This is a genomic window from Arthrobacter sp. 01T428 (genome assembly GCF_056398685.1).
The window spans coordinates 801,310-853,698 of record NZ_JBFTPW010000001.1 but is presented as its reverse complement, the minus strand read 5'-3'; the positions used below and the strand labels follow the sequence as shown (position 1 = coordinate 853,698).

The following is a 52,389-nucleotide window of genomic DNA, read 5'->3' as shown; positions in this document are numbered from 1 at the left end:
ATGAAAGCCGTCCCGGACCAGATCCGCCAATTCATCCCCAACGAATTCGCCTCCCTCGGCGCCGACGGATTCGGATTCTCCGACACCCGCCAAGCCGCACGCCGCTTCTTCAAAAACGACACCCACTCCATCGTCGTGAAGACCCTGCAACTGCTCGCCCGCCGAGGCGAAGTTGACGCACAGGCGGCGGCCCAGGCAATCGAGAAGTACAGTCTCCTCGATGTCAACGCCGGCACCACCGGCGGGGCAGGCGGCGAAAGCTAAGCCTCCAGCGAAGCACAACGAACCCAAGCAACATCTCGACGGCGGTCCACACCGAAAGGTGCGGGCCGCCGTCGGGCTTTAACACCCGGCTTCAACAATCGCCACAAAGCAGCAAACGGCGCTGCCATCGCGTGACGCGCGCCAATCTCAGTTGTAGCCTTCGCACAAATGGAGCTTGTGGATGATGCGCCGTATGCTCAAGGAATGGCAGAGCCGATTCAAACCCCCGCGAAACGCAAAGCGGCCGCGCGCACGGTAACACCGGAAAAGGCGGAGACACTCAAGCGGCTCCGCGCCAATGTGGGGCAGCTGTCCACCACCACCATGCGCAAGCTTGAGAAATCGCTGCCCTGGTACAGCCGGCTGAGCTCCGACGAACGTTCAGCCTTGGGCCTGGTAGCCCAAAACGGAATCGCGGCCTTCGTGACGTGGTACGAGCGGCCGAGCTCGCCGTCGTGGATCCTGACGGACGTCTTCGGGAATGCTCCCACCGAGCTGACCCGCTCCATCAGCCTGCAAAAGGCCCTCCAGTTGATCCGGATCGTCGTCGAGGTGGTGGAGGACCAGGTCCCGGTGATCGCGCCGGAAGCCGACCAACCGTCTTTGCGCGAAGCAGTCCTGCGCTATTCGCGGGAAGTGGCATTCGCCGCCGCGGATGTCTATGCGCGCGCCGCCGAGTCCCGCGGTTCCTGGGACACCAGGCTCGAAGCCCTGATTGTGGACGCCATCCTCCGGGGCGAGAATACCGATGCCCTTCGTTCCCGTATCGCCGCCCTCGGCTGGAAGGCCCAGGAGCGATTCACGGTGATGGTGGGAAACTCGCCGTCGGAACCAAGCGCAAGCTATGTGAGCGAGTTGCGCCGGACCGCCGGACGCTACGCTGAGGACGCACTGGTAGGCATCCAAGGCGACCGCCTCATCCTGATTCTGGGTGGCGTGCAAGACCGCGACACCGCGTATCTGAAACTCAGCGAACTTTTCGCCCCGGGCGCGGTGGTCTACGGACCCGAGGCCGGCTCCCTGTTGGAGGCAAGCAGCTCCGCCCAGGCGGCCTTTGCAGGGCTCACCGCTGCCAAGGCTTGGCCTTCGGCTCCGCGACCTGTAGCGGCGGACGATCTCCTCCCGGAACGGGTCGTCTCAGGCGACGACGCCGCCCGCCGTTCCCTCATCAAGAACATTTACCGGCCGCTGCTGGCCGCTTCAAACGGCCTTGTAGAGACCCTCGGCACCTATCTGGAACTCGGCCATTCCCTCGAAGCGACTGCCCGCGAGCTGTTCGTCCACGCGAACACCGTGCGGTATCGTCTCAAGCGCGTCTGCGACGTCACAGGGTGGGACCCGCTCCTCCCGCGGGAGGCTTTCGTACTCCAAACCGCACTGGTTGTGGGCAGGCTTTCGGCCCAGCCAAAGGCGACGTCGGAGCGTCACGGTACCCGATCCGCGGGTTGAACCGTTGTAGACTTCCTACAAACTGACCCAGTGAGCTTGGTGTACGCAAACACCAGTAGTTCACGCGGCAATTTGGAAAGCTGGTTACGTGCTTGCAATCGTCTGCCCTGGACAGGGCTCCCAGACCCCTGGATTTTTGGCCCCTTGGCTGGAGCTCCCTTCCGTAGAAGGCCATTTGGCCTCCCTGAGCGAAATCGCAGGCATCGACCTCAAGGCCCACGGCACCACCTCCGATGAAGAAACCATCAAGGACACCGCCGTCGCGCAGCCCTTGATCGTCGCCGCAGGGCTCGTGGCAGCGAAATCGCTGTTCGACGTCGAACTCAGTACCCTTCCGATCGTCCTTGCCGGCCACTCGGTCGGAGAGATCACGGCCTCGGCGCTTGCGGGTGTCCTGAGCGAGGAAGAAGCCATGACGTTCGTCCGCGAGCGTGCCAACAACATGGCCGCTGCCGCCGCCGTCACCCCCACCGGGATGAGTGCCGTCGTCGGCGGCGATCCGGCCGAAGTGCTTTCCGCTATTGAGGCCGCCGGCGCAACGCCGGCAAATGTCAACGGCGCAGGCCAGACCGTTGCGGCAGGCACGTTCGAACAGCTCCAGGCACTGGCTGACAACCCGCCGGCCAAAGCCAGGGTCATCCCGCTGAAGGTCGCCGGAGCATTCCATACTTCCCACATGGCTCCGGCCGTGAGCGCACTTGAAGCACTGCGGCCGTCCCTTAAGCCGCAGGCTCCCACGGTTCCGCTGCTCTCGAACTTCGACGGCCAGGAAGTCACCGACGGCGGCGCCGCCGTCGAAAGCCTGATCGCCCAGGTCTCGCGCCCGGTGCGTTGGGACCTGTGCATGGAGAACCTGGTCCAGCGCGGAGTCACTGGACTCATCGAACTGGCACCGGCCGGCACGCTTGCAGGCCTCGCCAAGCGCGGCATGCCGGGCGTGAAAACCGTTGCCGTCAAGACGCCGGATGATCTGTCCGCCGCACTTGCACTCTTCGCGGAATTGGAGGGAGACGCATGAGCGCCCCCGTACTCAAGCAGGCACCAAGGAACGAATACTCACGCGTTGTCGGCATCGGGGCATACCGCCCGGACATCATCGTCACGAACGACGACGTCTGCCAGTGGATCGATTCCTCGGACGAATGGATCCGCCAGCGCACGGGCATCGTGACCCGCCACCGCGCCGCGGCCGATGTCAGCGTCATCGACATGGCCGAGGGAGCTGCCCGCGAGGCGCTCAAGCAGGCCGGCATTGAGGCTTCCCAGCTCGGTGCCGTCATCGTCTCCACGGTCACGCACCCGTATGCCACGCCTTCCGCGGCTGCCGCCCTCACCGACCGTTTGGGCGCCACCCCGGCACCGGCTTTCGACATCTCCGCGGCATGCGCAGGCTACTGCTACGGAATTGCCCAGGGCGATGCCTTGGTCCGATCCGGCGCGGCTGAATACGTCCTGGTGGTCGGCGCCGAGAAGCTCTCCGACGTCATCGACAACCATGAGCGAACCATCTCTTTCCTTCTGGGCGATGGCGCCGGTGCGGTTGTCATCGGCCCGTCCGATACGCCCGGTATTGCCCCGTCTGTCTGGGGATCCGATGGCAGCAAGTGGAACGCGATCGGCATGACGCATTCCCTCGACGAAGTGCGCCACCTTGGCGAGACAGCCCGCCATTCGGACGAATCCGACGATCAGGCCATTATTTCCGCAGCGCAGGATGTCTGGCCGACGCTCCGCCAGGACGGCCAGACGGTCTTCCGTTGGGCAGTCTGGGAAATGGCGAAAGTTGCCCAGCAAGCCCTCGATGCCGCAGGGATCGAAGCCTCGGACCTGGCGGCGTTTGTCCCCCACCAAGCCAACATGCGGATCATCGACGAGATGGTCAAGAAGCTCAAACTTCCCGAAACCGTGGTGGTCGCCCGGGACATCGCTGAGGCGGGAAACACTTCTGCCGCCTCCATTCCGCTGGCCACGCACCGACTCCTCAAGGAGAACCCGGAACTCAGCGGTGGCCTTGCCTTGCAGATCGGCTTCGGTGCCGGTCTTGTGTTTGGCGCCCAGGTAATCGTTCTTCCGTAATTTCGGACCGCGCCTACCTTCAATTGAATAGTGCTTTGAAACCCAAGCCGTAACCGCGGTTTGCCCCCATTTCCGGCAATAGCCGGCACAACAAGAAAAGGAGCCAACAATGGCTAGCAACGAAGAAATCCTGGCCGGCCTGGCTGAAATCGTGAACGAAGAGACCGGCCTCGCCACCGAAGCCGTGGAGCTGGACAAGTCCTTCACCGAGGACCTGGACATCGACTCCATCTCCATGATGACCATCGTCGTCAACGCTGAAGAGAAGTTCGGCGTGCGCATCCCGGACGAAGAGGTCAAGAACCTCAAGACCGTCGGCGACGCCGTCAACTTCATCTCGAACGCACAGGCCTAGCCTGGCCTCAACTGTGCCGGACTTCGGGTGCGCCCTGTTGCATCCGAAGCCCGGCACAGCTGCTATATCTCCCAGAGTTTTTTCCTGCCTCCCCAGTGAGAACAGCACGTGGGTTGGCTGATCCGACAGAGAGTGATCTCATGGCACGCAAAGTAGTCATAACCGGTCTGGGCGCCACAACGCCCATCGGCGGCGACGTCCCCACGATGTGGAAGAACGCGCTCAAAGGGGTCTCCGGTGCCCACACACTCGAGGACGAGTGGGTTGCCAAGTATGACCTTCCGGTCCACTTTGCCGCCCGGTGCTCGACGCCGGCCCTCGAAGTTCTGAGCCGCGTTGAAGCCAAGCGCATGGACCCGTCCACGCAGTTCGGTGTCATCGCCGCCCGCGAGGCCTGGGCAGATTCCGGTATCACCGAAATCGACCACGACCGCCTTGCAGTGGCTTTCGCCACGGGCATCGGCGGTGTCTGGACGCTCCTGGACGCTTGGGACACGCTGAGGGAAAAGGGCCCCCGCCGGGTCCTTCCCATGACGGTCCCGATGCTCATGCCGAACGGCGTCGCCGCCGCTGTCAGCCTTGACCTTGGTGCCCGCGCCGGTGCGCACACCCCCGTTTCTGCTTGCGCTTCCGGCACCGAGGCGATGCACCTCGGCCTGGACCTCATCCGCTCGGGCAAGGCCGACGTCGTCGTGTGCGGTGGCGCCGAAGCTGCCATCCACCCGATGCCGCTCGCCGCGTTTTCCTCGATGCAGGCCCTTTCCCGCCGCAATGACGATCCGGAGCACGCATCGCGGCCATATGACCGCGACCGCGACGGCTTCGTCATGGGTGAAGGCGCCGGCGCCCTGGTCCTCGAGGCCGAAGAGCACGCGATCGCCCGCGGAGCGCGCATCTACGCCGAGCTCGCCGGTACATCGGTCACAGCCGACGCCTACCACATCACGGCACCGGACCCGGAAGGCCTGGGCGCAACCCGGGCTTTGAAGGCCGCCATGTTCGATGGCCGCATCCAGGCCGAGGACGTGGTGCACGTCAATGCCCACGCCACCTCGACGCCTGTCGGTGACAAGCCCGAGTACACGGCCCTCCGTGCCGCGCTGGGCGCTCACGTCGACAATGTGGCAGTCTCTGCCACCAAGTCGCAGATGGGCCACTTGTTGGGCGCTTCAGGGGCCGTGGAAGCAGTGCTGACGGTCCTCGCCGTCTACGAACGCCAGGCTCCGTTGACCATCAACCTTGAGAACCAGGATCCGGAGATCCCGCTCGACGTCGTCACTTCGGCACGCACTCTGCCCGCCGGTGACATCGTCGCCTTGAGCAACTCCTTCGGTTTCGGCGGCCACAACGCCGTCATCGCCATCCGCAACGTCTGACAGTCGCTGCCGGTTCGAGGCACAAGCTACGCACAAGAGGAGGGCCCCACCACGGTGGGGCCCTCCTCTTGTGCTATGGAAAAACTGTCTTCGGGAACTTTGTTCCCTGGCCCGGCTAGTGTTCCCCGACCGGCACGGTGTTCCCTAACCGACCTGGTGGAGCCAACGCACGGGAGCGCCTTCGGCGGCATGCCGGAACGGCTCGAGCTCTTCGTCCCAGGCCTCACCGAGCGCCAAGGAAAGCTCGTGGTAGACGGCGGCGGGATCTCCAGCCGCCGACTCGTAGGCGTAGCGGATGCGGTCCTCTGTCACCATGATGTTGCCGTGGACATCGGTGACGGCATGGAAGATACCCAGCTCCGGTGTGTGCGACCAGCGCGCGCCGTCCACGCCTTGACTGGGCTCCTCGGTCACTTCGTAACGAAGGTGCGCCCACCCTCGCAGTGCCGAAGCCAGTTGGGCGCCCGTTCCGGGGACTCCTACCCAAGAGAGCTCGGCGCGGAACATTCCGGGCGCGGCAGGTTGAGGGGTCCACTCGAGATCGGTCCGCTTGTCAACGACCGATCCGATGGCCCACTCGACGTGAGGGCACAACGCAGTAGGGGCCGAATGCACAAACAGGACACCGCGGGTTATTGCAACAGACATTCCATCCTCCATAGCTGTAGGTACGTCTTCCCCAACGACCTCTGCCTGGATGAAATTTTGCTGCGCGGGTGCCGCGCCGTTCCGGTTTCCCTACCTATCTATGATTTTTTCCGCAGCGGAAGAACGTTCAAGTTTAGGTTGAAAGTTTCCCCACAGTGCTTTCATTTTGCCGTACGGACCGGAATTACGCCAGTGCGATTCACGGACGAGCGGATTTCCTTCCTCGGGACTCATCGAAGTGTTGCACGGTTTCCGGGTCTCTAAGCACGGGGATGGGCTTGCTGATAGCTCTTGCGAAGCCTGTCCACCGACACATGGGTGTAAATCTGGGTTGTTGCGAGGCTGCTGTGTCCCAGAATTTCCTGCACGGCACGCAGGTCCGCCCCGCCATCGAGCAGATGGGTGGCGGCAGTGTGGCGCAGCGCGTGGGGTCCGGTCGCGGCGGTATCCCCCAAGGCGGCCAGCAGGTCGTTGACGACGCTGCGGGCCTGGCGCTGATCGATGCGGTTGCCCCGTGAACTGAGAAAAAGTGCCGGTCCGCTACGCTCATTTGCGAGCCGTGGCCGGCCGCGGCGGAGCCAGTCGTCGACGGCGAGCGCAGCCGGTACCCCGTAGGGCACCGTCCGCTCCTTGTTGCCCTTGCCGAGCACGCGAAGAGTCCGGCGGTCCGGATCGAGATCATCGATGTCCAGGCCGGCAAGCTCGCCGACGCGGATTCCGGTGGCATAGAGCAATTCGACGACGGCGCGGTTTCTCAACGGCATCGGAGAGCCATCCGCGGCTGCCTCTGACAGGTTCTCGAAGATCCTCGAGACCTGCTGCTGGTGAAGGACCCCAGGGAGCGTGTGGTCCCGTTTGGGGGCCTGAAGGCGAAGAGCAGGGTCTGAGGCGATGAGTTCTTCCCGAAGGGCCCAGGAAGTGAACGCTCGGGCCGTCGCGGCGTGCCGGGCGAGTGTTGCCCTGGACCGGCCGGATTCGCTTTGTGCCCCCAGCCAACGCCGGAGCGTGCCGAGCTCCAAATCTGCGAGCTTCTCCACGCCCTCCGCGGCAGCGAAGCGCAGCAGGTTCTCGACGTCAGCGATGTAGGCCCTCACCGTGTGGGCGGACCGGGCCCGCTCGCTGTCGAGGTAACGCCGGAAGTCCTCGACGGACCGGGCGAGCGCTACGGGGAGCGGATTCTCTTGCACCCTTCCACTGTGCCAGCCGAGGGGCCCGACGGCCGGCATCGCCACGTTCCGTGCGGGAGCCGGCCAAGGTCCGGGCTCGTGTGATCCCACCAGGCCCGCACCGCACTCCCCCTCAAAATCTCTTCCCGGACCTCTTCCACGCGCCGCTCACTGATACCGCCAACCCCAACAGGCCTAGGCGTCCAAGACCCGCCCTGACGGACTCGGGGCTGAGTCCTGCCACAACCGCGAGCTTCTCCACGGAGCTCGTCGAACGGACCGGCAGGGCATCGAGCAAGATCAGGTCCTCAAGCGTGAGTCCGTCGTGGTCCGAGGCAGCGGTTTCCTTGTCCTCGACAAGCCCCTCACCGCTCGACCCCGCCACTTCCGCGATTTCGCCGACATCCGTGACGCAGACAGCCCCGCCATCCCTGAGGAGCCGATGGCAGCCTGCGGAGTTGGCGCTGTGGATGGACCCCGGGACCGCGGCGACGGCCCTGCCGATGGATTCAGCATGATGGGCCGTATTCAGCGCACCCGAACGCCATCGCGCTTCCACCACGACGGTCACGGCCGCCAAAGCGGCGATGATCCTGTTTCGCTGAAGGAACCTGTAACGCGTGGGCGCCGAGCCCGGGGGAACCTCACCAATGACCGCCCCTTGGTTCGCCACGGCACGCAGCAGATCCTCGTTTCCGGATGGATAGTATCGGTCCACGCCCCCGGCCATCACAGCGATAGTCGGCATGTTGTTCGTGCCCCCGGCCAAGGCCCCGCGGTGTGCGTGGGCGTCGATCCCGTACGCGCCTCCGGAGACGACGGTGCAGCCGCGCTGACCCAGCCCGTAGGCGAAGTCGCCCGTTACGGAGGCCCCGTAGCTGGTGCTATCCCGTGAGCCGACAAGGGCCACGACCCGCTTTACGGGTGGGAACTCCACTTCGTGTCCCCGCCACCACAAGCACAGCGGTTCATGGAGGCCCAGATCTGCCAACTGCACGGGCCATAGCGGGTCGCCAGGGATGACCATACGGCCGCCGAGGCGCTGCATGGTGGCAAGATCACGTTCCGGGGCAAGGTCCGGGATCCTTGGCGCCCACCGCCGTAGTGCAGCAGCCAATCCGGCCCCCGGGTTGGAAACCCCGCTGTCAACCAACAAGGAAGCCACTTCCTGCTCAAGCCCGGGCCCGGGAGCGAGCTCGCCGGTCGCGATTTTGAGACCGTCAACGGCCCCGGCAGCCTTGACCAGGGCGAGCCCGGCCGCATCTTGCGGTTCCATCAGCCGCGACAGTGCTGCTCGGGCCAGGCGTTCCCTTTTTCGCTGCGGAGCGTCCGTGGTGAGCTGCTGGCCGTGTTCAGTCATGGAGTGTCCTTTCATGCGGCCGCGACCGCCTGCCGCAAGCCAAGGGCCTGCCCGATGTCGTCGCTGTGGGGTTGGTCCCTGTGGCCTAGGTCCGCGAGGGTCCAGGCGAGACGCAGAACGCGGTCGTAGCCTCTCGCCGTGAGGATTCCGCGCTCCAAGGAGGTATCCAGAATCTTCGTGGTCGCGGAAGGCAGGCGCAGTTCTCCGCGCAGTACACGGCCGGGAACCTGCGAATTGGTTTCCATCCCGAGACTCCCCAGGCGTTGACGCTGCCGTGAACGTGCGGCTTGGACCCTCGATGCGACGGTGGCGGTGTCTTCTTCCGCGCCGGCTTGGCCGAAGTCCGCGAGGGAAACACGTTCCACCTGGAGCTGGATGTCCACCCTGTCCAGCAGCGGCCCGGACATGCGCCCGAAGTAGCGGCGCCGCATCACCGGAGTGCAGGTGCAGTCGACTCCCTTGCCGGTCGCTTTCCCGCAAGGGCAGGGATTCGCCGCGAGGACCAGTTGGAAGCGTGCCGGATATGCGGCGGTTCCGGCCGAGCGATGAATGACCAGCTCTCCGCTTTCCAGAGGTTGCCGCAAGGCGTCGAGGACCCGGCGTTCATACTCGGGCGCCTCGTCCAGGAACAAGACGCCACGGTGCGCCCGTGATGCCGCCCCCGGCCGCGGCAGGCCGGAACCGCCGCCGATGATCGCTGCCGCGGTGGCGCTGTGATGGGGATTCTCAAAGGGCGGCCGGCGCAACAGCCGTACCGAATCAACATGGACAGCCGAAAGCGAATGGATCGCCGTGACCTCCATGGCTTCCTGGTCCCCCAAATCAGGCAAGAGTCCCGGGAGCCGCTCGGCAAGCATCGTCTTGCCGGCACCGTGAGGTGCAGGAAAGGGTAAAGACCATGTATGCGCGCTCCGTGCTGACATCGAATTCTGGCCGATTCGTGAGTGGCAGTCAGGAAACCTGCAAAATATCACCACCGGTGCCCGAAACCGGCCCCTTAGCGTCCTTCCGAACAGCTTCGAACATCGCCTGGCATCACGCAGACTTGAAGCGGGAGGCTACCGTCTCACGCATAGCCGCAACATCGACGTCGCCGGCTGTCTGCTCTGTAAGCACTTTGGCCAGCCGTTTCGGCCAAAGTACCTGAACGCTCCGAGTCGAAAATGCGTCCCCGATCAGGGGCCAGTCTGCTTCTATGAAGCACAGCACACCGGTGACCGGAACATCCCCGACGAGGTCGCGCACGACGTCGACCTGTTTGAGCACGCCGTCGACCAGTTTCGTGCAATCGCGCCGGCCAACTAGGAGCTTCTCAAGGCGTGGGCGAAGGATGCCGCCCTCGATCTTGAGTTCAGGCCGTCCCTTGTACCGCTTGGCATCAATCGCCCAGATTCCACCCGGAGTGATGGCGATGTGGTCGATATGGCCTTTGAGCCGGGGATGCGCCGATCATGAAGGACAGCCAGGCCATCGGCGGCCAGGGCATTTAGTCGAGCGCCGAGACGTTCCTCACCGACCGCACCTTGATCCCAGGCCTTGGTGTGCTGCCGCTCATCAGAGAGAGCGACTGCGAGGCCACCGAAGTAACCCCACTTCTCGCGAAGCTTTTCCTCGTCCTTCGCCTTGCGACGCTCATACTCGCGTCGGGCTGACGAGCCGGCTACTCCAGACTCATTGGCTGGCAACGCCTCACAAGCCGGTTCGAGGTCGTGGGACGTGGATTCGGCAGCCTCGGTGGGACACTCCAAGCAGCGGACGGTCTTTGTCTCGCTCTCATAGATCGCTTCCGTCCCGGCCGGAAGAGATGTACCGCACATCCTGCATCCTCCGGAGTACCGGAGCCTCATCTGCCTCATGAGGACGCGGGGTGGATCGTCGAAACGAACAGAGTCTGCAGGTAACTTACGACGGCTATTCCGCGGATACGCTTTGTCATAAGCTTCATCTTCACGCACAGCCAGGAACTGTGTTGGACCTGTCGCGCTTACGGCATGCCAAAGACCGCGCGAACTGCCACATGACTTTAGTGAAAATGTTGACCGCCGTGCTCCAGTGAGCTGCAAAAACCACGGGCGACATGCCGCTACGTCGTCGGCTGGCCGTCGGTATCCGGAAACTCACGGAGTGCGCCCGCTAACGCTCTGACCGCCACCGGGTCTTCCGTCCAATGTCGGCCTGTGCGCGTACAAGCGTGAAAGTTTGTCACTTTCGAGGCCTTGGCAGCCTCAGCGAGTTCTGCCCACGCCACCCGCAGTTCCTCCTGGAGCTCAGGTGAGGTGGGCGCGTCCGGGATTGGGGCTGCTGGCCCAATAGGACTCGTGCGTGCCGCGGTTGCGGCTTTTCGCTGAAAAAGACTTCTAAGACCCATTTCCGTGTTCCCCCTTTTTCGCCCTAATCCAGAGTATCAATGCTTTCTCAACGCGTGCGGGACCTCCGCCGGGCAGCCGTCCGCCGATACTGCACCGGAGGCATGCTCAGCTATAAAGACATCATCCTGCTCGGAGAGAAACGAACGGGTTCTCGTCATCCAGGAGCACGAGGAAGGCCGTTGCTGGTGCGGCGAGACTTGGGATTGGCCGGCACCGCCCGGTCCAAGGGTTTAGGGGAGTCCAGAGGTCCATGATCGTCGGGACACCGGATGCCGGCGATCGTCAGGAGCACTGTTGCAGCGAATCCCTCCGTTCGCTTGGGATCGACGAGGTCTTCCAATGCCCGCTCGGTGGCAGAGACTGTCTGTCAACGGTCTTTGTCGAAGTGCCTCCGCCGTGCTGTCCGCTGGTCTAGCTCATCCGTCAGCGAAAGCATGCCGAGGTCGTGCACGAGAATGGATGGTATGGAGATGACCCCGAGCACCGCCCGCGCGTTTTGGAAGGCCCTGATGGACAACGCCACCGGCCTGGTCGCCGACGCCGATGCACTGCTTGAACGCGAGTCATTCGGTCGAGCACGATCGCTCACTGTCCTGGCACAGGAGGAACTGGGCAAGGCGCTGTGGATCTACGAGACATTTGAAGGGTCCTGGAGCACCGGTGCTGAAGCACCGGTGGAAGTGGCGAAGCTGAAGACTCACGGGCGTCACCACGCGAGCAAATACATGGAGGCCTTCGTCTTCGGCCAGGACCTCGCAGCGTTCTGGGGCGACTACGACTCCCTCGAGTCTCCAGAGGAGGACTCACAGGAGGGCTGGGAAGCCTTCTTTGCCAAGAGGAAAAGCAGGGCCGCGGCTGCAGGAAAGCTCGCCAACGAAGATAAGATGGCGGGCTTCTACGTAGACATGGACGTGACCGGAGAGATGGTCCTCTCCCCTACTGACATCACTCCCGGGACCATCGCCGAGGACCTGAAGACCGCAGCACAGGTTATCGAGATGCTGCTCATCAAAGACCACAGCCGGATGAAGTTCTACGCGGCGACGCCGTACGACGGCACACACGAGCAGCAGCATCGACTGCTGCCCATCTCCCACCCCGAAGACTGGGCTACCGCGTCGGAGGAGTTCAAACGCGGCGACTACTGGAAGGACTCCAGGGCATAAGGAAGCTCAGCCTGGTAGCCGACGCACCAGGACCACAAGTTGATTCCGCTGCGCGGCCGATCAGTTGCCCGTACCAGCCGGGTGCTGACAATTACCCGAAACTACTCACACCTGAGGAGATACATCCGAGGGCCCTCCTATGGAGCTGGTTCGGCTATTTCGTATCCTGCGCGTTTCGCGAGGTCATCGAGGTCGGGATTCGGCTGCCATGGTTCATCGTTGAACACGAAGACGTTAAAGGTCTCAGTGGCGTCCCAAACGCCAATCGCCGCCAAGTAGTCGAGACGTAGGGCGTGTTTCCGCAATCGCACGCGTAAGCTGGCCTCCCGGAAGGCAGCGTCCCGGGTGACGCCCCGAGCGAAGCTGAGGAACAGTATGCCCCGACGCTTGCCCGGTCCCGCAATTCCGAATCCGACAAACTTTGTGTGCATCTTTCCGTCCATACGGCTCTCCCGACGCAGTGTGAGGAGTAGATCCCCAATTTCTCGCCGGAGTGGTCCGTCGAGGTCAAGGAGGTCAATGCTGGTTGAAAGCCAACCGTAGGGGCGGTGTTCGTTGAGCGAGTCAAGCAGGCCCGCGAGGCCCGCCGGGATCGGCTGTTGGGGCTTCTCGGCTGCAACTGCCCGGTCTCCACGAGAGTACTCGTACCAGGCGTCAAGCCTGTCGGTCTGGCTCGGCAGCATAGCGATTCCGGCCTGTCCAGGCTCTGTATAGAGGCCCGTGGTGAGATACCTCATGAAGTAGTCGAGCTCTTCCGAAGCCCGGAATGAGCCGGAGATGTTCATTTCGCGGCGGCGCAGAAGGTAGTGAATGAACTCAGATGGGCGCTCAAGCACCTCGGCGATGATTTCCAGATCATGCTGGTTTACGATCCAGGGCGGGTCTTCTGGGCTCAACAGTCCGCTACGCGTCAGTTCCTCGACGACGGTCGAGACTGCGTTTAGGTTGTCGAGCGAGAGGGCGATCGTGAGGACTCCCCTCCCCGGAACGACCGGGATATGGACGTCCTGCACTAGGGAATGCGGCTGCCCCTCAGAGTTCAAGAGTGTGGCCCGCCTAAGAGCAAATTCCAGCCCGTCGTTTAAGAGTGTGCGCAGTCGCCCTGCCTGCTCATCTGCGTCCAGGACTATCTTCTTGAGGTCCAGAAACATTCGGCCGGGGTTCCCCCTGAGTGACGCGGGGGAAAGAGGTTTGCTTTTCATCTCAACGATGATTGCGAAGCGATCGATGAATAGCAGTCCATCGCCCTCAAATTCCTGGTTTTCATCACGGTCTAGGTAGTAAACCGATTGGTAAGCGACATCCGGCTTGAGCACTTTGACCAGTTCGGCGAGGCCCTTCGATTCAAGGAGTTCACCGCGATGGTCGGTGTACTCAGTCGCTGATCGGCTGCGCTTGAGTGCATTCTCCAGCGCCGGACGAATCGCGTAGAGCAGGGATGTGGGCTGGATGAGAATCCAGCGCCGTTCGCCATCTACAAGGCGGCTGGCAAAGGGCTTCCTCTTGACGAGGTTGTCCCCGGCGAGGAATGCGGACACGAGATTCTCGGACTGAATTTCGAGGTCAATGGAGAAATCGGACAGCATCTTCACCAAAAGGGCAGCGTTCATGGTGCTCTCGTCAGCCAACTCTTCAGCCAACTCTTCAGCCAACTCTTCAGCCAACTCTTCAGCTGAGAACGACCCATAGCCCGCTATCTGCTGGAACATGGCAACCTGGACGAGTTCGTCAAGAGCTTCGGCATCCCTCAGTCCACTTGCTTCAATGACTGCCCGAAGGTCCTCATTTACTGCCAGTTGCTCTTCCAGAAAAGTCCTGGCCTCTTCGCCTGAATCAACTAACTTCCTCTGTAGCCAGCCTGCTGTTGAATCGAAGAGCTCAAGTACATCCGCGACCCCGTAACCGAGGATTTCGCGGACGGCCAAGTCGATTACTTGCGGCGAGAATAGCTGCAACAGCAGTGTGAACCGTCCCGGGAATCATGCCGCCTGTTTGTTGGCGGCGTCGTCGGGTAACGAGCCGATTTCTCGAGCATAGTATGCCTGCTCGAATTCCTCGGGTGTTTGGTGCCCGAGGGAGGAAATGGAGACGTTGGTTGTTGTACCAATGCACCCACTCGAACACGACCTCGATCACGTCTGCTTCGGTCTTCAACGCCCCGGTCCGGAACGGGGATCCCGTGGCAACTGCTTCGTTCTTGAACAAGCCCATGACGGTCTCCGCGGCGGCATTATCATAGGCATCCCCGACGGACCCAATCGAGGGTGTCAGGCCCTCCAGCATGAGCGTGTCGGTGTACCGAATCGAGGTGTACTGGCTCCCGGCATCCGAATGATGGATCAGCCCCTGGGCCACGGGCCGGCCTGCGTTTTCACGCCTCCACAGTGCCATGCGCAGGCAGTGCTCCACGAACGCCGTGTCCTTCGCCGTGGATGTCTCCCAGCCCACGATGGGCCCGGGAGTACAGGTCGATGACCAGGGCGACCTAGACGAATCCGGACCAGACCGGAACATAGGTGAAATCCGTCACCCAGGTATGGTTCGGGACGGGGACATGGAAGTCCCGGTTCAACAGATCCCGGGCCCTGCGGCCGTCCTTGCCGGGGATCGTGGTGCGCGTCCTGCGGCCCCGGACGAGCCCATTCATGCCCTCGGCACGCATCAACCGATCCACGGTGTGCTTCGAGACGTCCGGGAAGCCGTTGCGCCGCAGCCAGACCGTCATCTTCCGCCGCCCGTAGATCACCTCGGGCCGGGGCCGGCCCTTCCCGTCAGGAACCTTCAGGGCCCGGAGCGCGTCGGTGATACGGGCGTCCTCCAGGGTCCGCAGGGCCGGGAGTCGGCTCTTCCAGGCCCGGTAAGACCGCGCGGCGACCTGCACGCCCTGCCCACGCAGGACGGCACAGATCGACTCGACCGCATGGCCTTCAACAGTGGAGTCCCGCATAGTGGTGTAACGCCACGGTGGTTGGCTGCGTCGTTGCTGACGTGAAGGCGGTCACCATGTGATCCTTCGAGGAAACTCTCACATCCCACTCGAAAGGCATCAACACGATGACCGCTCCCCATATTGTCGACCCCGCGACCGTGCTCGGCGAAGCCCTGACCGAGGCGTCCCCGGATTTGATGCGGCATCTGCTGCAGACCATGATCAACGCTTTGCTGTCCGCTGACGCCGATGCCGTCGTCGGCGCGGAATGGGGCGAACGCAGCCCTGAGCGCACCACCCACCGCAACGGTTACCGGCATCGGAACCTCGATACCCGTGCCGGGACGATCGATGTCGCCGTCCCGAAGCTGCGACAGGGCAGCTACTTCCCGGAATGGCTCCTCGAACGCCGGAAACGATCCGAGGCCGCGCTAGTCACCGTGATCGCGGACTGCTACCTCGCCGGCGTCTCGACCCGCCGGATGGACAAACTGGTGAAGCAGCTCGGTATCCACTCCCTGTCGAAGTCGCAGGTGTCCAGGATGGCGGCCGATCTCGATGAACACGTGGACGAGTTCCGGCACCGCAACCTGTCCGAGGCCGGCCCGTTCACCTTCGTTGCCGCGGACGCGTTGACGATGAAGGTCCGAGAGGGCGGTCGGGTCGTGAACACCGTGGTCCTGATCGCGACCGGGGTCAACGGCGACGGACGCCGCGAGGTCCTCGGACTCCAGGTCGCCACGTCAGAGACCGGTCCCGCATGGAACGCGTTCTTTGCCGATCTCACCGCCCGCGGCCTTGCCGGGGTGCAGCTGGTCACCTCCGACGCGCACGCCGGGCTGAAAGACGCGATCGCCGCGAACCTGCCCGGGGCAGTCTGGCAACGCTGCCGCACCCATTACGCCGCGAACCTGATGAGTGTGACACCCAAGAGCATGTGGCCGGCCGTGAAAGCGATGCTCCACAGTGTCTATGACCAACCCGACGCTGCCGCGGTGACCGCACAGTTCGACCGGACCCTGGACTACGTGAGCGAGAAACTTCCCGCCGTCGCCTCGCACCTGGACGCGGCCCGGGCAGACATCCTCGCGTTCACCTCGTTTCCCAAGGACCTGTGGCAGCAGATCTGGTCAAACAACCAACGAGCGGCTGAACAGAGAGATCCGCCGCCGAACCGACAGTGTCGGCATCTTCCCCAACCGGGATGCGATCATCCGCCTCGTTGGCGGCGTCCTCGCCGAGCAAACCGACGAATGGTCCGAGGGACGCCGCTATCTCGGCCTCGACATCCTCGCCCGCTCTCGCATGCGCCCCATCGCTGACACCGGAAGCGAGGTAGACAGCGACACGATCATGGCCCTCAGCGCCTAAGCGAAGGATCAACCGTTACACCACTCCACGGGACTTGACCCCTTCAGCCCTCATCTCATCGATGAAACGGCAGATCAGCGGCGGCGAGGGTCGAGTTCCCTCGCGAAGAAAATCGAGGCCTGTTTAAGGATCTCGTTGGATTCCTTCAGGTCACGCACTTCGGCGCGCAGACGCTTGATCTCTTCCAGTTCTTCGCTGCTCGGTCCCGCCTTCTCACCGGCATCAATCTGGGCCTGGACCACCCAGCGACGCAAAGTTTCAGGCCCGACGCCAAGCTTCGGCGCCAAGGCCTTGCAGGCAGCGAAAACGGACGGGTAGTCGGACAGTCGATCGAGGGTCATGCGCACGGCACGATCACGCACGTCCGAAGGATACTGCTTGGGCATAATGGCCATCTTTCTCACAAAAGACGGCGGCATCAAACCCGGGACGGTTCAGTGTCCGTTCCTTGTCCATGTACTGCCGGTTGCGCATATAGAGCTCGGCCGAGACGATCGACAGACGCATTCGTGATTCGATACGCGACGGGACAACATCCGTTGGGGTTTCCTGCCCGTTGGTGGACACTTCATCCGCTGACTGCAATTCAACATGCAAGCGTATGGCTTCAAGATCCGAAAGAGCCCGCAGCTTTCCATGTAAATCTTCCAGCTCCTGACCCGCAGTCTGCGTCACATCACCCACAACTCGCGGCCCGCGCTCGGCAAGCAGCAATGCCGCGAGTTCGGTGAGGCTCGGCAACGACTCATGTTGACTTTCAACGTAGGAGTCAATGTCGGTAGGCAGCGACACCAAGTACAGGTTCGCTATGACATCGAACGCATCCAGATGCGCAACTACGCCCCGAAGTTCCTCGATTGCTTCATCACGTTGCCGGGTAATGTTCTCGAGTGCTTCTTCCAATGATTCGGACGCTTCATAGAGCCGTTCAAGTGCCGTCAACTGTTGTTCGAGAAGACGAGCGAACATTGAGCCGCTGGCGGAGGAATCTGTCATGATGCTAGTTTGACTCGTCGTCGGCAATGACATCTTCCATCCAGCCGGATCCGGAGGTCCGCGGTGGGTTCGGAGGGACAATCCCCACCAGCCTCCTCACTCCGCCAGGACGACTCATCGCCGTAACATCCCGCAGCTGATTGCAATCTGTCACCCACCGCTGCGAGATCCTTCCTGTTCGGCCCCAGCCTCGTCGATGAGCGCTGCGAACTGAGAGTTGCTGAGCACCTTCAGCCCGAACTCCTCTGCCTTGTTGCGGACTGCCTCGTCGCCGGAGACGACGAACCACTCCGGTGCCATGAGGTACTGGCTGTCGTGCTCTCGGCCCTCCAAGGCGCATGCGATGACCAGCGGGTCGGCGTTGCCCAGGTTGGCGTAGAGGTTGACCAGCCGCGTGTCAGTGTCCGGCACTGTGGCCATTACGTCGACCAGCAGTTGAAGCATCCTTGGCGTCGTCGGATGGACGTTGTCGTGCAGAGATTGGAGGTCTGGAAAACCATTGGCCTCACGCAGTACAGCCTCTGGTATGACGGCACTCTCCAAAAAATACTCGCTCGCTCGTCGCTGCCTCCCAAGCTGACTGAGAGCGTTCGTGTCGACTACGTACCGCCGCCCGAAGTCGCTCATCCGAGAGCCCGCCTGAGGTCGCCGATCTGAGATGGCTTGAGGTGGTTCAAACAAACTGCACGACAGAACTCTCCTGGTGAGATGCTCTGGCTATCGAGCGCGTGCAGCATCCGCCGACTGAGTTCTCTCCCGTTGTACTTGCGAACTGCGTTCTCAGGGAGAATCTGACTTCGAGGACCGCCCTTAGGGAGGCTCTGGAACTCCTCCCGCAACCGTGCAAGGTAATTGCCCGTGGTCTCGGCATTAATCAATCCCAGCCTCATCGCGCGCACCGCTACGGCGCTCGTAGTGACCTTGAATTCGTCCGATGCGATCCTCATGTCGTCGAGCGACGTGGGTCCCATCGCCTTAAACCGCTCGCGGGGCATCAGCATTGCACCGGCGATATCGTACTCCCGCCCGGGATCCGTGTAGGCGCTGCCACCGTCCCACGTCATTGGAGCAAATTTCCTTCGGGCTACCAGCACCGTCAGCAGTGCAAGGGTAAAGATGGTCCGACCGGCCGGCTCCTGGTCGTCCCCGTGGTCGCCTCCCGCCAGAAAGATAAACGGGACCTTGTTGTCTCGGATCGTCATGCCACTGAACTTGACGTGCGTCAAGCGCTGCGGCATGTAGTGCTGGACACTTCGCGACACCAAGACCTGGTTGGCTTCGAGACGGCCGATCATGAGATCGAGCGCCTTCTCCTTGCTCCTGCAAGAACGGACCGCCTCGTGAGAAAGGCCTATGGCCGCCATAAGCCGTGCTGCCTCGGCCTCGGCCTCGACCGATGACCGGTCATCACGGAGCAGGCCTACAATCTTGTTCCGCTGGAGCGACTTATCGTGCTTCCGGACGAGCTGCTGTTTTCGGATCAGGTCCTTGACGATCAGTTCGACGTCCCGCAGCTCCACCTTGGCGCGCGACCCTATCGAGAATGTGTCTCTACTCAGTCCGGCGAGCAACTTCTCGGTCTTCTTCTTCACCTGCTCCTGCACCAGCGCAAGCGGAGCGAAGAAAAGGGAGTATGGGATGTCGCCTTTGTCCGCAAGCCGCACGAGGTCGGAAAACTTAATTCGGCGTGAGTCTAGCGCATTCTCATAGTCCTTATAGGTTCCCGCCACAGAATTGTCGAGCAGCACCCTGAACACGGCCTCGTCAATCGGGACGGCCTCTCCATCCAAAAGGACGTCTATCGCCATCTCCGATCACCCCCAAGTGAACATCGTATTACTCGCCGCGCATCCCCATGAGTTCCGCTTTGAGTCGAGTGTCTGGATGAGCCTATCGATTGCTTACACCACCTGCACGTTTTTAGGGCATACACCCAAGGGTCTATGTGAGGGGTATGTTTTTCGCTCATAAACGAGGAGAAAAGATCCCTGCTAAATCAGCACAAACGGCCCCTCCCACTGCGATCACCACATGTCCACTAACTCTCGAGTTCCGACAGCACATGCCAGCCAAACCCGCCGTCGAGGGTGAGGGAAAGAGTTAGTGGTGCATCCGCGTAGGATCCCGGAACTGGAGGCTCGTCCCTGGTTCGCCGCCGCTCGGATTTCGGTGGTGGTCACAGGAGGCTCACGGGCAGAGCGCTCCGATGCCGTTACCTGGGGTTTTCCACATAGATCAAGACGCTTCTACCGGCAGCCGGCCGATGATGCTGCACTGGAGCCATGCTCAGCTATGAAGACATCATCCTGCTCGGAGAGGAACGGGTCCTGGTCATCCAGGAGCACGAGGATGGCCGCTGCTGGTGCGGCGAGATCTGGGATTGGCTGGCACCGCCCAGTCATCCAAGTGTTTAGGTTCGTGGCCGCTTCCCAGCACGGTCCTGGTCCGGTCTAGCAAACACCGTCGATGCGCGGCCAGAGACGTACAGGAATCTCGATCATCAGGAAGTCCAGAGGTGGCACGCCAATATCGCCCTCGCCACCACATGCTCAAGTGTTGGCGATCTCAGGCACTGCGATGGAGTCGCCTGTTCCACAACGTCGCGCTGAATCTTGCCGATCTGGAATGGATCCTCGCACGGCCTTCCCCTGGCTTGGCTGAGCTCGGCCGCCGGGTCGGGGCGAGCGAGCTCACGCTCTCCCGGCTGTTCCGCGACGAGGTCGGGATACTACACCGTGTGGCGCAACCTGCTCCGACTGCACTTGGCGACCCTGATGTCGCTGGGGGCTGGACGGTTACTCAGGCTGCCAGCGCCTGCGGCTGTTCCTACCACTTCGTCACGACGTTCCGCGCGGCCTTCGGGCAAACCCCAGGGTCGCTGTACCGGTAGTCCGGGCGGCGGCAACCGCGTTGCGGGCTTCCGTCAAGGCGGGCAGGCACTTGTCCTGGACGATGCGGGCGGTGGTGAGCACTCCCCCAGCGAACGGCTGTCATATTGTGAGCTCCGCGTCCAGTATCACGCCTGAGTCACTTGAACTGATGCCCCCAGCTCTTTCTCGGACCGGTAGCTGGCGTCGATAATCCGCGCCACGGCAAGGGCATCCTTGATGGGTGCCACCACAGGTGCACCAGTGCGGATGCTGTCGACCCATCCGCGCATTTCCGTGCGGAAATTGCTGATGTTCTCCAACTCGGGCAGCTCGGAAAACTTGTTTGCATCAGTACGGGCGAACGGCGGAGTGAAATAGCTCTGCGTCCATTCAGTCCAGCCGGCTGACCAACCGGCCCGCTCCTTCTCGACGTAGACCCTCAGCTTTTGGGGAAGAACACCGATTTCGATCATGCCAGCGGTGCCGTAGACGGATATACCTGAGCTTTCGAACCATTCGAGACGGTCGTGGCTGTCGAAGCTGAACGTAGCGGTCATGTCGGGATAATTCAGCAGCACGGCTGCGGAGTCCTCGCGGCTCGACTCGTCGGAGAGCATCGCGGACTTGCGCACTCGCGCATTGACGGACTCGGGGACCCCAAACATGCTGACCAGGGAGTCGATCATGTGGCACCCGATAATCCACAGCGCCCCTCCGATGTCCGCCGGCTGGTTCAGATGGGCAGTGAGATGCTCACCGGCCAGGGCGGCACCTCTGGCCGACACACTGACCACATTCCCGATGGTCCCGGCGTCTATGAGCTCCTTTGCCCGAGTGACCGACTGCGCCAGGCGGACGTTATAGCCGACCTGAACTACCAACCCCGGAGCAGCCAGGGTCTCCGCCTCGGCCAGCTTCAGCAGGTCATCGACGGTTCCGCCGCCCGGCTTCTCGACGACGACAGATTTTCCGGCGGCAAGGGCCCGCAGGGCATGGGGGACCATGTCCTTGCTCTTGGAGTGGACCATGACTGCGTTGATGCGCCCGTCCTCGAGCACTCCGTCGATGTCGCGGGGCTCCATGTCGTATTTGTCGGTGAAGTACTGCAGCCGCGGATCGTCGTCTGCGGCGGCCACAACCTCGACGCCCTCGATTTCGCGGAGGGCACGAACCCGTGCGGAAGCGTGCGGGTGGGTGATTCCCAGGAGTCCTACTACGAGCGGTTCCAACGGGCTGTCTCCTATCGGTTCTTGTAACAAGGCATCGGTCATTGTCGGTCCGGGTGGTTCACCGGATTGTGCTCCAGGCGAGGTGCCCTATTCCGTGAGCAGTTGATTTTCAGTGCCGTGTGGCAGGGCGCGGCTTGCCACCAGGCGCCGGGACTTTATCCGGCTCCTCCTGCCACCAGCCTTCCCAAGCGAAGGATGCAAGGACTCCCTGGGGGAACCCCGCCTCTTTGGTGTCATCGGACGACGCGTTGCCGTCGCCTCCGTAACCGGCCCCATCGACCAGAACCGAAAAGAGGTTGAGCAGCATTTTCAACGTCCTCCCCAAAGTGAAGTGAGTGAATTCAAAGGTCTGGTCCTGAGCGCTTGGCCAGGTCTATCGGATCGGTGTAGGTCTTGTGAACCTCGGTTTTGGTGAACAGGCGGCGGCCCGTGCCGTCATTCAGGAGCAGCCAGAGGTACTCGCCGTCAGTGGATACGGTGTCGACCGTTCCGGTGTGCGAAGTCTTCCCGGACAGCACCAACACAAGGTCGCCCGGGCACAGTTCGTTCCAGTGGACAGGAGTGGTCGCAGTGCTTGGCTGCGGCTCACCCGAAGCTCCCCGCCAACGGTAGCGAGCGGATGAAAAATTCAACTGGGGACTCCGTTCCATATTCCGTGAGAGCAGGCGTCGCTCTCTTTCCGCTGCTGATTTGAGTTGTATGCATGCAGAGCCAAAGCGTAAATCCGCTGCGAACGGGCAGTAGCCGCCAGGGTTATGCGACCGGTGAGGCCGGGTTGTCCGGCTGATGGCTTCGCCGGCCGACCACCACCCAAATTGCGATGCAATCTTCGTTGAAAGGATTGCTGAGCCGGTGAGGGGCGGAGGAGACGAAATTGATGCTGTCGCCGGCGCTAAGGGTTCCCGCGGAGGAGCCGGCCTCCACGTTGAGTCTTCCTTCAAGGATGTGGAAGTATTCGTGTCCCCCGTGCCGCATGAGGTTGTCAGGCGGGCAGGATTCGGTGCCGTTTCGGTACGTGACGCGGAGAAGTTCCACGTTGGGGTCGTTCTCCGCGGTGAGTCGCTCCCAGAGGACACCATCGACACGGAGTTTTGGACGGTCCTTCGCTTCCAGGAGTCCGGGAAGTTCGTTGCTCCCTGTAGATGGCACCAGAGGTGTCACGGCACCTTCGGATGACCAAGGCAGCCCGTCCTCATTGGCTGGAGTTTCAACAACCCGAAGATTGGTACCTGTCGACGGAAATTGCCCCGCATCCTGCATTACCGCATCAAGGGACAGGCCCAGTGCTGACACGAGGGCGTAAAGGGTTCCGACAGAAGGTGTTGTCCGGCCCAGCTCGACCTGTGAGACGAGGCTGGCGGAAACGTCCACACGGCGCGCCAGCTCGCGCAGGGAGAGCCGGGCGCTCTGCCGGGCGTCACGGAGACGCATCCCAAGCTGGATGGCAGCATCCGATCGTGCCTCGGGGGCTGGTGCGCTCATGGTGTTCTGCTTCTCTTCTGTGGTCAGTGCGGTCCAGCCCACGCGCCTCCCCCCTGGCGGGTAGCGCGTGGGCCAGGCTTGGTGTGGATCAGCTCGGGTTAGACCTTTTCGGACTGTTCCGCGGCGATCAGTTGGGACGCTGCCTCGAGTGTTGCCGCGGCTGAATCGTGGGCGCGTGCCAATGCCTGATCCAACGGCAGCAGGCGGTGGGATTCCGCGAGGATTTCCACGCCCCAGTGTCCGCGCCATCCGGCTTCATGAATGGCTTTGACGAAGGCAACCGTGTCGAGGTCACCTTCACCGGGGTACAGGCGCTCATTGATGGTGTCTTCCCACAGCGAGCCCCTGACGTCCTTACGGGCATCATCGATCTCGACGATGAAGACCTTGTCCATGGGCAGGATGGCGGCCAGGTCTTCGTAGCGTGTGCCGCCGCGGCTGGTGTGCCACGTGTCAACGGTGAGCCCGCCGTGGGGGTTGTTGACTTCGCTGATGAACTTCGCGCCGATTTCGATGGTCTTGAGGTTGTTCATGGGCATCGGCTCCAGAGCGACGCGCGTGCCCACTTCCCCGGCCTGGGTGGCGAGCCGGTCGAATTCCTGGTGGAACGCGGTCTCGTCGACAGGCGCTGGTTCGCCTTCCAGGGCCAGTTCGGCGCCGATCTTGATGGTTTTGACGCCGAGGATTTCTGCGGCGTTGAACAGGACCTTGCGCCAGCGGTCGGATTCTTCGCGTTCGGGGCCGGTCTTCCACCAGTCCGCGAGGAATTCCATCTCGACGTGGACGATGCCGTTGTCGTCCAGCAGCTGGCGGAGCCCCTTGAGACCAATGGTCTTTTCGATCTCGGGAAGGTCGGCGTGGATGAAGCCCAGTCCCTTCCAGCCGGCCTTGGCGGCAGCCTCAACCCGGGTGCGCACGTCGATCGGGCTGGTTTCGTCGCCGCGCAGCGGCGCTGCGTTTCCTGCCCAGGTCCAGCAGGAGGCCAGGAGGTCCCGGTTCTGAATGATGTTCGTGTCGTTCACGTTCGTCCTTTGTTAGTTGGCTTTGTGGGTTGAGGAGGCAGGCACGTCGTCGGGATGAGTGCTATCTGGAGCCAGCATGACCTTCGTTTCCCGGCTTGAATCCTGTGCCCTTTGGAGGGCTTCGTCTCCGCGGGAGAACGGGACGACAGTGGAGACGATCTCACCGAGGTTGAGGCGGGTGTTTGCCACGTAGCGGATTGCTGCGGGCCATACTGCTACCGGCGCCCCGGTGGAGCTGGTGATCATGAGGTTTCGTTCCTGGACCAGGCCCAGGCGTGCAGGGGAAAATTTTGGCGTGGAGACGCCCATGAGCAGGACGCGTCCGTTGTGGTCTGCGCTTTCAAGGGCTGCTGCTTGCGCCGCGGAGTTTCCGGAGGCTTCGATGACGACGTCGGCGAAGGGCCGCCCCATGGCTGCTGCTGCAGCACCGGTGGTGTCCGGGGTTTCGACCGGATTAACGGCAGCCGTAGCTCCCAGTTTCATCGCCGTTTCGCGACGAAGTGGGCTCGGATCAAATACGACCACTTCCGCTCCTGCGGTGACAGCCTGGATCACTGCGTTCAGGCCGATTGCTCCGAGCCCGTGCACGTGGACCGTGTCGGCAGCACTGATGCCACCGATCTTCTTAAGTCCGTTCAATACGCAGGCGAAGGGTTCAATAACGGCGGCCGTGAGCATGTCCACCTCGTCAGGGATGTGGAAGCACATGTCGGCCGGGACGGTGAAGAGCTCGGCGGCGGCTCCATCGTGGGTGACCCCGAACCAGTCGTTGCCGCCCAGGTGTCCGTGCCCAAGGATGCGGTCCCCCGGGTGGAATCCTTCAACAGCTGCGCCGGCTTCCACGACGATGCCTGACCATTCATGGCCCAGGACGTGGGGGTAATTGATCTTGAAGGTTTCCGGCATGCTGCCGTGCAGGATTTCAATATCGGTGCCGCACACTCCCACGTAAGCGGGCCGTACGAGGAGTTCCGTCGGCCGGGGCGCGGTGACGGCTGCGGTGCCGGGTTCGACTGTGACGGTGCCGCCGGCGTCTTTCCGGACCAGGACTGCCGGGACGGTCCCCAGCGGGTTTACGGCGGGCACCGAACGCACGTCGTTGACGGTCTCAGACATGTTGTGTTTCTCTCTGTAGGTTCAGGCAACAAGGTATGGCGCGGACGTTGTTTAGATGTCGCTGCCGTGAAGGGCGGCAGTAACGAGTTCCCGGATGCCCTCGGGGGTCACTTCCCGCGGGTTGGCGTACGGGTTCCTGGTGGCGATTTCGACGATCTTGTCGATGTCGGATTCCTTCAGGCCCAGCTCGGCCAAGGACGACGGTGCTCCGAGGGAGAGGCTCAGTTTCCGGAAGTGGGCCGCCGGGTTGTCTGCCCCGGTGGCGCGCTGCAGGGCGGCTATCGCCTGCGGGGCGTGCTGGGCGTTGTAGGCCAGGGCATAGGGAAGCACCACAGTGTGGGTTTCGGCGTGGGGAAGGTTGAACGTCCCGCCGAGTGTGTGGCACAACTTGTGGTGCAGGGACATGGTCGTCGCACCCAAAGTAGCTCCGCAGAGCCAGGCCCCGTACAGGGCATCGGAGCGGGCGTCGATGTTGGACGGGTCTTCGACGATCTTCGGCATCGCTTCGAGCAGGGCGCGGGTGCCCTCCTCGGCCATCAGCGAGATGATGGGCGAACCGTCGGGGGCGTACAGCGCTTCCACGGCGTGGGCGATGGCGTTGAATCCGCTGGTGACCGACATCTTCACCGGGAGGGACACGGTGAGTTCGGGGTCGTAAATGACGCTCGTGGGCAGAACCTTGGGGTCGCGTCCGGTCTTTTTCTCGCCGTCGGCGGTCAGGCCCCACACGGGCGTCATTTCGGAGCCCGCGTAGGTTGTGGGTACGGCGATGATGGGCTGGCCGAACTCAAGCGCGATGGCCTTGCCCAGGCCGGTCGTGGACCCGCCGCCGACCGCAACGTACCCGTCAGCCTGGGCAGCAGCGGCTACTTCACGCGCTTTGTGGGCAGATTCGATGGGCACATGCATTTCAGCTTCTGCGTGCACGCCGGCGCTGAGCTCGCCCAGCTGTTGTGAAACCTTTTCGGCCATATCCGCTTGGAAGGGTGTAGCCAGGACCAGGACCCGCTTGAGGCCAAGGTTGACGACCTCGTCGTTAAGTGAGGCAAGTGAGCCGGCTCCGAAGCGGACGCGCATCGGAAGTGCCTGGTACTGAAAATCCTTCATCGGGTGTTCTCCTGTGCTTCGATAATCCGTGCAGCGGTCGGGGACATCACGGCGGTGTTGATAATGTCCGGGTCGACGAGGTCGGGGTGGATGACAATGTCGATCACTGCCTCCATGAATGGTGAGGTGAGCCCGTAGCGGGCCGCGTCGGCCTCTGAGGTGTTGGGCACGAATTCGGCGATCAGGCTCTGCTTCACGGCGAAAACGGCGTCTGAGTCTATGTAGTGGCTACCGGCAACAAAAATGTGGGTCGTCAGTTCCCGGAAACCAGGCGCTGTGACGATGAAATGGATGTGCGCTGGCCTGTTCGGGTGCCGGGCAGTGGCGTGCAGCAGGTCCCCGACAGGTCCGTCGGTCGGGATCGGGTAATAGCTGGGGATGACGCTGCGGAAGTAGAACTCTCCGGCGGCGTTGGACGTGAACAGGCCGCGGCCGTTGCCGATGCTTTGGATGCCGGGTTGCTGAACATCGTAGAAGCCCTTGGTGTTTGCCTGCCAGATGTCGATGGCGGCATTGGGGACGGGTTCACCGGTGACAGAGAGTATGCGCCCCCTGACCAGGCAGATGTCTCCTTCGCTTTCCGGGGAGGCGTTCTCGCCCAGTTCGCGCTTTGGGGATTCGACCATGTGGAACGGGCCCAGAACGGTGGAGTCGGTGGCGTCCGGAGTTTCGGCGTCGTTGATCGTTTCGACCAGCATGGAGACGCCCAGCACGTCGGACAGGAGGATGAACTCCTGCCGGACCGAATCGCATTTTTGACCGGTCGCGGTCAGGAAATCGATGGCCGTCTCCCATTCCTCAATGGAAGGTTCGATGTCCCGGACGAATTCGTGCAGGTGCTGGGTGAGGCTGGTCAGGATGTCCTTCAACCGCTCGTCGGGCGTGTTCCGGAAGCTGTCGATGACGGCGCTGGTTAGTGTTCCGGGACCCAAATCCGTAGTCATGAGAGGATCTCTTTCTAGTCGATGGGGTTGGATGCTGCGGCCTCAGACGCTGGTGAATCCGCCGTCTACCACCAGCTGTGCGCCGGTGATGTAGGAGGCTTGGTCAGAGGCGAGGTAAAGGATCGCATCGGCCACTTCGGAGGCCTTGCCGGCACGGCCCATCGGGGTCTTGGCGATCAGATCGTCGGATATCTCCTGATCTTGGTTTTCCGTCAGCGGCGTGATGATCAGGCCCGGGTGAACGGAATTCACGCGGATGCCCTGGCCGGCCCAGGTGGCCGAGGCGTTCTTGGTCATGAGCGTGACTGCTCCCTTGGATGCCTGGTATGCCGCGACGCCGGCTGCCCCAACCAAGCCCCAAATCGAGGAGACATTCACGATAGCCCCTGCGCCTTGAGCGAGCATGGGCGGGGCCACGGTCCGCATGCCCAGGAACACGCCGGTCTGGTTGACGGAAATGATCCGGTGCCAGTCCGCTATGTCGATGTCAGCGATTGAGTCGTAGGAGCCGACGAGACCGGCGTTGTTGACCAGGATGTCGATCCTGCCGTGCTCTCCGAGCACTTCCTCGGCGAGGGCCCTCCAGCCTGACTCTTCGGCGACGTCCAGCTTTCGCCACTGGACGGATTCGTGGGCGTTTTCGCTGCTCGGCGCCGCAATGTCCGCGCCATAGACCGTGGCGCCCTGCTCTGCAAGCGCCACCGCTGTGGCGTGGCCGATGCCACTGGCTGCCCCCGTGACGATCGCGATCTTGCCAGCGAAATTTTGTGGAGTCATTTCCGTTTGCTCCTTGGTGCGTGCCGGCTGCCCGGCGGGGATTGGCGGACTAAATGATCGTCACACTACGCGGCGGGTTCGTCGGGAACCGGCGAAGTAGTTGAAGATCAGTGCGCTGAGGATGATGAGTCCATAGATGGCCTTGATCCAGAACGAAGGAACCTCGGACAGGACCAGGATGTTCTGGATAATACCCAGCAGCAGCACGCCGCTCAGTGCCCCGATCATCGATCCTTTTCCGCCGTTGAGGCTGATTCCGCCGATGACAGCAGCGGCGAACACGGTGAAGATGAGCCCGTCTCCCTGGTTCGCCGTTACCGATGCGATGCGGCCGGTCAGCATCAGGCCTGCGAAGGCCGCAATGATGGCACCTGCGACAAAGATACCGATGGTGAGGCGCAGCGTCTTGATGCCTGCTGCGGCTGCGGCGGCGTTGTTGCCGCCCATCGCGTAGAGCTTGCGGCCGACCGGGTGGCTTCGCATGAAGATCGCGGCTGCCACCAGAAAGATGACGAAAAGCCAGATCTGGATGGAGACGCCGAACCATTTGGTGTTGCCCAGTGCCAGGAATTCAGCCGGCAACCCGGAGAGCGTCTTGCCCCCGGACAGGCCCATGGTCAGGCCTCGAAGAAGCGTGAGCATCGCCAAGGTGACCATGAAGGCGTTCAGCTTCAGCTTGCCAACGAGGAAACCGTTGACAAGGCCCACAACGATGGCCAGAACCAGCATCGCGGCAAACGCAGCCCACGGCGACCATCCCCAGCCCGAGCCTCCGACAGAGGCCGGCAGCACCAGCCACACTGCCAGCATGGGCGCCAAGCCGACCGTGGATTCGAGCGAGAGGTCGAAATAGCCGGAGATCAGTATGATGCTCTCGGCAATGACGACAATCCCCAGCACGGCAGAAGTGACCAGCACGTTGTTGAGCAGGTTGTTCGCGGTGAGGAACTGCGGGGACAGCACGGCACCGATCACCATGGCCACGATGATGGCCGGCAAAAGTGCCAGTTCCCTGGCCCAGCCGGATGACCGGACCTGGTCGATCAGGGTGACGGGCCGGCGGCTTGTAGGCGTACCCGCAACGGTGGGAGTATGCGTGGACATTGGAACTTCTCCTTGATTTTGTTGCTCACTGGATGCAGAAGTGCGGGAGCCTGCGGTGGTTGTCATGCGACTTCCTCCGCGCCCTGGATTGCGCTGACAAGCTCCCATTCTTCGTAGCCGGCGCTTAATTCGCTGTGGACTGCGCCCTTGTACATCACGATCACCCTGTCGCAGATTTCCAGGTCAGTGTCATCTGTCGAGACGATCAGCAGGGACCGGCCGCTTTCGCGCAGGGACCGCAGGGACTCATAGATCGATTCTTTTGCGGTCACGTCAACGCCCGCTGTTGGGTGCACGAGCACCAGGGTGTCCGGGTTCGAGGCCAAAGCCCTTGCCAGGACCACTTTCTGCTGGTTCCCGCCGCTTAGTTCTTCGACGGCCTGGGTGGGCCCGTCGCACTTGATGGCCCATGCGCCTGACAGTTCCGTGAATCGCTTGCGGCGCCGGGCCGGATTAATCAATCCACCCGCGCCACGGAGCCGGTCCACGATGGTCAGTGTGGCGTTTTCTTCGACGGAAAGCTCAGGGACATAACCATTGACGTGGCGGTCTTCCGGGACGAATCCCACGCCCGCGTTAATGGTTTCAATGACGTTGCCAGTGCCGAGTCGGCGCCCGTTGTGCTCCATGGTTCCTTGATCCAGGGGAATCTGCCCAGCGATGGCCTGAGCGAGCTGGACGTGGCCTGCGCCATCGAGGCCTGTCAGCCCGACGCATTCGCCCGCCCGGATGGTAAGGCTGACGTCGGAGACGCGTGATCCCACCACGGCGCCCGATACCGTGAGACGTTTGTCGCCAAAATTCCCGGGACTCCGCTTAGCCTTCTCGGAGTCCACCCTGGCTGCTTCTGCTTCTGCGTCGCTGACGCCGGCCATGACATTGACGATGCGGCTTACGGAGAGCTCGGACGTGGGAGCCGTCAGCACGTCCCGCCCGTCGCGCAGGATCGTGACCGAGTCACACACCCTGAAGATTTCCTCCAAGTGGTGGGAGACATAGATCACAGTGACGCCGCGTTTTCGCAAACTGTCGATCTGGGCGAACAATTCGTGCGATCCGCCTTCATCGAGCCCGGCGGTCGGTTCGTCCAGAAGCAGGATGCGCGGACCCCGTGAAAGCGCCCGGCAAACTTCCACGATCTTTTTCTCCAGGGGTTCAAGATCGGCCACTGTCCGATCGACAATCCCCTCGTAGCCCCATTCCCTGAGCTGCTCTGCCGCGGAACGCCGGATAGCCCGCCAGTCGACGCCTCCCCACCGTTTGCGCGGGTAGGCGCCAAGGCTGATGTTTTCCGCGACCGTCAGCTCCGGAACGAGCGTGCTCTTCTGGTACACACAGGCGATCGAATCAGACCCTGGCCCCTCGGTGATTTCCCCGTCTGCGCCCATGATCCGGATGCTGCCGGAGTCTGGATGGATCAGCCCGGTCAGCATAGCGATGAGGGTTGATTTACCGGCACCGTTCCGGCCGAGCAAGGCCCTGGACTCACCTGAACGGACGATCAGGTTGGCATCTGTCAGAGCCTGGGTTGATCCGAAGGACTTCTGTAGCCCTCGAATCTCGATGGCATTTTGCGAATCAGCTGTGACCACGATGTCACCCTTTCCAAGTTCAGTTCCAGTCGGCACTGGCCCGGCCGGAAGGACCGCTGTCACTTCTTCTTGTTGCCCCAGAGGTTCTGGTCGTCAACGTTCGCCTTGGTGATGACCGGAGACGGAAGCATGTCTGCAAGGTTTCCCTTATAGTCAACGATCTGGCTGCCGTGCTCGGACGGGCCGACCTTGTACACCTTGCCCGCCATCGCATCCTTCAAGTACTGGACGCCGAACTTGCCGTAGAGATCCACCGGCTGCGAGATGACGGCATCGACATTGCCGGAGCGGATCGCGTCCAGCGAACCGGCTGAACCATCGATGGTCACGAGCGGAATGTGCCCGGGCTGTCCGGCCGGAATCCACTTTCCCTGGCCCTGAAGTACAGTCTGGACCCCGGAGAGCATGACGGAGTCGCTGGCAAGGAATACGCCGTCGACTTTGGAAGTGCTCAGCACGGTCTGGGCGTTCTCGACGGCCTTGGCAGACTCCCAGTTTGTGTCTTTCTTGATAATCGAGATGCCCGGGAACTTGGATTTCATGCAGTCGCTGAAGCCCTTGTCGCGGTCGAAGCCCGAGGTGGTAGAGAGGGCACCGTGCAGTTCGAGAACTGTCCCCTTCCCGCCGGTGAGTTTGCCCATCTGCTCGCACACGCTGGTCCCCATGGCTACATTGTCTGCACGGACATTCATGTAGATCTTTCCGCCGTTAGCCGCGGTATCCACCGTCACGACGGGGACGTTGGCTGCGTTCGCGGCCTGGATGGCGGGGATGATCGCATCGCTGTCACGGGGAATCGTCACAAGGCCCTTGATGCCTTGGGAGATCAGCGTGTTGAAGTCCGTGACCTGCTTTGCCGGGTCGCCCTCAGCGTTGGAGGCCGGAAGCATGTTCAGGCCGCTTGAGTTAGCCTGGCTGACAACGGAATCCACGAGCCCGGCGGTGAAAGGGTTGTCAAGAACGCCGGCGGAGAAACCAACTGTCGGCTTGTCACCGCCGCTGCCCGAGGCGCCGCCGGAACAGGCGGAGAGCGCCAACGCGGCGCCTGCGAGCACGGCGACACCAATGTGTCGGCGGCTCAGTTTGAATGCGGAGGCGCCTTTGCGATCCTGCACCATCATTTGCTCCTAATTAGAAGGTAGACATACACAGTGGAACTCTGGCTCCGGTTCTGCCCGTCCTCGACTTCGAGTCCGCCGATTCCGGAAGCTTTGGCCGCTGCGCCGACTGGCCGGGGAAATCCCCAACCGTTATCAGCTCTCGCGGCTTCATCACCCTTCAAATGTAAAGTGATACACCGCACACTGTCAAGTAATACAGCACATATCGCTTTACATTCGCCCGCTCCGCACCCTTCCATGATCCGTTCGGGCGTAATAACTGTGAAGTCTGGGCAATGATGCGGTAAGGAAGCTAAACTTGTGTGTACGCGCGCTGTACACTGCGGCTGGTTCCCTGGCCCTTTGGTGGACAGACATATCAGCGGTCCCCTCTTTTGCCAGTTTGGATCGCCGGAAAGGCCGAGGATGAGCATTCAAGCCCCTGCACCGGTTACCCAGGAGGGTCGTGCCCAACTTGGCAGTCAGCTCAGGGCGGCCAGGACGAAGTCGAAGATCTCCCTCAGGGAGCTCTCCCGCAGGGTCGGTATCTCCGCGAGCTTCATGTCACAGGTTGAGTTGGGCCGTGCCGTCCCTTCCATCGGAACCCTGTACGCCATCGTTTCGGAGCTTGGGCTCTCCCTGGACACGCTCATGAGTGGTGAGCACTCGGCTCCCGCCCCGGAAGGAAATGGCGCGACCGTTGATTCAACTGTCAGCGGCATTTCCGTCTTCGCCCCTTCTGCAGGTGCGGCAATCCCGGGAATCCAGAGGGCAGGGGACCGTCCAGAGATCAACATGGGAGGCGTCCGCTGGGAGCGGCTCACCGAACGGGCAGACCCTTTGGTCGAGTTCCTGCGGGTTACGTACGGGCCCGGGAGCGAGTCCTGCGCCGCGGACGCCCTGATGCGCCACCCCGGATGGGAGTACATCCATATCCTTTCCGGCCAACTTAACGTCCAGGTCGCTTTTGATAGCGATGTTCTCGGGCCTGGAGACAGCATGAACTTCGATTCGAACGTTCCACACCGTCTCAGCAACACCTCCGGTGAAGATTGCGTCGCAATCTGGGCCGTGGTCGGCCGTCAGGGCTTCGCCCATCCCCTGGACCTGGCCAGGGCCGGACAGGGATCGAACGGTGAGGACTCCGCGACGATGGAACACTCCCACTCCTAGCATTCCTCCCCTTCTCACGGCATGGACGTGTCGTGAATAGCGCGGAAGCGTTGGTTTGTGAGTGTCAACCGGGGGAATACAAACGGGCACGTTGGCAGCATTTGGTCCGCCTGCCAAGTCATGGACGCGGTAGACGTCAAAAGAGTGCCGGCGACAGGTGTCGCGGGCACTCTTTTGACCTTGCGGGCCGGGTGCGCTTTAGACTGTTGAGCCCGCGGACGCGGTTGTGCCTTCCTGGCCGAGGGCAACCTGCCCAGGCTTGGGCGTCGGCTGATAGGCCAGCAGCTTCCAGGATGAACCCACGCGGATCCACACAGCCAAGGCGGTGTTGTCCAATGCGGTACGCGTGCCCCGAATGGTCAGATCGGCCTGCATTTCTCCCATGACGAGGGCTACATCGCCTACTATTTTGACCTGCTCCACCGGATGATCGATCCGGTGATAAACGTAAACGCCCTGCCGGCACTTATCGATGTAGCCGCCCAGGTCATCGCGTTCCCCGTTTGAATGCGCGTAGACGAGATCCTGATGGCAAAGCCCGGCGAAGGCGTCAAAGTCAGACCTGAGTACCGCCTCGTAGCGGCGGTCTTCGAGGGACAGGATCTCCTGTTCGTCTGAAGAATGGTGATCGGGCACGTGGTGCTCCTTCCGATCCAGGGCGGGCTGAAGGTTAGATGAGTCCACGGATGCTGCCGCCATCCACGCCCCAGACGGAACCCGTGACGAAACTGGTCACCGGGCTGCAGAGCAACGCGATGACGCGCGCTACTTCCTCCGGAGTGCCGAGCCGTTCCAAGGGCAGCTGGCGGAGCTTCATTTCATGTTCGACGGCTGCCTGGCGTTCCATCCCGTGCAGGGTTGCGAACGTGTCAGCAAAACCGCCCGGCTTGGTCCAAAACGGTGTCCAGATGGGTCCCGGTGCCACGGCGTTGACCCGGATCTTCGGGCCTTCAGCGCGGGCGATGGACTTCGTCAGGGCCAGGACAGCTGCCTTGCTGGCGGAGTAGTCGACAGGCTGGGCTTCAGGTTGCCGGGCGAGGTCGGATGCGTTGTTGACAATGCACGGAGCCGCTGACTCGCGCAGAGCGGGCAGAGCGGCGCGGATGGCGCGCACGTAACTCATGAAGTTCAGCTCCATCGTGAGGGCCCAGTCCTCGTCGGTGATCTGCTCGAAGGTCCGGACGGCTCCAGAGCCGACGTTGTTGATGAGAAGGTCCAGGCCGCCAAGCTGGTCGATAGCCTGGGCAACAGCGTTGTTCGTAGCTTCACCCTGGGTGAAGTCAACGACGGTCGGGACGATCCGGCCACGGTGATCAGCGGCCAGTTCCTCAAGTTCGGTCAGGGCGGACTTGTCGATGTCCAGGGCTGCGACCGTGGCTCCTTCAGCGGTGAGCAGCAGGGCGGTGGCACGGCCAATGCCCAAGGCAGCGCCGGTGATGATGGCTTTCTTGCCGGTCAGTTCCAGTTCCATGAGTTGTACCTTTCGGTGGTTCGGTATTCGTGTGGTGCTTTAGTTCTGATGGGCGGAAGAGCCTTCGGAGCCGGTCCGGAAATCAAAACCGGTGGTCAGGCCCCCGTCAGCTACAAGGGTGGTGCCGAAGACGGCCGAGGACTCCTTGGAGAGCAGGAAAAGTGCCGAATTGGCGACTTCGTCTGCTCCGGTGATGCGCCCGAGGGGCTGCCGCGCCTCACGGGTGGCCAGGAATTTCTCCGGGTCACTGGCCGAGGCCAGGTGTCGTTCGAAAAGTCCGGCCCGCATGGGCCCCGGTGCCAGCAGGTTGAATTGGATGCCCGTGCGGGCGTAGTCCAAAGCAATGGTTCGGACGGCTCCGGTGAGGGCGGCCTTGGACGACGCATAGGACGCCAGCTGCTGCTCCGCGAAGTGGGCATCCACGCTGGTCACCACGACGACCGAGGCGTGGTCTGCGAGCTGCAGGTGCGGCATGAGCGTCTTGAGGGCAATGACGTTGCCGAGGACGTTTACTTCCCAGGTACGCTTCCAGGACTCCAACGTTTCTTCCTCGAGCGTGCCGACGCCAAGGATGGCAGCTGCGGCGATTAGCCCCAGGGATCCGTTAGCCCCTGCCGTTGCCGTCTTGGCTACTTCTTGCCAGGTTTCCTCGGTGGCCACGTTACCGACGATGTGCTGGTACCGGGGATGGTCCTTCAGCTCTGCGGGGCTTTCTCCGAGGTCTACGCCATAGACGTGGCTGCCTGCTGACAGCAGCGCCTTGGCGCATTCCAGGCCGAGGCCACTGGCCGTGCCGGTGATAATGACGTGGTCGGGAAGGGTGAGTGTCCAGTCAGTCATGTGCGTCCTCCGTTACTTGCCAACTGCGGCGGCGCAATCGGCAAGGTTGGCTTTGGTGATGGTCTTCGGGGTCAGGTACTGGTTCTTCTGGACGGTCTTGCCTTCCAGGACGTCGATGACCGCCTTGGCAGCGTATTCGCCGTCTTCGATCGGGCTTTGGAGGACCGAGGCAAATTGGACCCCTTTCTCGATTCCGGTGTAGCCCTCGATGGAGCAGTTGGACCCGACCATGGCCAGATCTGATGACTTCAATCCTGACCGGTCTGCGGCGACGATGGCACCTGCGAGCATGTTGTCTGCCTGGGCGTAGATGCCGCGGAGATTCTTGTTACCGAACTGGGTGATAAGGCTGGCCGCCGCCGACGTGGCCTGGGTCTGGTCCCAGTTGCCCGGCTGCGAACCGGCGATGGTAATTCCGGGGGCGTCCTTTGCCAGCTCGTCCTTGAAACCCTTAGTGCGGTTGATGGCCGGCGGGGTGCCGGGAACGCCTTCAACGATGGCGACCGAGCCGGAGTCACCGAATCCCTTAGCCTTGAAACCTGCGATCATGGCCTTCGCAGCTTCCTGGCCGTTCGCGTAGTCATCCGGGCCGGTGAAGGTGGTCCACAGGCTCTCGTCGTTGGACTGTGGGTGGGAGTTGGTCACGACAACTGGGATCTTGGATTGCTTGAGCCGCTGCAGAGACGGCGTGATGGCCGTGGCGTCGGCGGGCCACAACACGACTGCGTCGGGGTGTGTGCTGATGGCCTGGTTGACCTGCTGGGCCTGGTCGGCAGCGTTGAAGTCGTTGACGACGACGGTCACCTGGATGCCGGCTGCCTCAGCTTCCTTTTTGAATTCCTCGGTGTGCTTTGCGCAGTAGTCGCAGCTCTGGGCAACCGTCAGCAGCGTGACCTTCTTGCCTTTTACGTCGGTGGAACCACCTCCGCTGGCGTTTGGCGCTGCGGCAGGAGTTGATCCGCAGGCTGCGAGGAAGAGCGCAGAGGTGAGGGACAGTGCGACGGCCAGTCTCTTCATTGAGGTGGTTTTCATTTGTGAGTCCTTAGTGGGTGGTTGATACGGGTTGGTTGGATGCGGCCATGGTGTTTTCCACCGATTTGTTGACGATGCGGTTCAGCGGCCGGTCGATGACGACAATGAGGAGAAGAATGCCACCGTTGATGAGCTGGATGATGGCAGTGGAGGTGCCTTGGAGGCTGAGCCCGTTGCCGACCACTGCCAGCAGCATGGCGCCGGCGGCGACCCCGGCGATGTTTCCTTTACCTCCGGTCAGTGCGACACCACCGATGATTGCTGCGGTGACGGCCTGCAGGAGGGTCGCTTCGTCGGATCCCGGGGCACCAGAGGCCAGAGTCAGTCCTTGCAGGGCGCCCGCCACACCGGCGAACAGACCGGAAATGACGAAGGCCAGAATCAGGACCCGGGTAACCGGCAAGCCGGAGGCGGATGAACGCTGACGGTCGCTGCCGACGGCGCGGATTTTCATGCCGGACCACGTCTTGGCCATGAGCCAGCCCGCGCCGATGACAAGGACGGCGAAAATCAGGGCACGGGGCGAGACGATGTCCGCGATGGCCTGATCAAGCCAGAGCCCGGGTTCAAAGTCGGTCAGGGTAACGATCTTCCCGCCGGCCACGGCGAAGCCCAGGCCGATAGTCAGTACCAGGGTTCCGACGGTGACGGCGAGTGAAGGCACGCTGTAGTGGGCGGTGAGCCAGCCGTTGATGACCCCAACGGCGGCGGCTACGGCGACGGCGGCAGCGACGCCGACAGGTATCCCGGCAGTTTCACCGACCTTGACTGCGATGAGTGCGGCCAGCGGTATTGTTCCGGCGATGGACAGGTCGAATTCACCGGCGATCATGACGATCGCCAAGCCGGTGGCTACCAGGGCCAGTACGGCAAACGACTGCAGGAGGGAGTAGAGGTTTCCGGCGTTGATGAACGCCGGGTTGGTCGCCGCAAAGGCAATGAATGCGAGGGCCGCCAGCGACCACGCCAGCAGGGTTCGGAAGTGCCAATAGAGTCTAATCACGGGAATCAGTGCTTTCTTCCTGATTGACGGTTGGATGCCATGCCGGTTGCTACGACGGCCAGCAGGACGAGGACGCCCTTGAAAATGAGCTGGACTTCGTAGCTGAGCCCAAGCAGAACCAGTGCGTTGCCGAGCAGGCCGACGAGGATAGCGCCTGTGGCGGCGCCCAGGGGGTTTCCGGTGCCGCCTTTGACGCTCACGCCGCCGACAACAACAGCCGTGATGGCATCGAAGCCGAAGGTGCCGCCCAGCTGGAGGTTTCCTTGTCCCGATTCAGAGGACAGCAGCCCGCCGGCAAGGCCTGCCATGGCGCCCGAGGCGATAAACGCAAACAGAACCACCGGCCAGGCGCGCATTCCTGAGACAAGGGCTGCTTTTTCGTTCAGGCCCACGAGGGTTACCCGCCGGCCCAGCACGGTGTAGCGGTGCGTCCACCAGGCGAGCACTGTGAGGACGAAGAAGGCAAGCACCTGGACGGGCACGACGCCGAAGATCGTTTGTCCGAAGACGCTGGCGTCGCCTGCCCCCTGCACATTGCGTCCACCGGTCACGATCTGCGCGAAGCCAATGAGGATAGCTGCGGCCGCGATGGTCGTGACGATGGGGTCAGTGCCCAGGCGCCCGACGAAGAGCCCCTGCACTGCACCGGCGAGGGCCCCGAACAGGACGGCGGCCGCCATGGCGGTCCATGGACCGGTGTGGAGAAGGGAGGCGAAGACGATGGTGGACACTGCGACCATCGCACTGACGGACAGGGCGAATAGCCTGCCGACGATGGTGATGATACTCAGGCCGACGGCGGCAATTCCCACCAGGGCAACTGAGAGGAACAGCGCACGCAGGTTGGTGACCGTGGCGAACTCGCCGACGAAAATGCAAGCCAGGATGAACAGCAGGACGGTGGTCACCGCGATGGTGGCTGAACTGTCCGTCGTGATCCGTTTGATGGTCTCAGCAACGGGTGTGGCTGGTGATGACGGTTTTTGTACCGTCGACCGTGCCGCGATTTTAGTGTTCATGCTTTGGCTCCGTGAAGGATTTCGGTGAGGATCTGGGAGTCCGTGACATCGGTTGTACGGTTGCTGCTGACCGGGCGGCCGCGGAACATGGTGATGACCCGGTCGGCCAGCTCGCGAAGCTCGACGATGTCGCTCGAATAAACGATGACGATGACGTTGTTCGCGGAAAGCTGCCGGAGCGCGCGATAGATTTCCGCGCGGGCACCGATGTCCACGCCGCGGGTCGGCTCGTTCAGGACCAGAACATCGGGTTGAGTGGCGAGAGCCCGGCCGATGGCGATCTTCTGCTGGTTTCCGCCGCTGAGGGATCCGACGGGAACCCGGATGCGTGACGGGTCGAAGGCCACCTTTGAGGCAATGGAACGGGCGAGGTCCGTTTCCAGCTCTGCCCTGATGGTGCCCAGCCGGCTCACTCCGGCCAGTGCGCCCGAGCTGACATTCTGAGCGACACTGCCGCTGAGGAAGACACCCTCCAGGACACGGTCCGTGGAAACATAGGCAATGCCGTGTTTCTGGGACTTGGGTCGTGTCAGGGCTGAGAGCTGAATCTCGTTCAGTTGAATGTCCCCCGCTGTCACGGGGATGAGGCCGACCAGGGCCCGAACAACGTCATCAGCTCCGGAGCCTATCTGGCCAAAGAGCGCGGTGACCTCCCCGGCCTGCGCGGTGAAAGACACGTCCGAGAAGCGGTGCCCGGAGGCCAGTCCGCGGATGTTCAGCTTCCGGCGGCTTTCCGGAGCAAAGTTTTCCTTGACGTGAATTGCCTCCCCCGCTGTGTGTTCTTCGCCCAGCATGTGCGTAACAACCGAATCCATGGTGAAATCGGCCGTCGGGCCGCTGGCCACCACGCTGCCGGAACGCATAATGGTGATCCGGTCAGCCAGCCGGAAGACTTCGCCCATTCGGTGCGTGATGTAGACGATTGACCGCCCGCCTGCCACAAGCGACCTCACGACCTCATGTACCCGTGAGATTTCAATGTCCGACAGGGTGGCGGTGGGCTCATCCAGGATCAGGGTGCGGGCATCAGCGACGAGCCCGCGGGCGATCTCAAGCAGTTGGCGTTTTGCCAGCGGCAATGCCTCCACGGGCATGTCCAGATCCAGGTCTTCAAGTCCCGCAGCAGCCAGCGCGGACTGCATCCGCTCCTGCAGTTTTTCCCTGCGCACGAGAAGACCTGAGGTCCGGCGCATGCTCAGAGCCATGTTGTCGCGGACCGACAGCTCGGGGATCACTGAGAGTTCCTGGAACACCATGGCAACATCGGTTGATTCGGAGCCTCCCGGGAACGTCACCTCGCCGGCATCAGCGGTAACTACACCGGCTATCACTTTGACCAGGGTGCTCTTGCCGGCACCGTTCTCTCCCAGCAGCGCGTGCACTTCACCCGCCCGGAAGTCCACTGAAACGTCGTTGAGCGCCTTCGCCCCGCCGAAGCTTTTACTGATCCTGCTCACAGAAAGCAAGACCTCGGTACTAAGGACCACGTTGACCTCATTCCGTTTGATTGGTTCGAGGACGACGTTAAGTGATCCAACACACAGGTGTCAAGTCAAAGATTACATGTGCACTATTCCTGTAAACCCTGAGGCCACCGCTCAACGCACCATTGAAGAGTCCCTAGAAAGCGCGTTCTCCCATGGATTAACGCCACTCCTCGGGCGAATACCCCATAAGAAAAGGCTGGTCGCGCACTCCGTCGCAAAATCAGCTCGGCGTTTTCGTGTCAACTATCAGTTGACGGCTAGGCCTGCTGTCAATTACGTTGGGATGAGGCTGGGTGGGCCAAGAATCACCGGCCCAGGTTTGGCTTTCCCGAACGAGGCCCGGCTCAACGTTGTGAAGAAGCAGCGTTGGGCGTGGACAGCGGGGCGGAATCAGACTCGTGGCGGCCGATAGCCCCAACACTTTAAGCAAGGAGAATGCTCCGTGGATAACGCCACTGCAGCCGAGAAAAACAAGATCGAAACCTTGGAAGCAAAGCGCTACCAAGCCGTAGTCGACGGTGATTACGACGCCTTCGAGAACCTGTGCCACCAGCGTCTGGTGTACACCCATTCGCGGGGCGACCGTGACACGCTGAGCAGCTACCTGGAAAAGCTTCGCAAGGGCTTCTACAGGTACCACCGGATCGACCACCCTATTGAAGACATCGTCCTGATTGGCGACACTGCCCTCGTACTGGGACAAATGAACGCGGACCTCACCGTCAATGGAACGCACAAAACACTTGCCAACAGCGCACTCTCGGTATGGATCAAAGAGGGCGAGAGCTGGAAGTTCCTGGCGTACCAGCCGACTCCCCGCCAGCCTGCGGCAGCCTAGACCGCAACCTCTGTTCCGCGCCAACGAAGGAAGAACCATGAATCAGGCTTTTGTGTACGATGCGGTCCGGACGCCGTTCGGTAAGTTCGGCGGCGGGCTCGCCGGGGTCCGTCCGGATGACCTTGCCGCGCACGTGATCACCGAATCCGTGAAACGCGCCCCGGCACTGGATCCGGAGCGGATTGATGAGGTGGTGTTCGGTAACGCGAACGGCGCCGGCGAGGAAAACCGCAACATCGCCCGCATGGGCACGCTGCTGGCCGGCCTGCCGGTATCGATCCCGGGCAACACGGTCAACCGGCTCTGCGGCTCCTCCCTGGACGCGGCGATCATCGCTTCCCGCCAGATCAATGCCGGGGACGCCGAGCTGATGCTGGTGGGCGGGGCGGAGTCGATGTCCCGCGCGCCGTGGGTGCTGCCTAAGACCGAGAAGCCGTACCCGGCCGGGGACATGACGCTGGCGTCCACCACGCTGGGCTGGCGCCTGGTGAACAAGGCCATGCCGAAGGAGTGGACCATTTCCCTGGGCGAGGCCACCGAGCGCCTCCGCGAGAAATACGGCGTCAGCCGCGAGGCCCAGGATGAGTTCGCGGCCAACTCCCACAACCTGTCCGCCGCGGCCTGGGACGAGGGGTTCTACGACAACCTGGTGGCCCCGGTGCCGGGCACCGACCTGGTCCGTGACGAAGGCATCCGCGCCGGGTCCTCGGCGGAGAAGCTCGCCGGGCTCAAGACGGTGTTCCGGACCGTGAACGGCACCGTCACCGCCGGGAACGCGTCCCCTTTGTCCGACGGCGCGTCCGCGGCCTGGATCGGGTCCGAGAACGCCGCCGGGCTGCTGGGGCTGGAGCCGCTGGCCCGGATCGCGGGACGGGGCGCGCACGCGAATGATCCGCAGTTCTTCGGCTACGCACCCGTGGAAGCGGCCAACAAGGCTCTCGCAAAGGCGGGCATCGGCTGGGACCAGGTGGGCGCCGTCGAACTTAACGAAGCGTTCGCCGCGCAGTCCCTGGCCTGCATCAACGCCTGGGGCATCGACCCCGGAATCGTGAACCGACACGGCGGCGCGATCGCCATGGGCCACCCCCTCGGCGCCTCCGGCACCCGCATCCTCGGCACCCTGGCCTGGTCCCTGCAGGCCTCCGGGCAGCGCTGGGGCGTCGCCGCGATCTGCATCGGCGTCGGCCAGGGCCTCGCCGTCGTCCTCGAAAACGTCACCGCCGGTAACGGCGTCAGCAATGGGAAAGCGTAAGCGATGTTGAATTTCATTGACACCGTAGGCGAGGCCGTCGCCGGCATCAAGGACGGCTCCACCGTAATGATCGGCGGGTTCGGCAACGCCGGCCAGCCCTTCGAACTCATCGATGCGCTGCTGGACGGCGGCGCCCGCGAGCTGACCGTGGTGAACAACAACGCGGGCCAGGGCGACCAGGGGCTGGCCCTGCTCATCAAGGAAGGCCGGGTCCGCAAGATGATCTGCTCCTTCCCTCGGCAGTCCGATTCCTGGCACTTCGACGCCAAGTACAAGGCCGGGCAGATCGAGCTCGAGCTGGTCCCGCAGGGCAACCTGGCCGAACGGATCCGCGCCGCCGGCGCCGGCATCGGCGGGTTCTTCACCCCCACCGGCTACGGCACCATGCTGGCCGAAGGCAAGGAAACCCGCATCATCGACGGCCGCGGCCAGGTCTTCGAGACGCCCATCCACGCCGACGTCGCCCTGATCAAGGCCCTCAAAGCGGACGGTACGGGCAACCTCGTCTACCGCAAGACCGCCCGGAACTTCGGCCCGATCATGGCCGCTGCCGCCAAGCAGAGCATCGTCCAGGTTTCCGAGATTGTGCCTACCGGGGCACTGGACCCGGAGGCCGTGGTCACCCCGGGGATCTACGTCAACACCATTGTCCGCGTCGCCGCGGGCATCACCGAGAAGGCGGCCTGACCATGAGTGCAGAGACCAACAGCCGGACCAGCATCCAGACGTCCGAGTCGCCGCTGGGCCGGGACGACCTCGCCCGGCTTGTGGCCCGGGACATCCAGCCGGGTTCGTTCGTGAACCTGGGCATCGGCCAGCCCACCCTGGTATCGAACTACCTCACTGCGGAGCAGAACATCACGCTGCACACCGAGAACGGCATGCTGGGCATGGGGCCGGAAGCCACCGGGGACGAGATCGACGGCGACCTCATCAACGCCGGCAAGATCCCCGTCACCGAGCTCCCCGGTGCGTCCTATTTCCACCACGCCGACTCGTTCGCGATCATGCGTGGGGGGCACCTGGACATCTGCGTGCTCGGTGCATTCCAGGTCTCCACCACCGGCGACCTCGCCAACTGGCACACCGGGGCACCGGACGCCATTCCCGCCGTGGGCGGGGCGATGGACCTCGCCACCGGGGCCAAGGACGTTTTTGTGATGATGACGCTCCTGACCCGGGAAGGCACGTCTAAGATCGTGGAGTCCTGCAGTTACCCGCTCACCGGCGTCGGCTGCGTCACCCGCGTGTACACGGACAAGGCCGTGTTCCTCACCGGCCCCGGCGGCGTTCAGGTCCGCGAAACCTTCGGCTGCACGCTCGAGGAACTCCAGGAACTGGTGCCGGTCCCGCTCACCACAGATCCCACCGTGGAAAGCTAAGCGCCCTAAATGAGAATAGTCGGAGTCAAACTCTCCGAAGCCGATCCGGTCTTTGCTGGTCGCCTGGAAGAGGGCGGCGATCAATCAACAGTTCTGCTCCTCATTGAACTTCAGGCCTTCTGGTCCGACCCCTTCGCCCGGATGTCCCCTGACAAGGAAACGGCCATACCGGACGGGCGCGTGTTGCCGGTGCAGGACTTTATCATCGTTCCCCCCGTTCTTCCGTCCGCAAGGGTACTGTGCTAGGGCTGAACTACCTCGCCCATGCTGCCGAAGGAAGCCATCGTCACTAGGAGCTGCCCTCGCACCCAACCGTCTTCGGCCGGTGGACACAATCGCTTACCACCGGTAATACAGCTGTTCCCGTGCCATCAGGAGAGAACGGACTGGACTGGGAAGCTGAAATTGCTGCCTATGTCGGAAAGTCACTGTCCGATCCATCAGCCGATGCAGCAAGAGCGGCAGTAGTCGGGTTTTCAACATTCACCGACCTGACCGCGCGGACAACGCAAGAAACTTACGTCCCATGGGACACTTGGGAAAAACGCCGACCGCAGCGGTCCGTTGGGACCTATCGTGACAGCCGACGAGGTCGGGGATCTCCGCCATGGCCTGCGGATTCAGACACGCCTCAATGGCACGATCGTGCAGGACGGTAACTCAAAGGACATGATCTTGGGCTCGGCGAGACCATCTCGCACATTTCCCGCACCCGGACCGACCTCATAGATCTCACCGGACGCGGACGCATCATCATTGACGGTTTAGTGAATGCCCACATGCACACGTGGCAAACCGGCCGAGAAGCCAGTCGAAGCAAAGCCAGCACCTGGCAAGCGGTCCAACAAAGGGACGGCCGCAGGTGGCCGCACCTTCGCTCCGCCGCGGAACGACTCCCCCGTCCCGATTTCCGGGAGAGTTGGATTATGCCAGCGACCGTGCCACGTCGCAGCCGGCCGACTTCGCCAGCTTGTGCCGCGATCTGTCGTAGCTCCGGGGGGTGCGTGGATCGGCCTGTCCCAAGCTTTCTGCAAAACGTGCATAGTCACGCCGTTGTCCAAGGCAATCGTGGCGAACGAATGCCTCAGGCTGTGCGGACTGATCCCACCGTGGACGCCGGCTTACCGGGGACGCTGAACAGTACGGAACGCTTCTGACCCGTTCCAGGTTCTGCCGGTTTTGGTGGTGAACAGGAGGGCCACCGAGGTTTCAACCGACTTCGAGCGCCAGGTCGCGACTCTCGATTTCCGCTTCGGCTTCCTGCACGCCGACGATGGTGCCGCTGCAGGTGCCGAAGCCGATGGGAATGAAGCCTGCGCGTTCGCACCGACCCAAGAGCGTAATCTGGTCGCCGTCAAGCAGGAAGGTGCGGCGTTCGCCATTCGGTAGAGTGACGGGCTGCGTCGCGCCGACCGTGAGTTCGAGCATGCTGCCAAGCTCGGCGTCGGTCGGGCCGGAGATGGTGCCTGTCCCAATGAGGTCTCCTGGTATCAGGTTGCAGCCGTTGATGGTGTGGTGGGCCACCATCTGCGCCGGCGTCCAGTACAGGTACCGCGCGTTCGAGACGATGATTTCGACGGGCTCTTCGGCCGCCGCCCGCATCTTGCTGGTCGATAGCAAGACGCGAAGGGCGACGTCGATGCTTCCGTCGGCCTGGTCTTGACGGTTGAACAGGTAGGGCAACGGCGTCGGGTCGCCGTCAGGACGTTGCAGCGCAGGTGCGCGGAAAGGCAGAAGGGCCTCTGCTGTGACGACCCACGCAGACACCGAGGTCGCGAAGCTCTTGCTCAGGAATGGGCCGAGCGGGAACATTTCCCATCGCTGGACGTCGCGCGCCGACCAGTCATTGAGCAGCGAGAACCCCGCGATGTGGTCGGCCGCCTGGTCGATGGGAATCGAGGTTCCCTGGCGGTTCCCGGCTGCGATGTAGAACCCCATCTCGAGTTCGAGATCCAGTGCCTCGCATGGCCCGAATCCGGGAGCGGCGCCTGGACGCTTGGGCGGCTGTTGCCCGATAGGGCGATAGACCTCTGCGTCGCTGACCTGCACGGAGGAAGCGCGGCCATGATAGGCAATCGGGACCCATTTGTAGTTCGCGGGGAGCGGGTCGTCGGGGGTCAGCTGTGCGCCCGCTGCTCGCGCGTGATGGATGCCGGCGTAGAAGTCGGTGTAGTTCGAAGGTGCCGTCGGACGGTGAAGTTGGCAGGATGTCTGGGCCTTCAGCAGGCTTGCCGCCTGCATCCGTGCGATGTCCCCGGACGGCCCGGAATCCAGAAGCGCGCCAGCGGCTTTGCGGAGTTCGTGCAGGGTGAGCTGCCCGAGGGCGAAGAGTAGGTTCAGCGACTGTGCGCGCACGGCCTCGACCGGAACCGACTTCGGAAGCAAGCCGAGCTCGTGGGCGGCGGTGAGGTCGAGAATCTGGTCCCCGATGGCCATCCCCACACGCGGAACGCCTCTCGCGCCTTCCCTGAAGATTCCCAGCGGCAGGTTCTGGATGGGGAAGTCGCTGCTGGTACCGTTTGCCGACGTTACCCAGCTCCTGCGAGCGGGGTCGTGCGTTTCGTTGAGCTTCATGGCTGTCTGGATCTTTCTCGAAGGGTTGCCGCGGAGCCCACGGGGAGTCCCCGGGCTTTGCGGCTCACCATGCGGTTGGGCGTCACGCGTTTCGGTGGTGGTTCGTGGCCGGCGCGTCTTGGTCTGCCTCGGGCAGCAGCACACCCTTTTCGAAGGCTTGATAGCCGGGAATCTCGACGAGGAACATCACCACGTCGGTCACGGGCTCACCGGTCGCGGAAGCCCATGCTTTTGCCAGCTTGAGCAGCAGTTCGCGCTTCAAGGCCTCGGGTCGTCGGCGGATCAGTCCGACCATCCGCGTTCCGCTCACGGGCTCGCCGGCCTGGTACAGGTTTTCGCGCGGCACTTCGGTGAAGGAGACGTTGACGTAGTCGGCCGGCGCGCCGGTCACCTCGCAGTGCGTCGCGGTGATGGCCTGGGCAATTTGCGGCTTGTATTTCGAGCTGGTGCTGCCAGCGGCGACGGTGAACTGGTAGAAAGGCATGGTTGGCTCCTGTTAAGTTGGGATTTAGGACGCGCCGAGCATGTCCACGTATCACTCCGGCCTGTTGATGTCTGCGCTGGCCAGAGGTGCGCGGGTCTCTTTTGAGAGTGAAAGTGCTGCGAGCGAGATGGCGCAAAGCCCTGCCATGTAGAGCCCGACCGAGAACGGGCCGTAGCTGAGGATGAGCTGGCTCGCGACGATGGGCGTCAGCGCCGCGCCGAGCACGGTTGCGATGTTGTACGAGAGGCCCGCGCCCGTGTATCGGTAGCGGGGAGCGAAGAGTTCCGGCAGGTAAGCGCCGAGCGGGCCATAGGCCAAGCCCGTTGCTGCCTGGAGGAGCACGATGCCAACGAGCAGGTTTGCCGCTGTGCCGCCTTGGACAAGGGGGAAGAGGCAAAGCGAACTGACCAGGCAAAAGAGGTTCCCGATGAGGAGAACTCGCTTGCGCCCAATCTTGTCTGACCAGAGTGCGCCGAGGATAGTGGTCACTGCCAAGGACGCTCCACCTGCCAACCCGATGAGAAGCACCGTGGTCTTGCTCAGCCCCAACGTTTGCGTCCCGTAGGTCGCCATGTAAGTGATGCTGAGGTAGAAGAGACCGAATACAGCGATGGTGCTTCCAGTCGCAAGAAGGACTTCACGACGCTGCTCGCGAAACAGGTCGACGACGGGAAACTTGCCGGCGTTCTTCGCCACCTTCTTCTGGAACACCTCGGGCTCCTCGAGGGAGATGCGTACGACCAGCCCAACCACGATGAGCAGGGCGCTTGTCAGGAAGGGGATTCGCCACCCCCATGACAGGAAGGCAGCGTTGCTCATCGTCGCAGAGGTGAGCAAGAACGTGAGGCTCGAAAGGATGAATCCGATCGCCGGCCCCAGCTGGGGATACATACCATACTTGCCTCGGGCGTTCGCTGGGGCGCTTTCGGTGGTCATCAGACTGGCGCCGGCCCACTCTCCGCCCATGGCGAGACCCTGAATGCACCGTAGGGCGACCAGGAGCACCGCGGCAAGCGGCCCTATCGCCCCTGCGGTCGGGAGCAACCCAATACCCACCGTCGCCAGGCCCATGAGGAGGAGGGTGGCCACCAGGGTGTTCTTGCGCCCCAGGCGGTCCCCAAAGTGACCGAAGAGGACGGCGCCGAACGGGCGGACGATGAACGCGACTCCGAACGTAGCCAACGCCACCGCGATGGCTGCAGCTGCCCCAAGCGAGGGGAAGAAGACCTCGTTGAAGACGAGCACAGCCGCCGTACCGAAGATAGTGAAGTCATAGAACTCGATGACGGTGCCGACGGCGCCGGCCACGGCTATCCTCCCCATGCGTGGACGCACATTGGAAGCTGTTGTCTTGGAAGCTGTCATTTGTGGCTCATTGGAAGCTCTTGTCATGTCTGTCTCCTAGTGCTCGTGGGGCGCCGACTGGTCAGCTGTGGATTTGAGCTTCTGGAGATGTGGCGGCAGCACGTCCGCGAACTGCGCCTTGCCGTCCCCGAGGGAGAAGTCTTCTGGAGCCACTTCGAGCAGGCTGATGAAGACATCCTGCGGTCGAACGTCTAGACGTTCCTGTAGCAATTCCGTGATTCGTCGGTAGAGGTTGGTCTTGACCTCCCGCGTTCGCCCCGCTGCGAGCGTTATCTGCACGGCAATGAAGCCGTCGGTGCGCTGGATGTCGTAAAAGCTCGGGTCGTAGATGAGCTCCCCGGCTTCGTGCTGCGTGATGATTTGGAAGCGGTCACCGACCGGGATCCCGATGGTTTCGGTCATCGCGTGGTGGATGGCGTCGGCGACGCCGTGTGCAAAAGCAGTGGTCTTCTTGTTGAGCGAAATTCGAACGAGCGGCATGTGAAGGGTCTCCTGGGCTGTGACGCTCGCCACATCTCGGCGAGTTCTATCACCATAGTCCAAATAAACTCAGAGGAAAAGGAGAAAATAGATATTTCCAGTTTTTGCTTGTGACTATCAGAAATCTCCGATAGATTGGTGTCTTGACTTCGTACCATGCCGTGTCGGGAGACCCAACGAGCCTTACCTTCGACGCCTACCGCCGCCTGCGAGTTGAAGTGCTATCAGGCCGGCTTCCGCCCGGCCGGAAGCTCAAGATTCAGGAGCTCGCCGACGAGATGAGCGTCAGCCCGGGTGTGGTGAGAGAGGCGCTCTCGCGGCTGTCGTCCGAGAGCCTCGTCGTAGCGATTCCTCAGCGGGGATTTCGAGTGGCGCCAATCACAGCTGAGGACGTCCACGACCTGACCGAAGCCAGGGTCGACATTGAGACGGCATGCCTGAAGCGCTCGCTTGCTGCGGGAAAGGTTGCCTGGGAGGCCGACATCGTTGCTGCGCTGCACCTGCTGAACCGCACCCCGCATAACACGGTGGATTTGAGCGGCCCCTGGACAGATGCCCACGCACAGTTCCATGAAGCTCTGGTTAGCGCCTGCGAAAGCAAGTGGCTGTTGCGCGTCCGCGAGCAGTTATTCATCCAAGGCGAACGGTATCGCTGGATAAACATCCGGATGTCCGATGCCGACCGCGGGTTGCGCGAGGAGCACAGCGAAATTGCTGAAGCTGCGATTTCGCGCAACATCGGACTGACGTGTGAACTGATGGAACGTCACCTGCGGCTCACCGAGGAACTTACACTTCGTTCTCTCGCCAGTGAGCTGGTGCCTGGCTAAGAGCACCCCAGCGGCCCAGGGTGTCGGAGCGCGGCTTATAGTTCCTTGGCACGCGCCGTCGCCCCGGTAGACCACCGGCGGGTCCGCGCCTTGCGTACTACGGCGCGGCAGGATCGATCCGATCAGCAGTTTGTAGGCGGCTGCTTCGGAGAGGGATTCAGTGGAGATGATCATCGTCAGGGGCCTTTCTTGATGTCGGCAGAGTGCCGTCTGCCTGGAGTTGGCAGCGCAGGATGCGCGAGGATATGAACGGCGGCAAGCCGTAAAAGCGGCGGGCTCCAGCGGAACTGGGCGCAACTGATGCAAGAGAAATTAAAGACGCCTGGTTTGGCGTTAGTTGGATGCTGAGCGTTCCCGGAAGGCCCGTACGTTGGCGCGGTTGCCGCAGACTTTGACGTCATGCCAGACGGCGCTGTTGTTGTTGGAGCGGTCGAAGAAGACGACGTCACACGTCTCGCTCTTGCATGACTTCATGCGCCGCAGGGCGCCTTCGAGTTGGCCTTGATGGCAGATGAGCAGCAGCGCCGTCTCGAAGTACTTCCAGCCCTCGCCGTCGGGCCGGAGCTCGATGCCTTTGGTGGAAACTGTCATGAGGGGACGGTAGGTGGGCTTGTCCCGGCCGGGTCCGCTGACTGTTTGGGAGTGGGAATGTCCGAAGAGGCCTTCAAACAACTGGTCCCTGAAGTTCACCAGAGCCTTGCGGTCGTTCTCCGTCAACCGCGGCAGGGTCTTCGCCCACCCCAGCTCGTCGACGGATATCCACTGTTCGGTCACCGTGTCGGCCCATTCCTGCGCGGAGGTGAGGTCGGCGAGCAGGTCGGGGGGAGCGACGGTTCCCTCTGTGATGGTATTGAGGAAGTCCTGAACGAGACCGAGGTTTCCGGGCGCAACAGACAGCCCGTATCGGGTTGTAGCGGGCCAAGCCATGTAGCGTCCGGATCCTTTGGGCATGTTGAACAGTTCTCCCTACTCTACGCGTCCTGCATCAGGTGCCGGGTGAACCACCGCAGGGCTGCACCGGAGGTCGCGTCGAATTCGCCGAGGTAGGCGTCAAAGTGTCCTCCGGGGAAGACCAGCAGCTCTTTGGGTGCGAGGGCGCGCTGGTAGGCCTCCAGGGCCAGGTCTGTGGGGGTTACCCGGTCATTGTCCCCGACGATCATGAGAAGAGGGGTGGGTGAGACGCGTCCTATGAAGATTCCTGGCTCGTATGCCCGGGCCGCCCTCGTTGACCGCACGGTGACGTTGTTCTCCCAGAGCCCGTCGGGGATTGGCTGCAGATAGAACGATACGGCTTCCGGATCGGTGTAGCTGGCAGGGACGGACCCGTCAGAGACCAGGGCAATACGGTGCGGTTCCTCGCCGGCGAGCTGTGCCCGGTCATCGGCCGCGAATGAGGCCTCCAACGCGGCGAGGTTGTCCGGGTTCACCCGCCGGAGTCCTTGCTGATACCCACTGATGGTAGGGACCTGCGAGACGATCGCCTTCAACCTGGGTTCGGTAGCGCCCAGGACGAGTGCGTGGCCTCCTGAGTAACTCGAGCCCCACAGACCGATCCGTTCCTGATCGACTTCCGGCCGCGACTCGAGGTAGGTGATGGCCCTGCGCCAATCCTCGATCTGCTGCCAGGGGTTGATGTCCTGGCGGGGTGTTCCGCCGCTTTCGCCAAATCCCCGGTGATCGTGGAATAGCACGACGAAACCGGCACTGGCAAAGACTTCAGCATAAGGCAGTGCGCCCTGCTCCTTGACCCCGCCGTATCCCCCGGACAGCGTCAGTGCCGGATGTGGGCCATCAGCGGTCGTGGGGATGTAGAGGTTGCCCCGGAGTTCAACGTTGCCGTCGGCACGGAAAGCGACGCGTTCGATCGTGAAATTGTTGTGCATTTTAGTCATCGGCACGGAAATGTCCTGATTCGAGTTTCCCTTGCGTGCGGCGGTTCATCTCACCGGACAACTCCAGGATGGCCGCGAGCGGGCGGTGGCTGATGGAGATGTGTTGGATCAGTCCATCCTCGTTGCGGGTGAGAACCGTCACGCCGGAGAATTCGACTCCGGAAGCGCCTGTGGCCTCCCATTCCACATAGGTCCGGGGACCATTCGTTGCTTCATGGGTGAACTGAAGGGCTTTGTAGTAGTTGCTGGCGGTCGACATCACGGTCTGTACGTCGGACCGCCCTTTGACAGGGACCAGAAGGGCCGCAGCCTCAAGCACAACGTCATCCGCGAACGCTTCTCCGAAGGCTTCCTCAGATTTGGCAGCGAACGCGCCGGTCCAGCTTTCCTCACCGACTTCGCCTGTTTTGATGCTTTTTGTCGGGTTCATCGACTTTGACTCCTTTTCTTAAAGTTTTGCTTCACGGTTCCATGTGAGCAGGGTCCCCGTGATCCGGTTCGCGACGCGATGTCGAACTCTCATGCCTCGACCCGGTCCAGAGAGCGGGCGAAGTCTCCCACGATCCGCGAAACCTCTTCGGGCTTCTCGAGATGTGGGAAGTGCCCGGCGTCGGCGATGCCGACCAACGGGGCGTTTGCGAAGCGTGGAAGCACGCCTGCGTCGATTACTTCTTCGGTGACGACGGGATCGCCAATACCGCGCACGATGAGGGCGGGTCCGGCATAAGCTGAGGAAGTGGTCCCGGCGGTATCGCCGTTGTTCCAGGCATCGAACACCTCAGCGACAACGGCGGGGCGAACTGCTGTTCCGGAGGCAAGCAAGGTTTCAAGAGCACGCGGGGTGAGGGACACCGAGATACCGAGTCGTCCCTGCCGTTGCCCTTCGGCGTCGCCTCCCAGGGAGCGGAAGGAGTTAGCCGCATCCCCTACCAGATGAACGCCCGCGAGGGGAACCGGCGTGAGCAGAACCAGTCCTGCTACCCTCCCGGGGCGTGCGACGGCTGCTAGTTCAGAGACTTGAGCTCCCATGCTTTGCCCCACGAGGACGACGCGATTGTCGGAGAGGTCGATCTCCGCAATCACCGACTCAGCAAGTCGCCGCAGTGTGAAGGGCCCTTCGTCGTTAAAGTGAGCGCCTGATCCGGGGAGGTCAAGGGCAACCGCTTCGAAGTCTTCTGGGAGCAGGGACAGAACATCGTCCCAAGCGGTCCGGTCATCGAGGAATCCATGAACGAAGACGATCTTCGTCCGCGGCGTTTGGTTCTGGTCATTGGACATGTGTAGTGACTCCTTTGTCATCAGCTGGGCAGTTATTGGGTTGGGAGGTGAAAGCTGTCCAGGACAATGCTTGAACCTGGTTCTAACGGGTGTGGCTCAACAGTCCTACTGCGCCATACCA

The 52,389-nt window shown here is 62.4% G+C and carries 53 protein-coding genes and 3 pseudogenes (1 of these 56 only partly in view); 16 read left to right on the top strand and 40 right to left on the bottom strand.

The genetic code is table 11. The features are described 5' to 3' along the window. From AC1DJB_RS04010 to fabF, 6 genes are all read left to right on the top strand, one after another. Positions 1 to 264, top strand: a 264-nt coding sequence (locus AC1DJB_RS04010; protein ID WP_476909951.1) for a hypothetical protein, incomplete at its 5' end; no start/stop codon positions are given. 204 nt (positions 265 to 468) lie between these two features. Continuing rightward, entirely contained in the window at positions 469 to 1,713 is a 1,245-nt protein-coding gene (locus tag AC1DJB_RS04005) for a PucR family transcriptional regulator (RefSeq protein ID WP_059387754.1), read from the top strand. An 88-nt stretch (positions 1,714 to 1,801) separates the two neighbouring features. Next, positions 1,802 to 2,731, top strand: coding sequence for an ACP S-malonyltransferase (locus tag AC1DJB_RS04000; protein WP_059387753.1), 930 nt, complete (start codon positions 1,802 to 1,804; stop codon positions 2,729 to 2,731). Then, complete coding sequence (locus AC1DJB_RS03995; RefSeq protein WP_284988322.1) at positions 2,728 to 3,789, top strand: beta-ketoacyl-ACP synthase III; 1,062 nt, start codon at positions 2,728 to 2,730, stop codon at positions 3,787 to 3,789. Before AC1DJB_RS04000 ends, AC1DJB_RS03995 begins: the two co-directional genes overlap by 4 nt. 109 nt (positions 3,790 to 3,898) lie before the next feature. After that, positions 3,899 to 4,144, top strand: a complete 246-nt coding sequence (locus AC1DJB_RS03990; protein WP_028267518.1) for an acyl carrier protein — start codon at positions 3,899 to 3,901, stop codon at positions 4,142 to 4,144. A 140-nt stretch (positions 4,145 to 4,284) separates the two neighbouring features. After that, entirely contained in the window at positions 4,285 to 5,520 is a 1,236-nt protein-coding gene (fabF, locus tag AC1DJB_RS03985) for a beta-ketoacyl-ACP synthase II (RefSeq protein ID WP_241710849.1), read from the top strand. Between the two features lie 144 nt (positions 5,521 to 5,664). Here fabF and AC1DJB_RS03980 read toward each other — a convergent pair whose 3' ends face one another. The 5 genes and pseudogenes from AC1DJB_RS03980 to AC1DJB_RS03960 form a co-directional block, all read right to left on the bottom strand. After that, a complete protein-coding gene (locus tag AC1DJB_RS03980; protein WP_284988323.1) occupies positions 5,665 to 6,168 on the bottom strand; it encodes a DUF3145 domain-containing protein in 504 nt (167 codons plus the stop codon). Positions 6,169 to 6,428: 260 nt separating this feature from the next. Beyond that, on the bottom strand, positions 6,429 to 7,394 hold the full coding sequence (locus AC1DJB_RS03975; RefSeq protein WP_370872218.1) for a tyrosine recombinase XerC: 966 nt from the start codon (positions 7,392 to 7,394) through the stop codon (positions 6,429 to 6,431). A gap of 73 nt (positions 7,395 to 7,467) precedes the next feature. Next, the gene (gene dprA, locus AC1DJB_RS03970) at positions 7,468 to 8,694 is read right to left on the bottom strand and encodes a DNA-processing protein DprA (protein ID WP_476909950.1); all 1,227 of its coding nucleotides are present in this window, start codon (positions 8,692 to 8,694) and stop codon (positions 7,468 to 7,470) included. Between the two features lie 11 nt (positions 8,695 to 8,705). Beyond that, positions 8,706 to 9,617, bottom strand: a pseudogene (locus AC1DJB_RS03965) (YifB family Mg chelatase-like AAA ATPase); the annotation flags it as partial. Positions 9,618 to 9,729: 112 nt separating this feature from the next. Then, a complete protein-coding gene (locus AC1DJB_RS03960) occupies positions 9,730 to 10,077 on the bottom strand; it encodes a hypothetical protein (RefSeq protein ID WP_476909956.1) in 348 nt (115 codons plus the stop codon). A gap of 1,450 nt (positions 10,078 to 11,527) precedes the next feature. Between AC1DJB_RS03960 and AC1DJB_RS03955 the strand changes: the two genes are divergently transcribed. After that, positions 11,528 to 12,229 carry an AbiV family abortive infection protein gene (locus AC1DJB_RS03955; RefSeq protein WP_476909949.1) on the top strand — a complete coding sequence of 234 codons (702 nt, stop codon included), beginning with the start codon at positions 11,528 to 11,530 and terminating at the stop codon, positions 12,227 to 12,229. A gap of 137 nt (positions 12,230 to 12,366) precedes the next feature. On the opposite strand, the gene AC1DJB_RS03950 is transcribed toward AC1DJB_RS03955, so the two are convergent. The 3 genes from AC1DJB_RS03950 to AC1DJB_RS03940 are packed head-to-tail and all read right to left on the bottom strand — an operon-like array spanning position 12,367 to position 15,176. Next, positions 12,367 to 14,154, bottom strand: a complete 1,788-nt coding sequence (locus tag AC1DJB_RS03950) for a hypothetical protein (protein WP_476909948.1) — start codon at positions 14,152 to 14,154, stop codon at positions 12,367 to 12,369. Then, positions 14,108 to 14,743 (bottom strand): transposase, encoded by a 636-nt coding sequence (locus tag AC1DJB_RS03945; RefSeq protein WP_476909947.1) that lies wholly within the window; start codon positions 14,741 to 14,743, stop codon positions 14,108 to 14,110. The genes AC1DJB_RS03950 and AC1DJB_RS03945 overlap by 47 nt, the downstream gene beginning before the upstream one ends. Beyond that, positions 14,715 to 15,176: an IS3 family transposase gene (locus tag AC1DJB_RS03940; RefSeq protein ID WP_476909946.1), complete on the bottom strand. Its 462-nt coding sequence runs from the start codon at positions 15,174 to 15,176 to the stop codon at positions 14,715 to 14,717. The genes AC1DJB_RS03945 and AC1DJB_RS03940 overlap by 29 nt, the downstream gene beginning before the upstream one ends. Before the next feature lie 107 nt (positions 15,177 to 15,283). Here AC1DJB_RS03940 and AC1DJB_RS03935 point away from each other — a divergent pair. Then, positions 15,284 to 16,529: pseudogene (locus AC1DJB_RS03935) on the top strand (IS256 family transposase). Between the two features lie 74 nt (positions 16,530 to 16,603). Here the strand turns inward: AC1DJB_RS03935 and AC1DJB_RS03930 are convergent. The 4 genes from AC1DJB_RS03930 to AC1DJB_RS03915 form a co-directional block, all read right to left on the bottom strand. Next, complete coding sequence (locus AC1DJB_RS03930) at positions 16,604 to 16,891, bottom strand: transposase (protein ID WP_476909945.1); 288 nt, start codon at positions 16,889 to 16,891, stop codon at positions 16,604 to 16,606. Continuing rightward, positions 16,884 to 17,525 carry a hypothetical protein gene (locus AC1DJB_RS03925; protein WP_476909944.1) on the bottom strand — a complete coding sequence of 214 codons (642 nt, stop codon included), beginning with the start codon at positions 17,523 to 17,525 and terminating at the stop codon, positions 16,884 to 16,886. Before AC1DJB_RS03925 ends, AC1DJB_RS03930 begins: the two co-directional genes overlap by 8 nt. Positions 17,526 to 17,675: 150 nt before the next feature. Then, a complete protein-coding gene (locus AC1DJB_RS03920; RefSeq protein ID WP_476909943.1) occupies positions 17,676 to 18,152 on the bottom strand; it encodes a PIN domain-containing protein in 477 nt (158 codons plus the stop codon). Continuing rightward, complete coding sequence (locus AC1DJB_RS03915) at positions 18,149 to 19,333, bottom strand: ImmA/IrrE family metallo-endopeptidase (protein WP_476909942.1); 1,185 nt, start codon at positions 19,331 to 19,333, stop codon at positions 18,149 to 18,151. Before AC1DJB_RS03915 ends, AC1DJB_RS03920 begins: the two co-directional genes overlap by 4 nt. A 474-nt stretch (positions 19,334 to 19,807) precedes the next feature. Between AC1DJB_RS03915 and AC1DJB_RS03910 the strand changes: the two genes are divergently transcribed. Continuing rightward, positions 19,808 to 19,939 carry a hypothetical protein gene (locus AC1DJB_RS03910; RefSeq protein WP_476909941.1) on the top strand — a complete coding sequence of 44 codons (132 nt, stop codon included), beginning with the start codon at positions 19,808 to 19,810 and terminating at the stop codon, positions 19,937 to 19,939. Positions 19,940 to 20,541: 602 nt separating this feature from the next. On the opposite strand, the gene AC1DJB_RS03905 is transcribed toward AC1DJB_RS03910, so the two are convergent. The 12 genes from AC1DJB_RS03905 to AC1DJB_RS03850 form a co-directional block, all read right to left on the bottom strand. Continuing rightward, complete coding sequence (locus tag AC1DJB_RS03905) at positions 20,542 to 21,624, bottom strand: Gfo/Idh/MocA family protein (RefSeq protein ID WP_476909940.1); 1,083 nt, start codon at positions 21,622 to 21,624, stop codon at positions 20,542 to 20,544. A 109-nt stretch (positions 21,625 to 21,733) separates the two neighbouring features. Then, positions 21,734 to 21,931: a hypothetical protein gene (locus AC1DJB_RS03900; protein WP_476909939.1), complete on the bottom strand. Its 198-nt coding sequence runs from the start codon at positions 21,929 to 21,931 to the stop codon at positions 21,734 to 21,736. A 34-nt stretch (positions 21,932 to 21,965) separates the two neighbouring features. Continuing rightward, positions 21,966 to 22,256, bottom strand: a complete 291-nt coding sequence (locus tag AC1DJB_RS03895; RefSeq protein ID WP_476909938.1) for a hypothetical protein — start codon at positions 22,254 to 22,256, stop codon at positions 21,966 to 21,968. A gap of 121 nt (positions 22,257 to 22,377) precedes the next feature. Next, the gene (locus AC1DJB_RS03890; protein WP_476909937.1) at positions 22,378 to 23,106 is read right to left on the bottom strand and encodes a helix-turn-helix domain-containing protein; all 729 of its coding nucleotides are present in this window, start codon (positions 23,104 to 23,106) and stop codon (positions 22,378 to 22,380) included. Between the two features lie 98 nt (positions 23,107 to 23,204). Further along, the gene (locus AC1DJB_RS03885; RefSeq protein WP_476909936.1) at positions 23,205 to 24,128 is read right to left on the bottom strand and encodes a sugar phosphate isomerase/epimerase family protein; all 924 of its coding nucleotides are present in this window, start codon (positions 24,126 to 24,128) and stop codon (positions 23,205 to 23,207) included. 12 nt (positions 24,129 to 24,140) lie between these two features. Beyond that, positions 24,141 to 25,244 carry a zinc-dependent alcohol dehydrogenase gene (locus AC1DJB_RS03880; protein WP_476909935.1) on the bottom strand — a complete coding sequence of 368 codons (1,104 nt, stop codon included), beginning with the start codon at positions 25,242 to 25,244 and terminating at the stop codon, positions 24,141 to 24,143. Positions 25,245 to 25,295: 51 nt separating this feature from the next. Beyond that, positions 25,296 to 26,351 carry a maleylacetate reductase gene (locus AC1DJB_RS03875; RefSeq protein WP_476909934.1) on the bottom strand — a complete coding sequence of 352 codons (1,056 nt, stop codon included), beginning with the start codon at positions 26,349 to 26,351 and terminating at the stop codon, positions 25,296 to 25,298. Beyond that, positions 26,348 to 27,295, bottom strand: coding sequence for a dioxygenase family protein (locus AC1DJB_RS03870; RefSeq protein WP_476909933.1), 948 nt, complete (start codon positions 27,293 to 27,295; stop codon positions 26,348 to 26,350). Before AC1DJB_RS03870 ends, AC1DJB_RS03875 begins: the two co-directional genes overlap by 4 nt. A 42-nt stretch (positions 27,296 to 27,337) precedes the next feature. Further along, the gene (locus AC1DJB_RS03865) at positions 27,338 to 28,072 is read right to left on the bottom strand and encodes an SDR family NAD(P)-dependent oxidoreductase (protein ID WP_476909932.1); all 735 of its coding nucleotides are present in this window, start codon (positions 28,070 to 28,072) and stop codon (positions 27,338 to 27,340) included. A 60-nt stretch (positions 28,073 to 28,132) separates the two neighbouring features. Then, entirely contained in the window at positions 28,133 to 29,176 is a 1,044-nt protein-coding gene (locus AC1DJB_RS03860) for an ABC transporter permease (RefSeq protein WP_476909931.1), read from the bottom strand. Positions 29,177 to 29,238: 62 nt separating this feature from the next. Continuing rightward, positions 29,239 to 30,768, bottom strand: a complete 1,530-nt coding sequence (locus tag AC1DJB_RS03855) for a sugar ABC transporter ATP-binding protein (RefSeq protein WP_476909930.1) — start codon at positions 30,766 to 30,768, stop codon at positions 29,239 to 29,241. A gap of 59 nt (positions 30,769 to 30,827) precedes the next feature. After that, complete coding sequence (locus tag AC1DJB_RS03850) at positions 30,828 to 31,889, bottom strand: sugar ABC transporter substrate-binding protein (RefSeq protein ID WP_476909929.1); 1,062 nt, start codon at positions 31,887 to 31,889, stop codon at positions 30,828 to 30,830. A 405-nt stretch (positions 31,890 to 32,294) separates the two neighbouring features. Here AC1DJB_RS03850 and AC1DJB_RS03845 point away from each other — a divergent pair, with 405 nt between their 5' ends. Then, complete coding sequence (locus tag AC1DJB_RS03845; protein WP_476909928.1) at positions 32,295 to 33,041, top strand: helix-turn-helix domain-containing protein; 747 nt, start codon at positions 32,295 to 32,297, stop codon at positions 33,039 to 33,041. A 198-nt stretch (positions 33,042 to 33,239) separates the two neighbouring features. Here the strand turns inward: AC1DJB_RS03845 and AC1DJB_RS03840 are convergent, their stop codons facing one another. The 7 genes from AC1DJB_RS03840 to AC1DJB_RS03810 are packed head-to-tail and all read right to left on the bottom strand — an operon-like array spanning position 33,240 to position 39,893. Beyond that, entirely contained in the window at positions 33,240 to 33,677 is a 438-nt protein-coding gene (locus AC1DJB_RS03840; RefSeq protein ID WP_476909927.1) for a nuclear transport factor 2 family protein, read from the bottom strand. Positions 33,678 to 33,711: 34 nt separating this feature from the next. Continuing rightward, positions 33,712 to 34,512 (bottom strand): SDR family NAD(P)-dependent oxidoreductase, encoded by an 801-nt coding sequence (locus tag AC1DJB_RS03835; RefSeq protein WP_476909926.1) that lies wholly within the window; start codon positions 34,510 to 34,512, stop codon positions 33,712 to 33,714. Positions 34,513 to 34,551: 39 nt separating this feature from the next. Beyond that, positions 34,552 to 35,352 (bottom strand): SDR family NAD(P)-dependent oxidoreductase, encoded by an 801-nt coding sequence (locus tag AC1DJB_RS03830; protein ID WP_476909925.1) that lies wholly within the window; start codon positions 35,350 to 35,352, stop codon positions 34,552 to 34,554. 12 nt (positions 35,353 to 35,364) lie between these two features. Then, a complete protein-coding gene (locus tag AC1DJB_RS03825) occupies positions 35,365 to 36,384 on the bottom strand; it encodes a sugar ABC transporter substrate-binding protein (protein WP_476909924.1) in 1,020 nt (339 codons plus the stop codon). A gap of 10 nt (positions 36,385 to 36,394) precedes the next feature. Next, positions 36,395 to 37,387 carry an ABC transporter permease gene (locus AC1DJB_RS03820; protein WP_476909923.1) on the bottom strand — a complete coding sequence of 331 codons (993 nt, stop codon included), beginning with the start codon at positions 37,385 to 37,387 and terminating at the stop codon, positions 36,395 to 36,397. A 5-nt stretch (positions 37,388 to 37,392) separates the two neighbouring features. Beyond that, entirely contained in the window at positions 37,393 to 38,406 is a 1,014-nt protein-coding gene (locus AC1DJB_RS03815) for an ABC transporter permease (RefSeq protein WP_476909922.1), read from the bottom strand. After that, entirely contained in the window at positions 38,403 to 39,893 is a 1,491-nt protein-coding gene (locus tag AC1DJB_RS03810) for a sugar ABC transporter ATP-binding protein (RefSeq protein ID WP_476909921.1), read from the bottom strand. The genes AC1DJB_RS03815 and AC1DJB_RS03810 overlap by 4 nt, the downstream gene beginning before the upstream one ends. Positions 39,894 to 40,335: 442 nt before the next feature. Between AC1DJB_RS03810 and AC1DJB_RS03805 the strand changes: the two genes are divergently transcribed. From AC1DJB_RS03805 to AC1DJB_RS03785, 5 genes and pseudogenes are all read left to right on the top strand, one after another. Next, the gene (locus tag AC1DJB_RS03805) at positions 40,336 to 40,731 is read left to right on the top strand and encodes a nuclear transport factor 2 family protein (RefSeq protein WP_476909920.1); all 396 of its coding nucleotides are present in this window, start codon (positions 40,336 to 40,338) and stop codon (positions 40,729 to 40,731) included. A gap of 37 nt (positions 40,732 to 40,768) precedes the next feature. Continuing rightward, positions 40,769 to 41,983, top strand: a complete 1,215-nt coding sequence (locus AC1DJB_RS03800; RefSeq protein ID WP_476909919.1) for a thiolase family protein — start codon at positions 40,769 to 40,771, stop codon at positions 41,981 to 41,983. Between the two features lie 3 nt (positions 41,984 to 41,986). Continuing rightward, positions 41,987 to 42,670: a 3-oxoacid CoA-transferase subunit A gene (locus AC1DJB_RS03795; RefSeq protein ID WP_476909918.1), complete on the top strand. Its 684-nt coding sequence runs from the start codon at positions 41,987 to 41,989 to the stop codon at positions 42,668 to 42,670. Between the two features lie 2 nt (positions 42,671 to 42,672). Continuing rightward, a complete protein-coding gene (locus tag AC1DJB_RS03790; protein WP_476909917.1) occupies positions 42,673 to 43,365 on the top strand; it encodes a 3-oxoacid CoA-transferase subunit B in 693 nt (230 codons plus the stop codon). 296 nt (positions 43,366 to 43,661) lie between these two features. Continuing rightward, positions 43,662 to 44,094, top strand: a pseudogene (locus tag AC1DJB_RS03785) (fumarylacetoacetate hydrolase family protein). 480 nt (positions 44,095 to 44,574) lie between these two features. On the opposite strand, the gene fahA reads toward AC1DJB_RS03785, so the two are convergent. From fahA to AC1DJB_RS03765, 4 genes are all read right to left on the bottom strand, one after another. Continuing rightward, positions 44,575 to 45,939 carry a fumarylacetoacetase gene (gene fahA, locus AC1DJB_RS03780; protein ID WP_476909916.1) on the bottom strand — a complete coding sequence of 455 codons (1,365 nt, stop codon included), beginning with the start codon at positions 45,937 to 45,939 and terminating at the stop codon, positions 44,575 to 44,577. An 82-nt stretch (positions 45,940 to 46,021) separates the two neighbouring features. Further along, positions 46,022 to 46,423, bottom strand: coding sequence for a tautomerase family protein (locus AC1DJB_RS03775; protein ID WP_476909915.1), 402 nt, complete (start codon positions 46,421 to 46,423; stop codon positions 46,022 to 46,024). A 51-nt stretch (positions 46,424 to 46,474) separates the two neighbouring features. Continuing rightward, entirely contained in the window at positions 46,475 to 47,788 is a 1,314-nt protein-coding gene (locus AC1DJB_RS03770; protein WP_476909914.1) for an MFS transporter, read from the bottom strand. A 36-nt stretch (positions 47,789 to 47,824) separates the two neighbouring features. Then, positions 47,825 to 48,268: a tautomerase family protein gene (locus AC1DJB_RS03765; protein WP_476909913.1), complete on the bottom strand. Its 444-nt coding sequence runs from the start codon at positions 48,266 to 48,268 to the stop codon at positions 47,825 to 47,827. A gap of 143 nt (positions 48,269 to 48,411) precedes the next feature. Between AC1DJB_RS03765 and AC1DJB_RS03760 the strand changes: the two genes are divergently transcribed. Further along, positions 48,412 to 49,098: a GntR family transcriptional regulator gene (locus AC1DJB_RS03760; protein ID WP_476909912.1), complete on the top strand. Its 687-nt coding sequence runs from the start codon at positions 48,412 to 48,414 to the stop codon at positions 49,096 to 49,098. 333 nt (positions 49,099 to 49,431) lie between these two features. Here the strand turns inward: AC1DJB_RS03760 and AC1DJB_RS03755 are convergent, their stop codons facing one another. The 5 genes from AC1DJB_RS03755 to AC1DJB_RS03735 form a co-directional block, all read right to left on the bottom strand. Further along, a complete protein-coding gene (locus AC1DJB_RS03755) occupies positions 49,432 to 50,025 on the bottom strand; it encodes a CGNR zinc finger domain-containing protein (protein ID WP_476909911.1) in 594 nt (197 codons plus the stop codon). Positions 50,026 to 50,069: 44 nt separating this feature from the next. Then, positions 50,070 to 50,990: an alpha/beta hydrolase gene (locus AC1DJB_RS03750; RefSeq protein ID WP_476909910.1), complete on the bottom strand. Its 921-nt coding sequence runs from the start codon at positions 50,988 to 50,990 to the stop codon at positions 50,070 to 50,072. Further along, positions 50,983 to 51,420 (bottom strand): nuclear transport factor 2 family protein, encoded by a 438-nt coding sequence (locus AC1DJB_RS03745; RefSeq protein ID WP_476909909.1) that lies wholly within the window; start codon positions 51,418 to 51,420, stop codon positions 50,983 to 50,985. The genes AC1DJB_RS03750 and AC1DJB_RS03745 overlap by 8 nt, the downstream gene beginning before the upstream one ends. 89 nt (positions 51,421 to 51,509) lie before the next feature. Then, positions 51,510 to 52,268 carry an alpha/beta fold hydrolase gene (locus AC1DJB_RS03740; RefSeq protein WP_476909908.1) on the bottom strand — a complete coding sequence of 253 codons (759 nt, stop codon included), beginning with the start codon at positions 52,266 to 52,268 and terminating at the stop codon, positions 51,510 to 51,512. Positions 52,269 to 52,350: 82 nt separating this feature from the next. Beyond that, positions 52,351 to 52,389, bottom strand: partial view of an MBL fold metallo-hydrolase gene (locus AC1DJB_RS03735; RefSeq protein ID WP_476909907.1) — the 3' portion only. Its footprint extends 810 nt past the window's final position; the window shows 39 of its 849 coding nt (coding positions 811-849); its start codon lies beyond the right edge, outside the window; the stop codon is at positions 52,351 to 52,353.

Excerpts from the sequence above, each read along its gene's own strand:
- AC1DJB_RS03830 (WP_476909925.1), bottom strand. The coding sequence starts at position 35,352 with ATGACTGACTGGACACTCACCCTTCCCGACCACGTCATTATCACCGGC.
- AC1DJB_RS03755 (WP_476909911.1), bottom strand. The coding sequence starts at position 50,025 with ATGGCTTGGCCCGCTACAACCCGATACGGGCTGTCTGTTGCGCCCGGA.
- AC1DJB_RS03990 (WP_028267518.1), top strand. The coding sequence starts at position 3,899 with ATGGCTAGCAACGAAGAAATCCTGGCCGGCCTGGCTGAAATCGTGAAC.
- AC1DJB_RS03865 (WP_476909932.1), bottom strand. The coding sequence starts at position 28,072 with ATGACTCCACAAAATTTCGCTGGCAAGATCGCGATCGTCACGGGGGCA.
- AC1DJB_RS03900 (WP_476909939.1), bottom strand. The coding sequence starts at position 21,931 with ATGCTGCTCAACCTCTTTTCGGTTCTGGTCGATGGGGCCGGTTACGGA.
- AC1DJB_RS03995 (WP_284988322.1), top strand. The coding sequence starts at position 2,728 with ATGAGCGCCCCCGTACTCAAGCAGGCACCAAGGAACGAATACTCACGC.
- AC1DJB_RS03750 (WP_476909910.1), bottom strand. The coding sequence starts at position 50,990 with ATGACTAAAATGCACAACAATTTCACGATCGAACGCGTCGCTTTCCGT.
- AC1DJB_RS03770 (WP_476909914.1), bottom strand. The coding sequence starts at position 47,788 with ATGACAGCTTCCAAGACAACAGCTTCCAATGTGCGTCCACGCATGGGG.
- AC1DJB_RS03790 (WP_476909917.1), top strand. The coding sequence starts at position 42,673 with ATGAGTGCAGAGACCAACAGCCGGACCAGCATCCAGACGTCCGAGTCG.
- AC1DJB_RS03870 (WP_476909933.1), bottom strand. The coding sequence starts at position 27,295 with ATGACTACGGATTTGGGTCCCGGAACACTAACCAGCGCCGTCATCGAC.
- AC1DJB_RS03940 (WP_476909946.1), bottom strand. The coding sequence starts at position 15,176 with ATGCGGGACTCCACTGTTGAAGGCCATGCGGTCGAGTCGATCTGTGCC.
- AC1DJB_RS03765 (WP_476909913.1), bottom strand. The coding sequence starts at position 48,268 with ATGCCGCTCGTTCGAATTTCGCTCAACAAGAAGACCACTGCTTTTGCA.
- AC1DJB_RS03980 (WP_284988323.1), bottom strand. The coding sequence starts at position 6,168 with ATGTCTGTTGCAATAACCCGCGGTGTCCTGTTTGTGCATTCGGCCCCT.
- AC1DJB_RS03875 (WP_476909934.1), bottom strand. The coding sequence starts at position 26,351 with ATGAAGGATTTTCAGTACCAGGCACTTCCGATGCGCGTCCGCTTCGGA.
- AC1DJB_RS03815 (WP_476909922.1), bottom strand. The coding sequence starts at position 38,406 with ATGAACACTAAAATCGCGGCACGGTCGACGGTACAAAAACCGTCATCA.
- fahA (WP_476909916.1), bottom strand. The coding sequence starts at position 45,939 with ATGAAGCTCAACGAAACGCACGACCCCGCTCGCAGGAGCTGGGTAACG.
- AC1DJB_RS04005 (WP_059387754.1), top strand. The coding sequence starts at position 469 with ATGGCAGAGCCGATTCAAACCCCCGCGAAACGCAAAGCGGCCGCGCGC.
- AC1DJB_RS03775 (WP_476909915.1), bottom strand. The coding sequence starts at position 46,423 with ATGCCTTTCTACCAGTTCACCGTCGCCGCTGGCAGCACCAGCTCGAAA.
- AC1DJB_RS03860 (WP_476909931.1), bottom strand. The coding sequence starts at position 29,176 with ATGTCCACGCATACTCCCACCGTTGCGGGTACGCCTACAAGCCGCCGG.
- AC1DJB_RS03850 (WP_476909929.1), bottom strand. The coding sequence starts at position 31,889 with ATGATGGTGCAGGATCGCAAAGGCGCCTCCGCATTCAAACTGAGCCGC.
- AC1DJB_RS03955 (WP_476909949.1), top strand. The coding sequence starts at position 11,528 with ATGGAGATGACCCCGAGCACCGCCCGCGCGTTTTGGAAGGCCCTGATG.
- AC1DJB_RS03800 (WP_476909919.1), top strand. The coding sequence starts at position 40,769 with ATGAATCAGGCTTTTGTGTACGATGCGGTCCGGACGCCGTTCGGTAAG.
- AC1DJB_RS03910 (WP_476909941.1), top strand. The coding sequence starts at position 19,808 with ATGCTCAGCTATGAAGACATCATCCTGCTCGGAGAGGAACGGGTCCTG.
- fabF (WP_241710849.1), top strand. The coding sequence starts at position 4,285 with ATGGCACGCAAAGTAGTCATAACCGGTCTGGGCGCCACAACGCCCATC.
- AC1DJB_RS03880 (WP_476909935.1), bottom strand. The coding sequence starts at position 25,244 with ATGTCTGAGACCGTCAACGACGTGCGTTCGGTGCCCGCCGTAAACCCG.
- AC1DJB_RS03740 (WP_476909908.1), bottom strand. The coding sequence starts at position 52,268 with ATGTCCAATGACCAGAACCAAACGCCGCGGACGAAGATCGTCTTCGTT.
- dprA (WP_476909950.1), bottom strand. The coding sequence starts at position 8,694 with ATGACTGAACACGGCCAGCAGCTCACCACGGACGCTCCGCAGCGAAAA.
- AC1DJB_RS03835 (WP_476909926.1), bottom strand. The coding sequence starts at position 34,512 with ATGGAACTGGAACTGACCGGCAAGAAAGCCATCATCACCGGCGCTGCC.
- AC1DJB_RS03845 (WP_476909928.1), top strand. The coding sequence starts at position 32,295 with ATGAGCATTCAAGCCCCTGCACCGGTTACCCAGGAGGGTCGTGCCCAA.
- AC1DJB_RS03975 (WP_370872218.1), bottom strand. The coding sequence starts at position 7,394 with ATGCCGGCCGTCGGGCCCCTCGGCTGGCACAGTGGAAGGGTGCAAGAG.
- AC1DJB_RS03745 (WP_476909909.1), bottom strand. The coding sequence starts at position 51,420 with ATGAACCCGACAAAAAGCATCAAAACAGGCGAAGTCGGTGAGGAAAGC.
- AC1DJB_RS03945 (WP_476909947.1), bottom strand. The coding sequence starts at position 14,743 with ATGTTCCGGTCTGGTCCGGATTCGTCTAGGTCGCCCTGGTCATCGACC.
- AC1DJB_RS03890 (WP_476909937.1), bottom strand. The coding sequence starts at position 23,106 with ATGAGCGCACCAGCCCCCGAGGCACGATCGGATGCTGCCATCCAGCTT.
- AC1DJB_RS03825 (WP_476909924.1), bottom strand. The coding sequence starts at position 36,384 with ATGAAAACCACCTCAATGAAGAGACTGGCCGTCGCACTGTCCCTCACC.
- AC1DJB_RS03925 (WP_476909944.1), bottom strand. The coding sequence starts at position 17,525 with ATGACAGATTCCTCCGCCAGCGGCTCAATGTTCGCTCGTCTTCTCGAA.
- AC1DJB_RS03795 (WP_476909918.1), top strand. The coding sequence starts at position 41,987 with ATGTTGAATTTCATTGACACCGTAGGCGAGGCCGTCGCCGGCATCAAG.
- AC1DJB_RS03920 (WP_476909943.1), bottom strand. The coding sequence starts at position 18,152 with ATGAGCGACTTCGGGCGGCGGTACGTAGTCGACACGAACGCTCTCAGT.
- AC1DJB_RS03915 (WP_476909942.1), bottom strand. The coding sequence starts at position 19,333 with ATGGCGATAGACGTCCTTTTGGATGGAGAGGCCGTCCCGATTGACGAG.